The following is a 57,671-nucleotide window of genomic DNA, read 5'->3' on the forward strand; positions in this document are numbered from 1 at the left end:
GTCGTCGTGTGATTTAGCTTTTTGTAATTTGGCTTCGTCTTTTAATTCTGATGTTAATTCTTCAGCGGTTTCAAAGCCAACGTCTGATTCAATCAACAATTCTTCCAAATCGTCAAAAAAGTCTTCGTCAACCGATCTAAATTGCGCAAAGAACTGGTTTAACCGAGCACCAAAGCCTTTGTTGGTCTTGGCAAGGCCCTTTTCGTACAGTTCTGTCTGATCTTGCTCCTGCGTTGCAGTTTCTACAGGTGTTGACTCTGCTTCAGATTCCGTCTTCGGTTCTGTCGCTTCTTCAACAGCAGACGTACTGACAGCAGATTCACTAGGTGCAGCAGACATTGTTTGACTGCTAGAAGCAGATTCTGCTGTCGCTTCAGACTCTGGTTCAGCTTCTGGCTCATTCACCGCACTTGTTGCCGCTGACGAAACTGTACTTTCATCTTCACTCTGCGCAACTTCTTGCGTTTCAGCGCTAGCACTAGATTCTAATTTGGTTTCAGACTGTTGTTCTGCCTCTGTTTTAGGCTCTACCTCAGCCTCTTCTTTATTACCAAATAGTGATTTTTTGATTTTATCAAATAAGCCCACTCTTAGTTCACCTCATTTTTTAATTCTTTTAACGATACTGAAAAGACTTGCGAAACGCCAGACTCCTGCATAACAACGCCATATAATTGGTCCGCCCGTTCCATTGTACCGCGCCGGTGCGTAATCACAATAAATTGTGTATGCATGTCGTACTTTTCCAAAAATTGTGCAAATCGTGTCACGTTCGCATCGTCTAAGGCAGCTTCGACCTCGTCCAAAACGCAAAACGGCACCGGCTTAACCTTCAGCATCGCAAACAATAATGTAATGGCAGTCAATGCCCGTTCACCACCGGAAAGCAGACTTAAGCGCTGCAACTTTTTGCCAGGTGGCTGTGCAATAATTTCAACACCCGTCGTTAACAAATCATCGGGATCGGTTAAGACCAGCTTAGCATTGCCGCCGCCAAAGACAACTGGGAACAGTTCCTTAAAGCTCTTGGCAACTGCCGTAAAAGTCTTACTGAAACGGTTGCCAACCTCTTGGTCTAATTCAGTCATTGACTGGCGCAAATTATCTCGCGCCTTAAGTAAGTCGTTTTGCTGATTATTGAGAAAATCATAACGCGTTTTAACTTCTTCATATTCGTCAATCGACTTTAAGTTAACTGGACCAATATCCTCAAGTGTCATGCGGTGCAATTTGACTTCTTTTTGCAATTGCTCACGCGCTTGCGGCGTATTTTCACCCTCAGCATGAGCTAAGGCAGCCTCATAGGTCAATGAATAATCTTTATTCAAAGTCTCAAGTCGCTGGTCAATTTTACTGCTAAACTGGGCAATCTTAACCGAAAGGCCTTCTTGCTCACTTGCCGCATCCTTGCGCAAGTCATAATTGCGACTGGCAACTTGGTCTAATTGATTAATTTGCGCATCAAATTGCCCGAGCTGTGAACTCAACGTATTCAGCTCTTCTTGCAGTTTAGTCTTTTGCTGAACGCCAGCCTTATTTTCTTGGTGCAATTCTTGCTTTTTCTGTTGGTCAAGCTGACCATTATGCTCCAAATCAGCAAGTTTGGTTGTCAACGTCTCAACTTGCTTTTGCTGGTCAGCTAATTCTTGCTGATTTGTCTTTTGTTGACTAGCCAAATTTTCTAATTTGTTAGTATAAACCGCAATTTGCGGATCAAGTTCAGCTAGCTTATCTTGGACTTTTTGGTTTAACGTTGCAAAGTTCTTAATTCGTTCTTGAAGCTGGCTAATCTGCTCTTTTTGCTCGGCAATCTTTGTCACAAAATCGGCTTTTTGCTGTTCAGCCTGCTTAATCTTCGCTGTTAATGACGCAATTTGCTTGTCTCGCTCTTCTCTACGAGATTCAAACAATTGGTTAGCAGCTTTTAGGCGGTTTACTTCTTTTTCTTGGTTTTGATAAGAAAGGACAGCTTCGCCCAAATCGCGACTAACTTCCTGCAATTTTTGCTTAACAGCAGACAATTGCTGCTTTAATTCTTCGTCTTGCTTAACCAGCGCTGCTAAATCTGCCTGGTCAGCAGTTAAGCCTTCTTTTAACTGCGCGATTTTTTGTTTAAGCTGCGTTAATTCAGCTGCAGTTTGCAGTGGTGAATTGTTCTTTTGGTTGCGCACACCACCAGTCATTGAACCGCCGGGCGAGATAATGTCGCCGTCTAAGGTAACAATCCGATAACGGCCAATACGCCGCGAAATTTGTAAGGCATTATCAATCGTATCGACAATTACCGTACTGCCAAGCAGGTAGTTAATCGCTGGGCTAATATCTTCTCTACTTGAACTTTGCACCAAATCACTGGCAATCCCCTGATAACCAGCAAACGACTGCAAACTGCGAACGGTTGAAGCAGGAATTGAATACTGCCGTAAACCATCTAACGGTAAAAATGTAGCCCGTCCAGCATGACGCTGCTTTAATTGGTTAATCGCATCTCGAGCATCCGAGCGCGTCGCCGCCACCAAGTTTTGCACGCCGCCGCCAAGCGCGGTCGCCATTGCGGCTTCTAGTTCTGCCGGAAATGAAATCAATTCACCGATTGCCCCGATAATTCCGGGGTAGTCAGCCAGATTATTTAAAACATTGCGAACGCCATAATAGTAACCTTCATGACGCTTGCGAATATTTTCCAGTGCTTCATATCTTGCACTTACTTGATTCAGCCGGTGAGTATTTTCAGTAACCGTTTGTCGTAAACTATTTAATTTTGTTTGGACATCTTCCTGCTTAGACGTTAATGTAGCAGCCTGCTGTTGCTCTTTTGTCCGCTTTTCCTTAAGTGATGTACCTTCTGACTTTAACCTCTCCAGTTCTGCTTTTGACTTGGTTAATTCGGTTGTCACATCAGTATTTTGATAACTGCTGTCATCACGCGTTCTTTTTAATTCAGAATTGAGATAAACAATTTCATTATTATTGGAAGTTTGATCCTGTAACAACTGAATATAATCAGAGCGCAAATCATCTAATTTTTGATTTAAGTTAGCGGGATTTTCGTTTAATTCCGCAGTTAAATCCGAGCGTTGGTCTTGCAGTTTCTGCTGCTGATTAATTAAAGTCGTCTTTTGCTCAGCCAGATTTTTACCATCAGCTTGAAGCTGAACAACCTGAGCCTTTAAGTCGCTCAGTTCAGACTGATATTCCTTCTTAGTCGCTTCACTATATTGCTTGCTTTGCTCTGCAATCTGCAAATTGGCATTTAAATCCGACAGCTTTTTAGTTAATGCGAGTAAATCAGCCTGCACCTGCTCACGCTGATCACTTAACTGCTTGTATTCATTGCGCTTAGTTGTGACCGCACTCTGAGATTCCTTAACTTCGCGATCAAGCTTAGACAGCAGAACCTGATTCTCATCAGCCTTTTGTTGCACCTGGGCTTTTTGCTTATCCAAATCCGCAATTTCAAAGGCCAATAAAGTTTTTAACTTTTGATCAAGCCCCTGCTTTTGGAATTGGTACTCCTTGGCTAGTGAACTCTGTTCATGCAGCGGCTCAATCCGTTGCTCCAGCTCCTTGACCAAATCATTAATTCTGACTAAGTTGTCTGTCGTCTGTTCAAGTTGCAAGCTGGCAGCTTCCTTTTGCTTCTTAAAGTGAAGCACCCCAGCAGCTTCTTCAAACAGCACGCGCCGTGCTTCCGGACGTGAATTTAATATTTGGTCCACTCGTCCCTGAGAGATAATCGCTAAACTATCTTGCGAAATTCCAGAATCCAAAAAAAGTGCGCGAACATCGCGCTGTCTAACTGAATGCTTGTTAATCAAGTATTCATTATCACCTGAAAGCAAAATGCGCCGCGTTACCGTCACCTGATCGGCGTCAAAATGCAGCTCGCGCTTCTGATTATCAAAAACCATCGTCACTTCTGCGTGATTGGCACCCTTACGAAATTCACTTCCGGCAAAAATAACATCTTTCATATTGGAACCACGCAGCGACTTCGCCCGTGATTCACCCATTACCCAACGAATAGCTTCAGTAATATTACTTTTCCCACTACCATTAGGGCCGACAATGCCAGTAATCCCGGCATCAAATTCAATCTTGGTCTTTTCTGCAAAAGACTTAAAACCGTCAATTATTAGTTCTTTTAATGGCACAAGCGACCCCCTAGCTTCTCTTGGCTAAGGCAGCCCGTGCCGCGTCCTGCTCTGCAGCCTTCTTATTATGACCTGCACCTTGGGACACATCTTTGCCATTAACCCGCAATTGTACCGTAAAACGAGAAGGCAACTGCTCCTCTTTAATTACTTGATATTCAATCTTCACCGGGCCATCTTGCTGTAAAAATTCCTGCAGGTCGGTCTTATAATCCCGCGATGCATCAAACTTCCCAGCATCAATTAGCGGATAAACAGTTAAATGAAGAAAGTGTTCAACTGCATTCATGCCTTGATCAAGGAAAAGCGCACCATTGAAGGCCTCAAACACGTCTTCAAGCAGCGTCTTGCGTGAGCGTGCACCGGCTTTTTCTTCACCATGACCTAAATTAATTTCAGCTGGAAAGCCAAACTTCTTGGCAAATTCGGCGAAGCCTTCAGTATCAACAATGTTAGACCTCATTCGCGTTAATTCGCCCTCATTTAATTCGGTAAAATGACGGTACAAGTAATCAGAAATTGCCAATTCCAATACCGCATCCCCCAAGAACTCCAGCTTTTCATAATCGCGAACGCCATCTTGAGGGTGTTCATTAGCGTATGAAGAATGCGTGAATGCTTCTTCCAATAATTGGGGATTGTTAAATTTGATTTTGTATTTGTCATTTAATTGATTAACAAATTTCGTGCTTACCATCTTCTCAGCTCCTTTATCCTTTGATTATACCAGTTTTTACACGATAAAATGCAATTCCAGTGATAAGTTATCCTTAAAATACACAAAAAGCACAAGGTTCTTTTAACCATGTGCTTTTCGCTGTATTTATACTAAAAGGATTTTCAATTATGTTAGTTATTTGGCATAACCAATGTCAAACCAAATGTGGTGGTCATTGTTCATTTGAGATGGCTTGTTAGAGTAGCCTGTAATCTTCTTGTTAAGAGCATCAATCTTATATGCATTAACTGTTGGTACAACATAGGCTTGATCAACCATGTACTTTTGCCATTCGTGGAACTTCTGTACCCGGTACTTGTGGTTAAAGGCCTTTTGTGAGTCCATTTCTTGCAAGAGTTTATTGTTCTCTGGAGTAACAAATCTTGAGTAGTTAGACATCGTCCCTTCACTGTACATTTGTTGTTGTGAAGGCTCATCTGATAAGCTCCAACCAGCAATAAACATGTCAACACCTGGATCGTCATGTTGAACCTTGTCGTAGAATGAGTTGAACTCGGTCAATCTGCCGCCAACTAATTTTACATTCAAGCCGATCTTGTTCCATTGCTGAATAAAGTTTTGCGTAATTGGTTGTTGAGTTGCATTACCTGACATTGCCAAGAAGTGAATAGTTAATGGCTTGCCATTTGGCTGTACACGCCACTTACCCTTCTTTTTGTAGCCAGCTTTATCCAAAATTTGGTTAGCTTTCTTAATGTTATAAGTGTAACCTTTAATACTCTTGTCATAGTAGTCGCCAAACGGTGATGGAATCAAAGTTGGGATTTGGAAACTCAAGCCATTGGTATAGTGTTTATAAACTGTGTCAGTGTTCATTGCATATGCAATGGCTTGACGTAAAGCCTTATTACCCATCTTGGCTTTAGGATTCATGACATTCTTAGATTGCTTAGCATCCCACTTACCAACTTTGAAGGCCAAGTAATTGTATTGTAGCGGAATTTTAGCAACAAAGTTAACATCCTTGGTGTCTTTAACTTGCTTCCACTGACTGTTAATAACTTGAATAATGTCAAATTTATGACTCTTAATTGCTTGTGAAGCGGAGTTAGGACCAACAACTTGGTAAATAACCTTGTCTAGTTTTGGTTTACCACGCCAGTAATACTTGTTTGGTACCCAAGTTACTGATTGACCACGAACAATCTTTTGCACCTTATATGGTCCAAAGAAGATTGGGTTCTTTCTCAATTGATCGGAAGATTCCAACTTCTTAAACGGAATATTCTTTAAATAATGATATGGAGCTGCATCTTCCCAAATATAACCGTTACCTGTATATGCCATACCTGGCTTCAATTCAGTACAATGTAAGACAACTTTTCGACCATTTTCGCCATCTGGCATTTCAATACCAGAAATTGTCTTGGCCTTACCCTCATGATATTCCTTCATACCCTTAATAACATTAAATTGGTCGGAATATCTTTGCGAGTTCGTATCTTTATTAGCAATAATTTCGTAAGCAAATTCAACATCTTTTGCTGTAACTTGTTTGCCGTCAGACCATTTAACACCCTTCTTGATTGTAATCGTTGCCGTATTAGCTTTACGATCCAATCTCAAAGTTGCTGGTCCCTTATCATTAATCTTGTAGTTATCATCAACATAAAACAATGATTCCTGACCAGGAGAAGAAACGTCAGCACTTGGCTGGTCCATTTGTAATTCTTCATTAAAAACACCTGTAAAAGGTGTGTCAGTTTCTTCAGCAACTTTAATAGTTCCACCTTGCTTAACGGCCTTAGCTGGCGCTGCAATTGGAAACTTATTTGCTGTCTTAGCACCACTATTATCATTAGTGTTGCTCTTACCACAAGCTACTAATGTTAAAGCAGCTGCTGTAACCACTCCAATAGAGCTTAAAAATTTACCTTTTCTCATAATAAGCTACCCTTCCTATCATCATATAACAGCTTTTTTGAAACAAGTTAATAATTAAATATTATCATAAATTATTAAAAAATCAATATTTTTTATTAATTTTATTTTAATAAACTATACAAAGTTACTTCATGAATACAAAAAGCCTGAGATTTTACTCTCAGACTTTTAATCGTTAGTTAACTATTTTGTTAAACCAACTTGGTACCATAATTGGTGACCGTTAGTATTTTGTGAAGGTTTCAGTGAGTAGCCAGTAACTTTATCATTAATAGCATATACCTGATACTTGTTATCTTCAGGAATGATAAACGCTTGGTCGTTCATGTACTCTTGCCATTCGTGGAACTTTTGAACACGATACTTATGGTTGAATGACTTAGGCGAATCAATTTCTGCTAATAATTTATTGTTTTCTGGTGTAGCAAATCTTGCATAGTTCATTGGTGTATTATCACTATACATACCACTAGGTGATGGTTCACTAGCTAAGCCCCAGCCAGCTTCAAACATATCAACACCTGGATCATCGTTTTGCAATTTATCTTCAAAAGAGTTAAATTCCGTTAAACGACCGCCAACTAATTTAACATTTAAGCCAATCTTATGCCATTGTTGAATATAGTTTTGTTCTACAGACTCAGTAATACTTGACCCTGAACGAGCCATATAATGAATTACAAGCGGCTTACCATTTGGTTGAACACGCCACTTGCCCTTCTTCTTGTAACCTGCCTTATCCAAAATTTGGTTGGCTTTCTTAAGGTCATAAGTATAACCCTTGGCACTCTTGTCGTGGTAATCACCAAACTGTGCAGGAATTAAAGTAGGTACGCGGAAGCTAAGACCATGTGTGTAACGCTTATCAACTTGGTCAATATTCATTGCATAACCAATAGCTTGACGCAAAGCCTTATTATTCATCTTTGCCTTAGGGTTCATTACATTTTTACCCTTTTTGGCATCCCATTTACCAACCTTGAAACCAATATAATTATATTGCAGTGGAATTTGAGCGATAAAGTTTACACCCTTAGTGTCTTTAACTTGTTCCCATTGCGAATTGACAACTTCAGTTACATCAAATTTATGATCCTTAATCGCTTGAGAAGTTGAGTTAGGACTTACAACTTGAACGATTACCTTATCTAGTTTTGGTTTACCACGCCAGTAATACTTGTTTGGTACCCAAGTTACTGATTGACCACGAACTATCTTAGCTAACTTAAATGGACCAAAATATAGTGGCGCTTTTCTAATCTTATCAGAAGACATTAATTTACTAAATGGTACATCCTTTAAGTAATGATATGGTGCTACATATTCCCAGAAATAGCCGTTACCACTATTATACATACCTGGCTTCATTTCTTTGAAGTGAATGACAATTTGACGACCATTTTCACCGTCGGGCATTTCAATACCAGAAATTGTCTTAGCCTTACCATCGTGGTAATCTTTCATACCTTCAATATTTTCAAATTGACTACTGTAACGTTGAGAATTTGACTTTTTGTTAGCTAAGATTTCATAAGAATATTCCAAATCTTTAGCATTTACTTGTTTACCATCCGACCACTTAACACCTTTTTTGACGGTAATTGTAGCAGTCTTACCCTTAACATCTAATTTTAATGTTGCTGGACCCTTATCATTAATTTTAAAGTTATCGTCGGTATCAAACAGTTCTTCTTCACCTGGTTCAGATACTGCATTATCTACAGAAGTAGTAGACAATTCATCCGAGAAAATCCCGGTAAATGGAGTATCAGTTTCAAGAGCTACCTTAAGAGTACCTCCCTGTTTAGCAGTTTTCTTAGGAACTGCAGTCGGAAACTTGCTAGCTGTCTTAGCATTATTTGCGTTGTTATTACCGCTCTTACCACAAGCTACTAAAGTCAAAGCAGCTGCTGTAACTACTCCAACCGAGCTTAATATTTTGCTTTTCTTCATAATAAGCTACCCTTTCTTATTATCATTTAATCATTTTTTCGAAACAAGTTAATAAATAAATGTTACCATGATTAATTAAAAAATCAATGGTTTTACTAATATTAATTTAATTAAATATCCAAAATTATGCCATAAGAAAAAACTTGAGATTTTACTCTCAAGTTTTTAAAAAGCATTATTTTATTTGATAAAGCCAACTTGCCACCATAATTGGTGCCCATTAGTGTTTTGTGAAGGCTTCAATGAATAACCGGTAATCTTATCATTTACAGCATATACCTGATACTTATTATCTTCAGGAATAATAAATGCCTGATCGTTCATGTACTCTTGCCATTCGTGGAACTTTTGCACACGATATTTATGGTTGAATGACTTAGTTGAGTCAATTTCATCCATTAACTTATTATTTTCTGGTGTCGCAAAACGTGAATAATTCATCGGTGTTGTTTCACTGTACATAATATTAGGCGATGGCTCACTCGCTAAGCTCCAGCCAGCTTCAAACATGTCAACACTTGGATCATCGTGCTGTAATTTATCTTGGAATGAGTTAAATTCTGTCAGACGTCCACCAACCAATTTAACATTTAGGCCAATCTTGTGCCATTGTTGAATGTAATTTTGCTCAATTGGCTCTTGAGTAGAATCACCTTGACGAGCCATATAGTTAATCACTAACGGCTTACCATTTGGTTGAACACGCCACTTGCCCTTCTTCTTATATCCAGCCTTATCCAAAATTGCGTTGGCCTTCTTTAAGTTATATGAATAGCCCTTAGCATTCTTATCAAAGTAATCACCAAATTGTGCTGGAATTAGGGTTGGTACACGGAAACTCAAGCCCTCAGTGTAACGCTTATCAACAGCATCAACATTCATGGCATAACCAATTGCTTGCCGCAAAGCCTTATTACTCATTTTCGCCTTCGGGTTCATGACGTTCTTGCCTTTTTTGGCATCCCATTTACCAACTTTAAAGCCAATATAATTATATTGCAGCGGAATTTGAGCTACGAAGTTTACATTCTTGGTATCTTTAACTTGATCCCATTGAGTGTTAATTGCTTGAATGACATCAAATTTATGATCCTTAATTGATTGTGAAGTTGAATTAGAAGAAATAACTGAAATCACAATTTTATTTAACTTCGGTGTGCCACGCCAATAATACTTGTTTGGTACCCAAGTTGCTGATTCACCACGAACTAACTTGGCTAATTTAAATGGGCCAAAGTATAGTGGATGCTTTCTAATCTTGTCCGAAGACTGCAACTTATCAAACGGTACGTCTTTTAGGTAATGGTACGGTGCCACATATTCCCAGAAGTAGCCGTTACCACTATTGGTCATTCCTGGCTTCATTTGTTTGAAATGAATAATAATTTGGCGACCATTTTCACCGTCTGGCATTTCAATACCACTAATCGTCTTTGCCTGACCATTGTGATATTCCTTCATACCTTCAATGTTTTCTAATTGACTGCTGTATCGTTGTGCTGCGGTCTTTTTGTTAGCCAAGATTTCGTAAGAATATTCCATATCCTTAGCTGTTACCTGTTTACCGTCAGACCACTTAACGCCCTTTTTCACAGTGATTGTTGCAGTCTTAGCTTTAACATTTAATTTTAAAGTTGCAGGCCCTTTATCATTAATTTTGAAAGTATCATCGGTATCAAATAGCTCTTCTTCACCAGGTTGAGAAACTTCCGAGTCAACAGAAGTAGTAGATAGTTCATCTGAAAAGATACCAGTAAATGGTGTATCAGTTCTAACAGCAACCTTTAAAGTACCACCTTGTTTAGTAGCTTTACTTGGTACTGATGCAGAAAACTTATCAACCGAATTGGCGTTTTGATTACTACCGCCGTTGTTACTCTTACCACAAGCCACCAAGGTTAATGCAGCTGCCGTAACAACTCCAATTGAACTAAGTATTTTGGACTTTTTCATATAATAATTACTCCTATCCATTCTATTTATATTTAAGTGTAATTGGAATAAGTTAATACTTAAATTTTAGCATATACAGACAGCAATTCAAATAACTTTATTATAATTTAATTTTATTCTTATAGTTTACTCATTGATAGTTTTGCTTTTTTTAAGCAAGAAAAAAAGCCTTACTCTTTAAAGTAAAGCTTTTATCTAAACTAATTTTCACGTTGACGAGCATCCCCTGCACGTTGCAAGGCACGACCAACATAGTTAATACTCAAAGAAATCATCAGCAGTAAAACTGTTGCTGGCAACCATAGCCATGGCCGGTTAACAACGTTAACTGGATCGTTAGCAAACCCAATTAGCGTACCAAGCGATGGTGTCGTTGTTGGCAAACCATAACCAATAAACGATAGTGTTGTTTCGACACCGATGTTACCGGCAATTGTTAATACGACGTCAATAATAATCATTGAGGTAATGTTTGGTAAAACTTCTCTAAACATAATCTTGAAGTCGGAAGAACCCGAAGTCTTAGAAGCCAGGACGTAATCCCGTTCACGCTGCGACAGGATGAAGGCACGGAAGTAACGCGCCGTTGAAGTCCATGCAAAGATGGAAATAATCCAGACCAAGTTAGCTGCATTGTAGTTAGGAATAACAGTTACAAGAACGATCATAATTGGCCATCTTGGTAAAACCTGGATGAAGTCAACAATTCTCATAATGATTGAGTCAATATAGCCACCGTAATAGCCTGAAACTAGTCCAACCAATAAGCCGACAATTTCAACAACTGCAGTAACTGCCAGACCAATCATAATTGAATTACGTCCACCCATCATGAGCAGTTTCAAAATGTCACGACCACCGTCATCAGTACCAAAGATATGGCCATTTTGACCCCAACCATAGTAAGCATCGACAATATTAATTTCTGTAACTTGTGACTTATGCAGAAATAGTGAGCCACCAAAGGTAAACAGTAAAATCAGAACGATAATAATCGCAGCAGTAAAGGCTACTTTATCATGTCTAATTTCATGCATTGCAATCTTAAATCCAGATGCAGGAGCTGGGCGTGATGCTTTTTGGTCTTTTTGTAATTTTTCCTTATTTTTAGCCATTTTACTCTCGCCCCCCTACTTAATCCGAATTCTTGGGTCAACAATACTCATAATGATATCTGAGAGTAAGTTACCTAATAAAGTCAAAATACCAAAAATCAAAATTAATGCAGTCAACGTCGTGTAATCACGTTGAGAAATTGAATCAAGGAAGAGCTTACCCATTCCTGGGTAGCTGAAAACAGATTCAATAACCATTGAACCACTCAACAGACCAGTAATTACCGTTCCGAAGTTAGAAGCAATTGGCAATAATGAGTTCCGCAAAATATGCTTGTTGAAGACAACGTTTTCTGGAACACCCTTACTGTGTGCTGTTCGAACATAGTCTTCAACCTTGTTGTCAACAATACCCGTACGTAAATACTGAACAATACTAGTTGTTGTAACCAGAGCCATCAGAATTGCCGGAAGCAGCATATGGTAGAATTGACTGCCAATTACACCCCAGAAGCCTGACGCATTAGCTGAAACTGAACCTGAAATTGGGAACCAACCTAATGTGAAGCCGAATAGCCAAATAGCTAAAATATAAAAGACAAACGGTGGTACCGCATAAGTAACGTAGTTAAAGATTTCAACCGCTTGGTCTTGCCACTCATCTTGGTGACGACCAGCAGTAATTCCCATTGGAATTGAAATTGCATAAGTAATAATCGTTGATAATAATGACAACCAGAAGGTATTAACTGCACGGTCAGCAATTAAAGAAACAACTGGCACGTGTTGGATATAACTTGTACCCAAGTCACCCCGGAACAAGTTACCAACCCAACGACCATATTGAACTGGAATTGGATCATTTAAACCCGCTGCCTGCTTTAAAGCAGCTAACTGCTTAGGGTCAGTGTTTGGGTTGATTTGACCACTAAATGGGTCACCAGGCATCATTTTAGCCAAAACAAAGACTAAAAAGCTCAAGATAATAATTTGCGGAATCATAACCAAAAAACGTCTCAGAATTGTTTTCCACATTTTTAGTCACTCTCCTTTTCTTGATTTACTTGCTCTGGCGGCAAGGCAACAAAATGCTTGCCAGATACATGTTGTAATGGATAAACACGGCCGTCTTTATCGTACCAAGCACTCTGGTCATTTTGAAATTCTTGTTCAACCCGATTACGTTCCTTCTTGTGTTCCTCACGGTGTTCAACATCAACCTTAGGAATTGCGGAAAGTAGCCGCTTGGTATAAATATGAATTGGATTATTATAAATATCTTCACGAGTACCAATTTCAACTAAACGACCACGGTGCATGATTGCCAGGTTTTCAGACATGTGCTTAACAACACCCAAATCGTGTGAAATAAACAGGTATGCAATATTATATTGCTGCTGAATATGCTTCATGAAGTTTAAAACCTGAGCCTGAACCGACAAGTCCAAAGCACTGGTAGGTTCATCCGCTACAATCAGCCTTGGATTTGTCGCTACCGCACGGGCAACCCCAATTCTCTGTCTTTGACCACCGGAAAATTCATGCGGATATTTATAAATCGCATCACTAGGCATTCCAACAATATCGAGCAGTTCCTGCACACGGTCACGTTCTTGATCAGTAGTTAAGTTTTCGAAGTTACGGATTGGTTCTGCAATAATATCTTCAATTCTCTTACGTGGGTTCAAACTAGACATTGAATCCTGGAAAATCATCTGAACATCTTTATTGTAGTTTAATTGACGTCTGTTCTTAGCTTTAGTAATGTCAACGCCTTTATAAATAATCTGGCCACTAGTAACGGGTTCAACCCCAACAATTGCCTTACCAGTAGTTGATTTACCAGAACCAGATTCACCAATTAAGCCGTAGGTTTCACCCTCATTAATCGTAATGCTGATATCATCAACGGCACGCACATAATCAGTAATTCTGTTCCAAAAGCCACTCCGAATTGGATAGTGAACTTTTAGGTTTTTTACTTGAATAATTTCTTTAGCCATAAATTACTCCCCACTTACTGCAGCATCTTGATCTTGGAAGTGGAATGTCTTCCAGCATGTACATCTAACCCAGTGTCCTGGTTCAACTTCATGCATCGTTGGATTTTCTTCGTGGTCACTTTCAGGAATCCACGGAATTCTCGGTGCAAACCGATCACCTGTTCTAGGCATATTTTGCAATGACGGAACAGTCCCTTGGATAACGTGTAAATCTTCGCTTTCATCATCTGATTGCGGCATTGAGTTCAATAAAGAACGAGTGTATGGATGCAACGGATGACTAAAAATTGTTTTGACATCAGCCTTCTCAACAATCTGACCACCATACATAACGGCAACTTCATCAGCTGTTTCGGCAACAACGCCAAGGTCGTGCGTAATCAAAATAATTCCAGAGTGTGATTGCTTTTGAATATCTTCGAGCAAGTCCAGAATTTGCGCCTGAATCGTTACGTCAAGGGCAGTAGTCGGTTCATCGGCAATGATGATTTCCGGCTTACATGCAACTGCCATCGCAATCACAACCCGTTGACGCAAACCACCTGATAATTCATGTGGGTACATTGAGTACATTTCTTCAGGTTTAGGCATCCCTACTTGATTAAATAACTCAATAACGCGTTCGTGACGTGCCTTTTCGTTCATATCAGTATGGTAATACAAGGTTTCAGCTACCTGATCGCCAACTCTCATTAACGGATTAAGACTTGCCAATGGATCTTGGAAAATCATTCCAATCTTATTACCACGAATCTTGTTAAACAGAGCTTCGTTCAGACCCACCAAGTTCAATTCGTTATAGAGAATATCACCAGTTACTTTTGTGTTTTTATGGTCGTACAAGCCAATAATGCTTGCAGCAATTGTACTCTTACCACAACCAGACTCACCTACAACTGATAAAATTTCGTCACGCTTCAGAGTAATATTTATATCATCAGCAGCATCATAAAATTTCCCATGTAGACGGTATGCAGTATGCAAATGCTGGATATCTAGCAAGAGATCACTTTGTTTTTCCAAAGGTCATTTCCCCTCTCAATTTTTGCGAAAATTTATTAGAGATATTTAATAAATTTATTTAATTTCTAATTATATACATCAAGCTGGCTTCATGCAAATATCAAACTGAATTTTTAGAAATTAATTTTGGTGTGCAGCCACGTAATTAACGGCATCACCGACTGTTTTAATTTTTTCGGCGTCTTCATCAGAAATCTCGGCGCCGAATTCATCTTCAAGCTGCAAAATGAATTCAACTAAATCGATGGAATCAGCGTCCAAGTCACTGGTAAAGTTAGTATCTTTAGTGATTTTATCTTTATCTACTTCAAAATTTTCGGCTAAAATGCTGCTAATTTTTGAAAAAATTTGTTCTTCTGTCATTATTTATTTCTCCTTATTGTTCTTAATTATACCTTAATTAATTATTCAGCAGCGGAAAATTCTGCTTTAAATTCATCAATAATTTTTTCTTCCAGGACTTTATCAATCTGCTTAAGCGTGAAATAGATGGCTCTTTGACCAGAACGACCATGAGTCTTAACAACTGGCGCATTCACACCAAGTAAGACTGCACCACCATATTTTGCCGTATCAAATTTTGAAATTAATCCCTTCAGCGCATTTTTAATCAATAATGCCCCGACCTTTGCTTTCAGGCCATTATTTAAAAGGCTGTCTTTAAGCAAATGAATTAAAACGCTGGAAGTACCTTCGATATTTTTTAAGACGGCATTGCCGGTAAAACCATCGGTAGCAACCACGTCGGCATTGCCTTCAAGTAATTCATTACCCTCAATGTTACCAACAAAATTCAGCTTGCTATCAAAAAGCAGTTGGTATGCAGCCTGATGAACGTCATCACCCTTGTCGCTTTCGGCGCCATTATTTAAGAGAGCAACACGAGGATTATTAATTCCGCGCACCTTTTCAGCATAATAAGCGGCCATCTTGGCCCATGCCAAAATATATTCGGGCTTACTCTTGGCATTGGCACCAACGTCAATCATGTTGAAGCCATCGTCAGAATTTTTCACTGGCAGAGTGGGCATTAAGCCTGGCCGTGCAATACCTTTAATCCGGCCAATGATAAAAATCCCGCAAGATAATAGGGCCCCAGTGTTCCCCAGTGATAGCAAGGCATCAGCTTTGCCCTCTTTAACGTAGCGTGCAGCCACGACTAATGAAGAATCCTTTTTACTGCGAATTGCCTTTACTGGTTCATCCTCATCTTTGATGATTTCAGTTGTTGCAACAACTTCAACTCGGTCTTTATCAGAGCCGATCAATTTGTTAATCTTTTTTGCATCACCAAACAAAATAAATTTTGTTTGGGTGAGCTCTACCTTAGCCTGTAAAACGGCCTTAACGATTGCTTCGGGTGCGTTTTCGCCACCCATCGCATCTATTGCAATTGTTCTCATTTATTTACCACAATCTTTTCTATGTTCTCTCTTGTTGCAGCTGCTTATAGTCAAGCACCTGTTTTAAAGTCTGATGAGCAGAAGCGGTCAAATCCGGATCCTGCTCAACTAAGGCTTTGGCCACATTTTGCGCCACAACCAGAGTTTCATAATTATTAACGACATTGCCAACCTGAAATTCAGGCAAGCCCGATTGAGCCTTGCCAAACAGGTCGCCTTCGCCCCGCATTTTTAAATCTTCCTCAGCCAGTTTAAAACCATCTGTTGTTGAAGAAATAATCTGCATTCGAGCTTTTCCCGCGTCAGTTTTAGGGTCAGCCATGAAGACGCAGTAACTCTGCGTTTTTCCTCGGCCAATTCGCCCCCGCAGCTGGTGCAATTGACTAATGCCGAAGCGGTCAGCATTGTAAATAATCATCATATTGGCGTTAGCAACATCGACACCAACTTCAATTACGCTTGTTGCAACCAGAATGTTGATTTTGCCAGCCGCAAATTCAGTCATAATTTCATCTTTTTTAGCACCCGGCATCTGACCATGCAGCAGTACAACCTTTTGATTAGGAAAATCATGACTGAGCTTAGCATGCAGCTGCTCTGCGTTTTTCAAATCGACTGCCTCGGACTCAGTAATCAGCGGCGTAACCGCATAAATCTGGAAGCCCTGTTCAAGCTGCTGACGCATCAGCTGGTAAACCTCGTCCATTTGGCTGCTGGTTTTCCAAGCAGAAATAATTTGTTTTCGACCAGCTGGCAGGTGGCGAATTTCCGATACCGTTGTTTCGCCATAAACGGTTAAGGCTAACGTGCGCGGAATCGGTGTTGCCGTCATTGCCAAGATATCAGGGCTGGGCCCCTTGTTAATCAAGGCTTGCCGTTGGCTAACGCCAAAGCGGTGTTGCTCGTCAATAATTACCAAGCCTAATTTTTTGAAAATCACCTTAGATTGAATCAAGGCGTGTGTCCCAATCACAACGTTGATTGTGCCATCAGTTAATTCGCGGTAAATTTCTCGTCGCTCCAGCGTTTTAGTTGTTCCCGTCAATAAGGCAACTCGCACGCCAAGTGGTCTAAGCAGCTCGTCGATTTTTTTAAAATGCTGCGTTGCCAAAATTTCGGTCGGCACCATCAAGGCTGCCTGAAAGCCAGCAGTTACCGCGGCAAAAATCGCATAAACGGCAACGACTGTCTTACCCGAACCGACATCCCCTTGGAGCAGTCGTTGCATTTGCCTTGAAGAATGTAAATCCGCGAAAATTTCGTTAACCACTTGTTTTTGATCGGCCGACAGCTCAAACGGCAGTGACGCGGTTAACTTGGCAACTTCTGCCAAATCATATTTTTTCGGAATTCCCTGATGTTTGGCATTGCCATGAGCAAGCTGGGCTAATTCTGTCTGAAAAATGAAAAACTCGCGAAAGATTGCACTTCTTTTGGCTAATTCTGCCTCACGACCATTCTTGGGGTGGTGCATTTTAACGACAATTTCTTGCTCGGACAATAAGCGGTATTTTTGCCTGATTGCTTCAGGAACCACGTCTTCAATCAGCGGTAAATAATCAGTTAACGCCAAATTAATTAATTCAACCAATTTTTTCTGGCGCAAATGACGATTAACCGGATAAATTGGCGCCATTCCGCTGTCGTGCTCCTTAGCAGCGACAAACTTGAAGCCCGATAGACTTTGCCGCGCCACCGCATATTTGCCATAAACGGCTACTTCTTTGCCGATTTCGATCTTGTCCTTTAACCAAGGTTGATTAAAAAAATTGACCATGACAATATCATGGTCAATCCGCATTTTAAAACTAAGCCGGCTCTTTTTATAGCCAAAACGGCTAACAAAAGCTTCTGTAGCCACAATTCCTTTTAACATTACCTTCTGGCCATCCATGATCTGGTCAAGAGGCATTGTTTGCAGTTCATCATAGCGAAACGGAAAATAAAATAGTAAGTCATAGATACTATAAATGCCTAAACTGCCTAATGCAGCAGCTGTTTTAGTACCGACACCTTTTAAATCTGTTACCGGAGCAAATAATGCTTGTGTATTCATCTTTTATTCAACAGAAACCAAGAAGTTATAAACTGGTTGACCACCATCATGAACTTCAAATTCAAGATCATCGTGATTTGCCTGTAAGCCAGCTACTACTTGCTCAGCCTGCTTCTTATTGGAATCGCGACCAAACATGATTGTGATAATTTCTGAATCTTCATCCAGCATCTTTTCAATCATGTTAATCGTCGCTGTTACCAAATCAGGATTATCTACTTCAATGTCGCCATCGATAATCCCCAGATAGTCATTAGCATGGACTTCAACGTCATTAATTGTTGTATCGCGGTTAGCTTGCGTCACTTCACCAGAAACAACGGTATCAAGGTCTTCGGTCATGCTGTCAACATTTTCCTCAACTGATAAGTCAGGATCAAAGGAAAGCATTGCCGTTAAACCTTGTGAAATAGTCTTAGTAGGCACAATACCAACAGGAATATCGCTGACTTCAGCAGCCTGCTTAGCAGCCATTACGATGTTGCCGTTATTTGGCAATACGATTGCCTTTTGGGCACCGGACTTTTTAATAGCGTCAATTATATCTTGGGTCGATGGGTTCATCGTTTGACCACCAGAAATAATGCGGTTAACGCCTTCGCTTTCAAATAACTTGCGAATACCATTACCAGAAGCCACAGCGATTACTGCAAAATCAACGCTTTCTTGTTGTTCATCACTATCGTTAACAATCGTTTCGTGCTGAATCCGCATGTTATCAATCTTGATTTTGCCCAATTGACCAAACTGACTACCGTATAAGAAAACATCGCCTGGGTGTTCAGTATGAACGTGAACCTTAGCAACTTCATCATCGGAAACAGCTAATAACGAGTCTCCAAGTTCAGACAGATGATTTCTGAATTCTTCAAGATTGAATGGCTTTTTATCTGGAATATCAGCGGTCAAGTCAACCATGATCTCAGTACAGTAACCATTTTTAATATCTTGCGTTGACAATTGCGTCTGCACCGACTGGTGGTGCATGGCGTTAATCATTTCGTCCATTTCGCCTTCATCTGGTTGGTAGCGATCGGCGAAGTTCTCGCCCAAAATACCTTCTAAAAAGCCTTCATAGATAAAGAGTAATCCTTGACCACCAGAGTCAACAACGCCAACTTGCTTCAAAACTGGCAACAGATCAGGTGTCGTCTTCAAAGACTTCTTGGCACCATTAACGATTGCTTCCATGACTTCTTCTACATCATCAGTTTCGTTAGCCTTATTTGCACCTTCTTGAGCAGCCACACGCGCAACCGTCAAGATTGTTCCTTCAACGGGCTTCATTACGGCCTTATAAGCCGTTGCAACACCGTTTGAAAATGCATTGGCAAGCTCCTGGGCATTTAAAGTTTTCATGCCCTGAGTGGCCTTATAAATGCCCCTAAAGAGCTGTGAGGAAATAACGCCGCTATTGCCGCGAGCCCCCATGAGCATTCCTTTTGCCAAGCTTTCAGTTAGATCGCCCACACTCGTACTGGTATTTTGAGCAACGGCCTTTGCACCACTTTCAATAGTTAAATTCATGTTAGTACCAGTATCACCATCAGGAACTGGGAACACGTTAAGTGAGTTAACAAACTCAGCATTGCGCCCCATTCGGTGAGTAGCCACTCGTACCATATCTCTAAATTTGTTACTATCTATTTCCTTTAAAACCAATATTCTAAACCTCCGATTGAGTTACTCGTCAAGTACCTTAACACTTTGAACGATCACGTTAACAGCTCTTGTGTCAATTCCAAGTTGATTCTTCAAACTGAATTTAACGCTGTCTTGTACATTACGACTAACTTCAGAAATCTTCAAGCCGTAGCCGACAATAATATAAACATCAACCGTAATTTCATTATCTTCTGACTTAACAACAACGCCACGCTTATAATTTGCCCGGTTCAAAATGACGTCAACACCATCACGAATCGCGTTCTTTGACGCCATACCAACAACGCCATAATTAGACGTAGCCGCATTACCAACAACAGTTGCGATCACTCCGTTTGAAATATCAATCAAACCGTTTTTTGTCTTGATTTTAACAGCCATGTTTATCCTCCGTCTCATTGCTTCTTTTGTATGATTCTATTTTATCATAGTAAACCAAGATAAATACAAAATCCATTCACAAAAAATACTTTTGCAGTTGCATTACGCTAAAAGTTATGCTATCTTAAATAAGTATGAAAACACAAGTAAAGGAGGTTTAGCAAATGGCAAAAGATTATATTACAGGTAAAAAGACCACTTTTGGTAACACACGTTCTCACTCATTGAATTCAGCTCGTCGTGCTTGGAAGCCAAACCTTCAAAAAGTTCGTATTCTTGTTGATGGTAAACCAAAGCGTGTATGGGTTTCAACCAAGACTTTGAAGTCTGGTAAAGTTACTCGTGCCTAATATACATAAAAGACTGCTAGATTAATTTCCAGCAGTTTTTTATTACGCTAAATTAAAAGCCAATTCTTAGAAATTCTAGGAATTGGCTTTTTTTAATTAAATATTTTGATAGCGATCAATATCTTTAGCTTGAATAACAGCGACAGTCCCCTTTGTAAATGACAAATTAAATGAATTTGCCTGCGGCAAAAATTCGTTAGAACTAAACGCCACCGGATAAGAACCATCAAAATCTGATAAATTATATTTGGCATTAGTAATATTTAGCTGCTTGACTGCTGTGAGCGGGACAACGCCAAAATAAGTGTAACCCATTTGCCGCGGCACAACATGATTGCCGGAATTATAAAAATTAATGAGATTTTGCCGGTCCAATATTTCGACTTGCTCAGCAAATTGATTAACCGCTGGATTCAGTAGCATTAGCAAATTTACCAAAAAATGATCAATACGCCCACCAGTAGCGCCCAGCAGCGTTAATTTTTCAACATGATAATCGTTAAAAACATCCCTAATCATCAACTCGGTATCAGTGAAATCTTTTTCTGGGACCGAATAACGCACATCTGGAACATCACACGCAATTTTAGTTAATTCTTTTCGCTTTAAGGAGTCAAAATCACCAACTGCCAGATCAGGTGTGAAACCTAATTGCTCAAGTAGAATGCTGCCGCGGTCAACACCAATTAATAGATCGCCGCGAGCCTGTGCGGTTAATAATTTTTGCTTAATTTCCTGCGGCCACTCGGCTTCCGGGCCGCCTAATAACGCAATTGCCTTCATCGCAATATCTCCGTTAGTTCTGCTACCTGTTTGGCAATTTGCCCCTTGCCAAACAAGTATGACCCAGCAACAAAAATACTTGCTCCAGCAGACTGAGCAATCTGGGCGGTTTCAGCATCAATACCGCCATCAACCTCAATTGGCAGCCTGCCTTGCAGCAATTCATTGGCTCGATTAATTTTATCAATCATCTCAGGAATAAACTTTTGCCCACCAAAACCTGGATAAACGGTCATTAATAAAATTTGATCAAGCTTAGCTACAAATTTAGGTAAGACCGTTACTGGCGTATCTGGGCTAAGCACTAAGCCAGCTTTGACATGGTGCTGATTTAAATAAGTTAGCCACTTATCCAATTCTGCTTCAGACATTGCCTCATAATGCAGCTCAATTAAATCGGCGCCAGCACTAACAAATGCTGGCACAAAAATATCTGGCTTGTCGCTCATTAAATGGATTTCTGCCGTAACGTCAGGGAATGCCCGCTTAAAATCACTAACCAATTGGGGGCCAAAAGATAAATTGGGCACAAAGTGACCATCCATAATATCAATATGAACCCGGCTAATTCCCGCTGCAACAGCTGCTGCAATGTCACTTTTGAGGTTTAAATTATTCGCATTTAAAATCGAAGGTGCAATTAACATCTTGTCTCCTTATTTCAAATATTCGGGCATTCGGCCATTGGCAATTTCATTGCGCATCACTAAATAATCATCGTAGCGACTCTGGCGAATTTTGCCCTCGTCTACAAGCTGCTTAACCGCACAGCCGGGTTCTTTAAGGTGCTGACAGCCGCGAAACTTGCAGTTAACACTTGCTTTTTTAAACTCGACAAAGTAATTGCAGAGCTCGTTTAGTTTGATTGGCGTAAAGTCAATCGCGGAAAAGCCCGGTGTATCTGCCAAAAAGCCCTCGCCTAGGCTAAACAGTTGAACTGTTCTAGTCGTATGCTTACCGCGGTTTAAACTTGTTGAAATGGCGGCTGTTTCTTGTTGTAAATCCTTTTTTAAATGATTAATCAAAGTCGACTTACCAGCACCAGACTGCCCTGCCAGTGTCCAAATTTGGTCCTGCATAATTGCCTTAGGCAACTTGGTAGCCAGCTTGGTCCAATCATCATAAATGGGATAACCAATTTTGGCATAGTAATCAAGCTCCTGCTTAATCTTCTGCAGCTCAGCCGCATCAACAATGTCACTTTTCGATAAATAAATGCTAACGGCAACCTTTTGCCATGCAAAAAACGTCAAGAACCGGTCAAGCAATTGGAGTGAAAAGTCTGGCTCAACCGCCGATATCACCAGCAAAACATGACTTACATTGGCCAAAGCTGGCCGCCCAATCAGGTTTTTGCGCGGCATAATTGCAACCAAATAGCTGGTCCCTTGCTCATCAATTTGAATTTGCACGTGGTCGCCCACTGTTGGCTTTTCTTTGTTTTTACGAAAAACTCCGCGTGCTCTTGTGCGCACAACGCCAGATTGCGTCTGCACATCATAAAAACCGGCAATTAGGCCAACAACAATTCCTTCGACTTGCTTAGTCATTTATTTCACCTTTTCATTTAATATGGTTTGACCATCGCGCACAACTCGCAAACTACCAGCACCATTTTTCAGTGAAAATGGAATTGAAAAATTGGTATCTCGCTTAATGTATAAGTCGCGGTAAATATTGCTGAGAGAATGATTATCATCGGAAACATAAATTTGCACGTGGTTGCCATGACTGCCGGAAGTATTTTCGGAATCATAGTTAACGGTAAATGTTTTAATCGCGGATGAATCTTCTTCTTCCTTTGGCCCCTCTGATAAACTCACAGTCACCGTGCTACTGCGCGGCACCTGTGTACCAGCTGCTGGACTCATTGAAATAATCTTGCCTTTTTTGACTTTATCAGAATACGTTGAGGTCACTTGCAAGGTCAAGCCACGCTTATGAGCATATTCTTGCGCCTCTTTTAGCGTGTAATCCTTTAAGTTTGCCAATTTAATTGAATTACGACGCGGACCATCATCGCGACCCTTAGAGACAACTAAAGTGACCGTTGTTTGGTTAGGCTTAACCTCAACATCGGCAGCGATACTCTGGCTAATGACGTGATCAGGCGGTACATTAGGCGAATACTGGGTATCTTTGATAACATCAAAGCCCAACTTTTGCAGCTTTGCCACGGCCGCATCATAGTCTTCACCCGTGACGTCGGGCACGCGCACCATCCCGGCACCATCCGAAATATAGAGATCAATTGGCCGACCCTTTTTACTTTGCGAGCCAGCAGGCGGCAAGGTCTCAATTACGCGCCCCTGATCAATACTATCTGAACTCTTATGCTTAATATGCCCGACCTTCAGGCCAACTTTTTCTAGCTGAACTCGGGCACTCTTTTCGGTTAAATTAGTGACGTCGGGAATCCGAACGTCTGCATGGCTGCTAAGAACTAAAAACATTAATCCGACAACTGCAGCCGCAGCAACGGCAATAAACAACCACCACCACTTATTTTGCCTCAGACTAGCTAACAAACCGGTCTTTTTAACTGGCTGCTGCTCTGCCTCTTTGCCCTGAGCTTTTTCTTGGGTTACCTCGGTCTTGCGACTGGGCTTAAAGTTAGGCAAAACAATTGTCTCATCATTATTCAGACCATGATTGGGAATAAAAACTGGCTCATCAGCGCGGCTAGCATCAAGACTCGTATCCAGATCGGCCTTCATTTCTTGAGCAGTGCTGTAGCGGTCTCGAGGGTCCTTAGCAGTAGCCTTTAAAACCACATTTTCTAATGCTTGGGGAACTTTTGGGTCCTTTAATTTAATCGACGGAATCGGCTCTTGAGCATGCTTCAAGGCAATGGCAACAGCGGTGTCACCGTTGAAGGGCACCGTGCCAGTAATCAATTCATAAAGAATAATCCCCAGCGAATACAAATCCGATTGTTTGGTAACTAAACCGCCGCGCGTTTGCTCTGGAGACATGTAATGAACTGAACCAATTGCAGAATTGGTCTGGGTTACGGAATTTTGGTTCAAAGCCACAGCGATGCCAAAGTCGGCAATCTTAATATTGCCGCGTTTATCCATCAGAATATTTTGCGGTTTTAAATCTCGGTGAATCACATTATGCTTGTGCGCCAAGGCCATAGCACTCAATATTTGGTCCATTATCCGAATCACATCGCGCAAGTCTAGTGGTGAATTTTGCCGGATATACTCTTTTAAATCCGGACCCGAAACATACTCCATCACCATGTAAGGCAGGCCGTAATCCGTTCCAACATCCAGCACCATGACAATATTTGGATGGCTTAACTCACTAGTAGCTAATGCCTCACGTTGAAATCGCGCAAGAGTCTGTGGTTCGCGCTGCAAGTCCATTCGTAAAATTTTAACGGCAACTTTTCGCTGCAAAATAATGTCTTCGGCTAAATAAACGTTAGCCATCCCGCCTTCGCCCAGCGTGTCAATGATCCGGTAGCGGTCACCTAATAAATACCCTTTATCAATCACTGCTGATCACCGTCCTCGTCAACTACAAGGCAAACGGTAATATTGTCGCCACCACCTAAGCGGTTAGCTTCGTTGATTAATTTATGGCAGCGTTCCTTTAAAGACAATTCTTTGGTTGCCAAAATTTGTTGAATTTGGGGGTCACTTAACGAATTGGTCAACCCATCTGTACATAGCAAAATTACATCATTATCATGCAAAGTTATCTGGCGAAATTCTGGATCAATTGTGCTAGAAACGCCGAGTGCCTGCGTGATAATGTTTTTTTGCGGGTGATGTTTAGCCTGCTGCTTAGTAATTTGGCCAATCTTGACAAGTTCATTAACCAGCGAATGGTCTTCGACTAATTGGATAAACTTACCCGCGGTATAACTGTATGCCCGCGAGTCACCTAAGTGAGCGATTAAAGCTTCTTGCGCAAAAACAACGGCCAAAACAATCGTTGTGCCCATCCCATTCAAATCAGGAAAACGGTCAGCAGTCTTTAAAATCGTCTCATTTTCGGAATTAAGCTGGACATCAAGCCATTTACGAGCACTGTCACAATCAGTAAAGTCAGTTACGCCGAAACTATGGCCCAAATGGCTGACGGCCATTGTCGAGGCAACATCCCCGCCTTGGTGGCCACCCATGCCATCACAGACAATCGCCATAGTTGCACCGCTCTTATTTTGAAAAACTCGTACAAAATCTTGATTGCTTTTCCGTATCCGACCGATACTCGAAGCGTATGCTGTTTTAATCAAAACTCTAACCTCGCCTTACAAACTTAGCAATGAAAAAGCCGTCACTGCCATAACTATCAGGTAAAATCTTGAGCATCCCTTCTGGTGCATCAATTTTACCTGCCTTAAACGCCTGCAATTCAAATTCAGGATGTTGCTCTAAAAATGCCTTGACTACTGCCTCATCCTCTTCAACGGCAATGGTACAAGTGGAATAAACCAGTTCGCCATTCGCCTTTACAAGACCACTTAAATGATCAAGTAATGCCAACTGTACTTTTTGCAAGTTAGTTAAATCACTCAAGCTCTTGGTGTAGCGAATTTCCGGCTTACGGCGCAATAATCCCAAGCCAGAACATGGTGCATCAACCAGAATTTTAGCAAATTGACCTTGTGCAAAAACTTGATCGGCCTTGCGAGCGTCCATTGCCTTAGTGATAACGCGCTCGTTCACATTCATTCGCTCAGCATTTTGCTTAACTAGCCGCAACTTATTTTCATGAATATCAAGCGCAGTCACGTGACCCGTTGACAACTGTTCCGCAATCTGGACGGTTTTACCACCAGGTGCACTACAAGCATCCAGTACTTCTTCATCACCCATAAAATTGAAAGCATTTACCGCTAAACTAGCAGCTTCGTCTTGAATTGTCAATTTACCATCTTGAAATAACGGTGTCTCACTAACGCCACCGCGATCTAAAACTAGCTCGTCACTTGTCAAGGCAGACTCTTCTGGAGCAAAGCCCAAATCTGTCAGTTCTTTAATTACTTCTTTGGTATCTGCTAAGCGAGCAATGCGCACCGTATTTTTAGCAGGCAAATTAATACTGGTCAAAATACTGCTCGTGCGCTCAAGTCCCCAATTGTCAATTAAATATTGCACCAACCATTCGGGCACACTCTCTTTGACGCTCAAGTATTGTGCAGCATCCTTTTTATCAGGTAAGACTGACCCGCGACGAATTAACGCATGCAAAATGCCGTTAACAATTTTAAAACCGGTTGAATGAGGCTTACCAAATTGTTTAGCCAGCAGATTGGCCTCATTGACCGCTGCCCTGTTAGGCACTTTATCCAAAAATAAAATTTGGTAGCTAGACATCAATAATAACGGCAACAAATAATCTTCTTTAAGCTTGGTCTTAACTAGATCATGCAGCTGGTATTCTAAATAAATTTTGTATTGAATCGTACCATAAACTAGACGAGTACAAAAATTCCGGTCTGCTTGACTTAATTGCGAATGCCGCAGACTGTTATTCAAGCTAATGTTTGAGTATGAGCCATCGCGCAAAACGCGAATCAGTGTTTGCAGCGCGACTGCACGCGCACTTTTAGTCGTCGACAATTTGTTCTCCTACCGTATATTTACTGCCTTGACCGTTCAAAAAATTGTTAACGGTCATTTTCTTTTTACCCGCTGGTTGTAACTCTAATAAGTTCAGCACCGTCCCTTGCGCAAAACTGATTGCAAAACGGTCATCGTTTGCAACTAAACTACCTGCTGGCAGTTCTGTTTGCTCTGAACTAACTTCTGCTCGCCACACCTTCAGGCGTTTGCCAGCAACTGATAAATAGGCACCGGGATCAGGATTAAGCCCGCGAATTAAATTGTTGGCTTGTGTTGCTGTTAGTGTCAGCTTAATTTGTTCCTGGTCTTTTTGAATATTAGGTGAAAAGACAACCTTACTTGCATCCTGCGGCGTCTTTTGGTCAGGATTAGCAATGATCTGTGGCAAGGTTTCGAGCAATAAGTCACGGCCCAGCAGTGATAATTTGGCAAACACGCTGCCAGTGGTATCTTCTGGTTCAATCTTGAGTGCCTTTTGCGCATAAATATCGCCGGCATCCATTTGCTTGACCATTTCCATAATTGTTATTCCAGTTTCAGAATCACCATTGATCAGTGAATACTGAATTGGCGCCCCACCACGATATTTTGGCAATAATGAGCCGTGCACATTAACTGCCGCAATTTTAACTGAATTTAAAAATTTGGTCGGTAAAAATTGTCCGTAGGCTGCAGTAACAATCAGGTCAGCGTGCAAAGCAATCAACTCGGCAAGTTCTGGCGAGCCTGACAATTTAACTGGTTGAACAACTGGCAGATTAAGTTCTTCTGCGGCTACCTTCACTGGCGTTGGGGTAACTTTTTGCTTGCGGCCCACCTTTTTATCTGGCTGAGTAACAACCGCCTTAATATCATAATTATTCTCTACTAGTGCTCGTAAAATTGGCACCGCAAAATCGGGTGTCCCCATAAAAATAACTGATGTCATTGACATTCTCCTTTACATAATTCGCTCAGGCTCATTGTCGATATACACGCTTAAGCCGTACTTCTTTACTTCCTGCGCTGAGTCCTGAATTTGGTGTAATAAATTATTTAAGTTAACTTCTTTTTTATATTTTACCAGTATTTGATAATAATATTGGTTTTTTAGACGAGAAATTGCACTTGGTGTCGGTCCCAAGACAATCGTCGCTGGATGCAAATTAGCTTGCAAGCGGCGTTTAATCTTAAATGCTTCGCGAGCAGCATTTTGCTCCTTTTTGGCTGCGACCGATATTAATACCGTATAAAAATACGGCGGATAATTGCCGGCGTGACGCATCTGCATCTCGTAAGCGTAGAAGCGTTCATAATCTTGTGTTTGGGCGAGCTTAATTGCGTAGTGGTCCGGATTAAAGGTCTGAATGATTACCTCACCCTTTTTTTCAGCACGGCCCGCGCGGCCCGCAACCTGTGTTAACAGTTCAAAAGTCCGTTCAGAAGCATTATAATCTGGCAGCCACAAGCCAGTATCCGCATTGACAACCCCAACAAGTGTGACATTGGGAAAGTCCAGCCCTTTGGCAATCATCTGCGTCCCTAATAGAATATCTGCCTCATGATTGCCAAATGCATCCAAAATCCGTTTAAATGCCCCCTTGCGCCGGGTTGTGTCAACATCCATCCGCAAAATTCTTGCACCAGGCAGCAGTGAATTCAATTCTTCTTGAACCTTTTGCGTACCTGTCCCCAAGAAACGAATCTTAGGACTTTGACAATTAGGACACTTGCTTGGAATTACGATTGTATACCCGCAGTAATGGCATTGCATTTGTCCGGTGTCCTTGTGCATTGTTAGCGACAAATCGCAGTTGGGACACTTCATAACGTAACCGCATTCGCGGCACAACATAAAGTTGGCAAAGCCGCGCCGATTAAGCATCAGTATTACTTGCTCTTTTTTAGCCAATCGCTCTTGAATTGCAGTAACCAATTGCACCGTTAAGTCCAATTGTCCACCGGCAAAGTCAGCTTGCTTGAGGTCAATTAAATTAACTTCGGGCAATTTCTTTTGGTTAGCCCTTTTAGTCAATTTTAATAACTGATACACACCCTTTTGTGCTCGCGCACGGCTACCAAGTGATGGGGTGGCACTGCCTAACACTAAGGGGCAAGAATTATATTTACTGCGCCAGATCGCAACATCCCGGGCATGATAGCGCGGATTGTCTTCCTGCTTATATGAAGATTCATGTTCCTCGTCAATAACAATTAGGCCAATATTTGTCAAAGGTGCAAAGACTGCACTACGCGCGCCGACAACAACTCGCACTTCGCCGCGGCGGATTCGCCGCCACTCATCATACAGTTCGCCTTCCGATAAGCCACTATGCAGCACCGCTACCTGCTCGCCAAAGCGCTCTTTGACTTGGGTCACCATCTGCGGCGTTAGTGAAATTTCCGGCACCAGCATTAGCGCATTCTTCCCACTAATCAGGGTTTGGTTGATTGCATGCAAATAAACCTCAGTTTTCCCGCTGCCCGTGATGCCTTCAAGCAAAAAAGTCTGCGGCTTAGCCGTTTTAATAGCGGGTACAACTTGGTCTAATGCAGCTTGTTGCTCATCGTTCAATGTGATTTGGGCATGAGGATGCTTGTTCTTAGTGAAAGTAGCTAGCGGATCACGATAAACTTCCAGCGCTGACTTTTTCAGCCAGCCTTTTTTAACAGCACTTGTTAATGAGGCAGTATTAACCTGAGCGACTTGTTCTAATTGGCTTTGCAGCATCGGGAAGGCAGAGTAGTTTTCAATTATCGCCATCAGCAGTTGCTTTTGCTTAACCGCATTTTGTCGTAAAGACTCATAAAGGTCGATGTAGTCCTTTTTAGTTAAGACCAAAGCATACTGGTTTTGCGTCTTCACCTTGGCCCGATTTTCAACCAAATATTCAATTTTGGCATCATCATTACGTAGCAACTTGCGGATTGCCGCAATTTCCTTGGCATCGGTAACTTTATTTAAATCAATTGGCTCTCCCTGAAAAAATGGTAATTCTTTTTCCTGAGGAGATTGTGGTACCAAAATTTTGCGGTAATTTGCCCGCATCACTCGCGGCAGCATTGCCTTTAACAGTGTAATTCGATACGAAAATATGCGGTTAGACAATTCTTTAGATAATTCTACTAACTCTGGCGTTAACGGCGGCATTTCGTCAACAACTAATAGCAGATCCTTTAACTTGCCTTGAAACTGGCTGTTCTCAGTTAGGCCAACCACAAAGCCCTGCAATTTACGCGGGCCAAACGGTACAAACACCCGTGAGCCAATTTCGACATTACCAACTTCATCAGGAATATGATATTCAAAAATCCGATCCGTCTGCTTAGCTGCAATATCTACAATTACTTGCGCAATCATTTAATCACCTTGAAAAAAATGACCTCCATCACTTGCGGATGAAGGTCATGAAATTTAACCAACTTATTGATTAACCTCGCGATGTTCGGGATCAACGGTAACTTTACCGGCTTCGATTTCTTCCAGTGCCTTACCGACAGGCTTTAGCGACTTGTAGCTCTTCAATGCTTCTGGATCGCCAGCCTCTAATTCGTGTGCTCTCTTAGCAGCAAGCACTGATAACGAATAACGCGAATCAACACGTGCTAATAATTTGTCAATTGATGGATATGTAACTCTCATAATTAGTCCTCCCTGACCATTTTCCGGTAAGTATCAATTACCCGTTTGACGCTAACGTGCTCGGCATCAACAATTGCCTTAATATGATGGACGGCATTTGCCACCTGATCATTAACAACTGCATAATCATAATCTTGCATTACCAAAATTTCTTCTCTGGCCTGCTTGATGCGTCCCATAATGACGTCTTCTGATTCCGTGCCGCGGTTCTCCAAGCGCTCGTGCAAAGTGTGTAAGTCTGGTGGGGTTAAGAAAATAAAAACTCCATCCGGCATTTGTTCACGCACTTTTTGCGCCCCGTTAACGTCAATCTCTAACAACACATCTTTACCTTGCTCCAGCATCTTTTTCACTGGTGCAAGCGGCGTACCATAATAATGGTTCACATATCTATTATATTCTAGAAGTTCGCCATGGTTAATAGCTTGCTTAAAACGTTCTTCAGAAACGAAAAAATAATCTTTACCATTAACTTCGCCAGGCCGCGGCTTACGCGTCGTCATTGACACTGAATATTCAAACGGAAAAACTTTATTCTTAACTATTGCACTTTTAACGGTTCCTTTGCCAACTCCTGAAGGACCCGAAAGGACAAGTAACAAACCTTTATCTGCCATGCCATACTCCCCTATAAAAAGCTATTAAGTCTATTTAAAACTAAATGTAACAGTTTTTCAAGTTAATAAGTTTTTTGAGCAAATTTACACCAAACACTTGTTTTCGTAAACAGATGTTCGTATAATATGTTTATCAAACAAATGTTCGCTACTTTCAAGGGGTGCTTTAATGAAAAACTCGCTTAAGAAAATTTACCATTACCTATTTACTTATGATGATGACAGACTAAGCATTTATAACCAAGCTTATCGTCATATCTTAACTGCCCTAAACTTTGCTCTGCTTCACCGTGATTTTGTCATGATTACCTACCCAAATGACACAAGTGAAATCGGTCAGATTGTTAAGCGTGTATCGGCTGGACGTTTTATCTTACGTTCTAATGACCGCAAAATATTAAAAATAATTGACGTCAGCAATATTTTTCGGATTGATTTAGCTTAATAAAAACAACAAAAAGCTCGAGAACTAAAAATTCTCGAGCTTTTTTGATTATGAAATTTTGGCAAACACTTCACAGACAACTAGTGTCTCGTCATTAAAGGTCCAGCCTTCTTCTTTACATTCTTTAGTAAAGAAATCAACATGTGCCTGATGCCAATATGCATACGTGCGGTCACCCTCACCCTCATGATAAGCATGCTCTTGCGATACCTGCTTAAAGGGCATTACCTCACAAACCTTATTTTGCACGACACAAATCGGCTTATCAGAGCCATCTAGAATAATGCAGTACTTACCAACTTGCGCCAGACTATCCTCTGGTACATAGATACTAGTTGTCGCCGTCTTTATTCCGCAATTAACTAAATCGGCTAATTCATCAGCCATTTCTTTAGTATCACCAAAGGCAAATGCCTCATCCAATTCATTAGGATCAATTGCTCTTTCAATACAAAAATTACGCCAATACTGTTCTATTTGTGCATTCATTTTTTCTTTTTAAAACTCTCCATCAAATCTTCGGCATTCTGTTTAGCAGCTTCCGTTACGTTGCTGCCGGCCATCATTTCCGCAATCGCAGTAATTGTTTCTTCTTGCGTCAACGGCCCAATCTGCGTGTAAGTAGCACCATCCTTAACTTGTTTAGCCACCAAGTACTTTTGGTCACCTGCGGCGGCCACTTGCGGCGAGTGCGTGATCGCAATGACCTGTTTACTTTCACCAATTGAGTGCATCTTGGCACCAATTGCGGCCGACACGCGACCAGAAACACCGGTATCAATTTCATCAAAAATCATGGTGCCAACCGGTTCTACCCGACTAAAAATCGCTTTTAATGCCAAAATTAGCCGCGATTGCTCACCACCAGAAACAATCTTAACTAGCGGCATCAAATCCTCGCCGGGATTTGGCGCAATCAAAAAGACAATTTCATCAGTACCCTTGCTGGTAAAAGTCGTCGTACTTGAAAAATCAATCGCAAACCGCGCTTTTGCCATATAAAGATCGGCCAATTCCTGCTTGATTTTTTCCTCAAGATTACGAGCAACCTGCTCGCGCGTATCATGCAGTCCTCGTGCTTCTTGCGTCAGCTTTTCTTCAATTTCGGCAACCTGCTTCTGCAATTCTTCTTCGTCAAGGCCACCAGTTTCATATTGCCCTAATTCCTTTTGCACTTTTGTATAAAAAGCAAAAACATCTTCAAGGTCTGGACCATACTTTTTCTTCAGTGAATTCAAGGTATCTAGCCGGCTAGAAACATACTGGTAACGTTCCTCATCAAAGTCCATTTCATCCAAGACATTCGACAGTTCTCCGCGGGCATCACTTAACGCATAGACCCCATCGTCAATTGTCTTGGCAATATCCTTAAACTTGGAACCATATTCACTCAACTCATTGGCAGCATTTTGCGCGTCGCCAATTAAGGTTTCAATACCGTGCTCGTCATCATCATATAATTGCATCAAATAATTGGCAGTATCGACAATTTTTTGATAATTGTTCAGCTCGTTAAATTCTTCTTCAAGCTGCTCATCTTCATGGACATCTGTCAGGTTAGCTGCAGCCAGTTCATCATTTTGAAATTTTAAAATGTCCTGCTTTTGTGCTAATTCCTGCGCGTCTTTACGCAGATGGTTGAGCCGCGAAGTTAAAGTTTGCCACTTTGCAAAATCCTTTTGATAACTTGCTAGAGCCGTCTTAAAACTTGCCGGCGCGTAATTATCCACTAAATCAATCTGCCGATCCTGATCCATTAGTATCTGCTGGTCATTTTGACCATGAATATCAACTAGATAATTGCCTAACTCACGCAAGACATTAATTGTCGTCAACTGACCGTTAATGCGCACCACGTTGCGACCTTTGACAGCCAGTTCACGACTAATTATCAGCTGACCATCAGAATCTGGCAGACCATACTTTTCACATAATTCGGTGATTTCATTAGTACCCTGATTAACCTCAAATAATCCAGTGACAACGGCCTTTTTTTCACCGCTGCGCACCATTTCTTTTTGACCGCGCCCACCCATCAAGAGTGACACGGCATCAATAATAATTGATTTTCCGGCACCAGTTTCACCAATCAGCACCGTCATATTTTCTTGAAAGCGAACCTTCAGCGCCTTGATAATGGCAAAGTTCTTAATATCCAGCTCAACTAACATTTTTAACTCCTAAAGTTCATGAACTGCCCGTTCTACAACCTCTTCTGGCGTACCTGACCACAATTTTTGGCCGCCATTATGTTCTTCTTTTTGTAAATGAATCAAAAATTCAATGTTGCCCTTGCCGCCCTTAATTGGCGAATAATCAACATCAAGAACATTGAAGCCAACCTTCAGCGCCTGCTCAATTGTGTGTTCAATCACGGCACAATGAACCGCGTGATCATGCACAATACCGTGCTTGCCCACATTTTCTGGGCCAGCTTCAAACTGCGGCTTAATCAGACAGACGGCATCACAACCATCTTTTAAAATTTCAAACATCGGCGGCATAATCAAATCCAGCGAAATAAAGGAAACATCCGTCATGGCAAAGTCGGGCAGGCCTTGGGTAAAATCTGCCGGCTTACTATAACGAAAATTTTGCTTTTCCATGACAACAACACGGTCATCGTCGCGCAGTTGCCACGCCAGTTGGTTATAACCAACATCGAGGGCATAAACCATTTTGGCACCATTCTGCAATGCGACATCGGTAAAACCACCAGTTGAGGCACCAATGTCCAAACAAATTTTATTATTTAAATCAATTTGAAAAGACTTCAGAGCTTTTTCTAATTTGAAGCCGCCACGTGAGACGTATTTTTTGCCATCATCTTTAATGTAAAATTTTTCATCTTCGGGAAAACTCGTGCCGCTCTTGTCAATACGCTGGTGATTATGATCGGATACTAGTCCAGCCATAATTGCGCGCTGCGCCTGCGTTCTTGAATGAAAAAGGCCCTGCTCTGCCAATAAAATATCTGCTCTTTTTTTCGTCATTTACAGCACCTTTTGGTATAAATCAAGAAAGCCAGCTAATACACTGCCATTCAAACCAGCTAAACTGTCTTGGGCATGCTTAATCAGGCTAGTTAACTCCTGACGACTCTGCTCAATTCCCAGTAAAGTCAAAGTGTTATTCTTACCTTCTTCTTGATCCTTATGAGTTGCCTTGCCGGCTTCCTCACTCGTTTCTACAACATCAACCAAATCATCATAAATTTGGTATGAACGACCAAAGTCATGTGCAAATGCCATCAGTTTGGCTTTCTTATCAGGATCAGCTCCAGCGTAGGTTGCCGCCATCTCGACGCAAGCAAGGATGAGACAACCAGTCTTTAACCATTCCATTCGATTGATAAACTGAGCATCGTCAGCCACGCTAGCATTGTTGGTCGAATCAATGTCGAGATATTGACCGCCAACCATCCCGTTAGGGCCAACTGCCTGAGTAATGATTTTAACTAAGTCAGCAGAATGGCTGCCTGAGGCAATCCATTCTATTCCCATTGGTAACAATGCATCCCCAGCTAAAATTGCTTCGGCTTCGCCCCACCTTTTATGGCTTGTCAACTTACCCCGACGATAATCATCATTATCCATCGCTGGTAAATCATCATGAATTAATGAATAGGTGTGAATTAGTTCAATCCCGCAAGCAATGCGAACTTCTTGTTCACTAATCGGCTTGTCTAATGCAGCTAAAGTTGCTAGAAACAGTAGCGGGCGTAATCTCTTACCACCAGCCATTACTGAATAAGCCATAATTTGGCTAATCTTTTGATCATCAACTTCACTTGCTAAATGCTTTGTTAAATATTCATCAACAATTGGTGTCCATTTAGTTCTAAATTCTTTAAAAGTCATATTATTCCTCTGGTGCTGCCGCATTATTTGGATCTAACTGGTGCTCTGTTCCATCACTATCAATTAATTTAGCCACAGTTTCTTCAGCTGCCGTCAATTTTTGGTTCAAATCTCGGCTCAACTTGACTCCTGCTTGGAACTCCTTTAAAGCATCTTCTAGTGGCACATTGCCGTTTTCCAAGTTTGCTACAATCTTTTGTAATTCTGTTAATTGCTCTTCAAAATTATTCTTCTTTGTTGCCATCGTTTGTTCTCCTAACTGACTTTACAATTGCCTTGGCATTACCATCTTTAAAGTGGAGGTTAATTTCATCTTTTGCTTTAAGCTGCGTGACCGAACTCACAGTTTTCCCCTGATTATCAGTCGCATATGCAAAACCGCGATTTAATGTTTGCAGGGGACTATAATCGTTTAACTGCTGGCCAATTTGTCCTAATTGGTGCCGCTTTTCTCTTAGCATATTAGTCATATTAGCCTGCAATTTTTGATAATAAAAATCTTCTTGCTGCAACATCTGCCTAATTTGACCAGTTAGATTAGTCCCAAGCAATGCTTGCTTAGACAGCTGGTAACGCTGACGAGAACGCTCTAATTGGTGCTGCATATTATTGATTAACCGCTCACGTAGCATATCCAATGTTTGTGCTTGCTCATCGTATAAACGCGTTGGCTCACGCATGATCATCGAATTATTAATCCGATTAAGAGCATCACGACGCACCCGAATTATATTCTGCATGCTTGACAACAAACTACTCTGTAATTGATGAATATTAGCTAATTCATCCGGCAAATTTGGTGTCGCATATTCCGCAGCTGCTGTCGGCGTCGCTGCCCGGCTGTCAGCGACTAAATCGCACAGCGTCGTGTCAGTTTCATGGCCAACTGAAGAAATTACAGGCATCGACATCGCATAAACTTGCCGCACAACCGCTTCTTCATTAAACGGCCACAAATCTTCAAGCGACCCGCCACCACGACCAATGATCATGACGTCATATTTATCACCATACGACGAAATTTGCTTCATCGCTGCTACAAGCGAGGCAGCGGCGCGGTCACCTTGAACTTGTGCTGGAAATAAATCAACTTCTGCGTGAGGAAAACGCCGATTAACAGTTACCAAAATATCGTGAATGACGGCACCCGAAGCACTCGTAATTACCGCAATATGATCGGGAAAATGTGGCAATGGGCGTTTATGCTCTTGCGCAAACAAGCCTTCCTTAGCTAATTTAGCTTGCAGTTGCTGCAGCTGCTCATAAAGCGCACCTAATCCAGCTGGCTCCATTGATTCAGCATAAAACTGATACGACCCTTGAGGCCCATAGACACTAACATAACCGGTCACAAAGACCTTCATGCCCTCTTCCGGTCGAAATTTAACTTTATCAAAATAAGACCGAAACATGACCACATTAATTTTTGACTTTTCATCTTTTAACGAAAAATATTGGTGTGAATTACGCCGAAAGCGAAAATTTGACAATTCACCCTGCAAAAAGACTTTGTGCAAATAAGGATCATTTTTAAATTTTTGCGTAATGTAATAATTCAAATCCGTAACGGTAAGATATTTATTATCTGCCATGATTTCTCCTTGTTAGCTTAACCACTTGCTCCATCAGTGATTCAACTGTTAGCGGGCCAATGCCGCCAGGAACCGGGGTAATATAACTTGCCTTGGGTGCAACCTCGTCAAAATTAACATCACCGACAGTTCGACCATTAACCCGATTAATCCCGACGTCGATAACAACGGCGTCTTGCTTAATCATCTCAGCTGTTACCAAACCGGCATGCCCAGCCGCTGATACTAAAATATCTGCCCTCTTAGTATATTCGGAAAGGTTCTTAGTCTTCAAGTGCAAAATGGAAACTGTTGCATCTTGTTCCAGCATTAAAGCAGCCAACGGCTTACCAACAATGCTGCTGCGACCAATGATTACGACATTTTTACCCTGTAAATTAATTTGGTAATGCTTTAACAATGCCAAAATACCGTGAGCAGTTGCCGGTTCAACAAAATGATCGCCGCGCCACAAGCGCCCGACGTTGCTCGGCGTCAAACAATCAACGTCCTTGTCAGGACTAATATGTTCCAAAGCCTCATTTAAATCAATTTGCTCAGGCACTGGCAACTGAATCATAATGCCGTTAATTTGTGGATTAACATTTAACTGGTCAATCAATGCTAATAAATCTGCTTGGCTTTCGTCAGCTGGCAATTGATAAACTTTCTGCGCAATTCCAATTTCTTGTGCACGTCTTTTTTTCGTTCGCAAGTAAATTTTGCTGCCTGGATCATCACCAATATTAATTACGCAAAATAATGGCTCAATTCCTTGCTCTTTTAATGCACTAACCTGCTGCTGCAATTTACCTGCCAGCAAGTTAGCCAAGCCTTTACCGTCCAGAATCTGCCCCATCAATAATTCCTTTTCTATAAAAATAGCCGGCTTCACAGCCGACTATTAGTTATTTTTCAACAAAATTTGCCAAAACGCCATTAATAAATGGTTTAGTCTTTGGATCGGCAAACTCATCACATAAATTTAAAGCCTCATTTACTGCTGCCTTAGGCTCAATTTCATCACTATACTTAATTTCGTATAAGGCAACTTCCAGAATAGCAAGGGTAATTTGATTAATTCGGTTAATCCGCCAGTTCTTCTTTAAGTGACTAGCAAGCTCACCCTTCAACTCATCCCGTTTAGTAATTACGCCTTCAATTAGAGTTTTCGAATAAGCAGAAAGTTCTTTTAAATCAAGCGCTATAACAGTTTTAGCTTCAACATCTGCCGGCAGCATTTTAATATCTTGATTAGCCAAATAAACCGCCTGCATCGCAACTCTACGACTCTCGTGTTGATTCATTTTTACTCTTTTCATCAATGTCGGGAAACAGCTTTGAAGTTTCACTGTTATCCTTGTCCTCATCCTCTGGGAAGACTAATCCGGTCACGTGAACGTTAATTTCTTTAAAGGTTAAGTCGGTCATTTGCTTAACTTGCTCAAGTAAACTGCTTTGCAAAGTCATTGCAACCTTAGGAACATAACTGCCTGCTTCAACGTTAATATAAACTTCAGCAATCAAGTTATGATCATCGTCAAGACCCACTGTAACACCTTTACTGCGATCCTCGCGTCCTAAAACTCGGTTAATCCCAGATCTGACACTGCCGCGCATTCCGGCAACACCGTCAACTTTTTCGGCAGCAATGCCCATGATAACTTCAATAACACTAGGATCAATTTCGATTTCTTCACCGTTATTTTTATCGTCTAAGACAATTTTTGAACTATCTGCCATTTTGTTTACCTCGAAAAACTACTTATTTGCGCGAGATACGTATGTACCATCAGCTGTATTAATAGTTAATACATCGCCTTCGTTGATGAAGAACGGTACGTTAACTACCAATCCAGTTTCCATAGTTGCTGGCTTACCACCACCGGAAGAAGTATCACCTTTGATATTAGGTTCTGTTTTAGCAACTGCTAAGTCAACAGTATTAGGAAGTTGAATTCCCAAAGTCTTGCCATCGTGCATAATAACACTAACATCCATGTTTTCCTTAAGGTAATTAGCTTCATCCTTAACTTGTTCGTTAGCAATAGCTAATTGGTCATAAGTGGTTGTGTCCATGAAAACATAACTTGAACCATCATTGTACAAGTATTGCATAGCCTTGGTTTCAATTTCTGCAGTTTCTACCTTAGCAGTTGAACGGAAAGTGTTTTCCTGAACTGCACCTGTAGTCAAGCTCTTAAGCTTTGAACGAACAAAAGCACTACCCTTACCTGGCTTTACGTGTTGGAATTCAACAATCCGCCATAAGTCATTGTTAAATTGAATGGTTAAGCCATTCTTAAATTCGTTAACTGAAATCATTGTCATATTTAGTACCTCATCTCCATAATATATCTTACCAATTTGCGCATAATTTTACTATTAATAATATTTAAATTTACAAAGAAATTAATTCGTCTTTAGGTAGAGTAGATAAGGTTTCCGGCGTTTGATCATGAACCAAAATATCGTCCTCAATCCTTACGCCACCCTTATTTGGTAAATAAATCCCCGGCTCAACGGTGTGAACCATGTTGTTAACCAGCTCCTGTTTACCAAATGGCAAAGCAGGCTGACACAATTCATGAATTTCTAAGCCAATACCATGACCGATGCCATGACCAAAATATTCACCATAGCCTTGCTCTTTAATATAATCGCGAGCCGCTTTGTCAACATCACGACCATGATTACCAGCAACTGCCGCAGCAATCCCACGTCTTTGCGCTTCGTGCACAATATCATAAATCTTGTGCATTTCACGGTCGACCTTGCCAACAGAAACAGTCCGTGTAATATCAGCTGCATAGCCATGATAGAAAGCGCCAAAGTCAATCACTACCATGTCGCCGTCAGCAATCATCTTGTCGCTGGCAACGCCATGAGCCCAAGCTGAACGAACACCAGAAGCGATAATCGTATCAAAACTTGGACCATCGCCACCATTAACCTTAAACAGATAATCAAGTTTGGCACCAATATTACGTTCAATTGCGCCAGGCTTAACTAATGGCAAAATCCCATTAAAACTGTCCATTGAAATGTTGATTGCCTGCCGCAAAGCTGCAAGTTCTAATTCATCTTTCACATTGCGAACACGTTCAACGAGTTCTTCACAAATAACAAATTCAATTTCTGGATTTAACTTTTGCAAATTAGCGAATTCAACCGCCGAAACAAACTCGCCTTCAATCAAAACCTTTTTGAGATTAGCTTGCCCTAACTGCTTGCTAATTTCTGCGTCTTGATCGCTGCGCTTCATAATTACCGTTAATTCACCAGGAGCTTGCGCCTTAATTTGATCAGCAAATCTGGAGTCCGATAATAAAATGCGGTCTCCTTGAGCTGTCAAAATCAGCTGCGCTTCTTCACCAGTAAAGTTGGTTAGATAGCGATAGTTAGCCTGATTAAAGATTAGCAAACCATCAGCGTTCTGCTCCTTAATCAGCTTTGTAACTTCAGCAATTCGTCTATTTAAAAGTGTTAATAATTGGTCTTGTTCGTCCATTGCGTGCACCTCTTACGGAAAAAATACTTAATTCTATTCTACCGCTAAAAACGCACGCTTGACTATCCTATTTAAATATTAAATAAAATTAAATTAAAAACGCATAAAAAAGACGAGAAGCGCGTGCTTTTCGTCTTTTTCTTAAGAACTAAATTACTTAGCTTCTTCTTCGACTGGAATAACAGAAACTTGCTTTCTGTATTTGTCCAACCGTTCAAACTTAACAACACCGTTTACTAATGCAAACAATGTATCGTCTCCACCTTTACCAACGTTTTGGCCTGGGTGAATGTGTGTACCACGTTGACGGTAAATAATAGTACCTGCGTGGATAGTTTGACCATCAGCAGCCTTAGCGCCTAAACGACGACCAGCTGAGTCACGACCGTTAGCAGTAGAACCTCCACCCTTGTGGTGGGCAAATAATTTAAGACCTAAAATATTCATATCATTTCACCTCTGAATTAAGCTTCAATTTTTTCAACTGTAACCTTAGTATAAGGTTGACGGTGACCATATTTTGAATGTGAGTGCTTCTTAGGCTTGTACTTGAAAGTAACAACTTTCTTTTCCTTGCCTTGCTTTTCAACTTTAGCAGTTACTTTAGCACCCTTAACTAATGGGCTACCGATTTTAACATCTTTACCATCAGAAACAAGAATGACTTCATCAAAGGTAACTTCTTTGCCTTCTTCTACATCAAGCTTTTCTACAAAAATAGCGTCGCCTTCAGCAACTTTGTATTGCTTACCACCGGTTTTAATAATTGCGTACATTACTGCACCTCCAAAAAATACTTAGACTCGCCAATCGGGGTGCTTTTTTAAAAAGACTTCTTACCTCGAAATGTGCGGTTGCAGATGTGGAGGTCTCCACAAATACAACTACTTTATGATACTCCCCTTAAGAGAAGTTGGCAATAAAAAATTCTTGATTATTAATAACTTATCGCCTGTTAATCTGGAATTAAGCAGCACTTTCACATTGAAAATTACTGTCTAAATTTAAATTTGCCACTTGCCGCCATGCACCTTGGCAATATTTTCAGTAACAATAAACGCTTCGCCGTCAATTGCTCGGACTCTAGCAACTAGTTGACCATATTCATTGGGATCAACCACGATTACTAGCTGCTGCTTATCTTCATCGCTATAACCACCAACGACATTGTACACAGTCAGACCATCATAATCCTGCTGCAGCATTTCTTTAATCTGCTCAAGATTTTCATTACTCATAATGGTTACCTGATACTTTTTGTCTAAGCCAGTTTCGGTATAGCGCATTGTTAGCGTAGTAATAATTTGCGAAAAAGCCGCCAGCAAGACTGCCTCGATGCCATCGACAAAGACATTTAACAGAATAATTGACATATCAAGGATTAGCAAAGTTAAAGTTGGGTCAAGATAAAAATATTTTTTGAAAATTAATGGTGGAATTGTAGTCCCACCAGCAGACGCGTTAATTCGATAAAGCATCGAAACGCCGATGCCCATTAAGACACCGCCATAAATAACGGCCAGCATGTTATTTGGTGTTAGTTTAAAGCTCGGTGTTATTGCCATTAAAACTGGTAATAACAGACTGCCCAAAGCCGCCTTTTTTAACGTTTCTTTGCCTAAAAAGATTGTTGCTAAAATTAGCAAAAGCGCGTTTACAACCAGAACCGTTACCGAGCGATTAATACCCCAAACAGCATCAACTAATATTGCAATTCCCGTGGAACCACCGGCTGCGATATTAATTGGCGCATAAAAGAAGTTAATTGCAATCGTGATTATTTCCAGCCCCGCTAAGAAAAATAACCAATATTGCCACGTATGTGTTTGTTTATTAATTGTCATCTCATCTTCCTTCCAAAATTAAAATCATTACTTCCTATTATAATAAGAAAACAAGATTCTATTCAAGAAATAAGCAAAAACAACAATAAATTAAAAAAACTTTAATTATCAATCCTTTCTTTTATCATTTGCTCTTGATGGCATTATCAAGAGCTCTATACCAAAGTCTAAAAGAATCAAGCCAATAACTACATCTTGTACTGCGTACATGTTAAATAGCGCTATAATCACCATAATACAACCCAAAATTTGTTTCCATTTTTGTTCACGAGTTATCTTGACCTTTTCAACAGTCTGTATATTGTCAGTCCTTTTAGAAAAAGAAGCAATAAAAAGCAAGATTCCAAAAACACTAAAGATTATTAAAAAGATATAACGAACCTTTATTTCTGCTTTTGAACAGAAAAAACCAATAAGACCAATAATAATTTGTACAAGTGCAAAAAGTCGCTCTGCCGTCGTAGTGCTCAACTTATTTTCAAACATAAAAGTTTACCTCCTTTCACTCATAATCATACATAATATCATGTGGCTATAATTATCACAATTTAATCATTTTAACTAAAAAAGCCCAGAGCAACTTACTCCGAGCTTTTAACGTTAATTATTCTGTTTCATACTTAATAGTTTGGTTGCCCTCGTATGCTGGCAAACCTTTTGCAGCACGATATAATGCCCGCTCAAAAGCCTGATAGCCTTTACTTGAGCTGACCGCAAATTTAACATTATACTTGCTGGCAAATTCACGAATATTCCACGTACTGTCATGGGCCGCAAATGCTGTCACCAAAATCACAATATCCAAATCCTTAATTTGATTTTCCATGACCTTTTTCTTGCCCTGAAAAGCATCTATGGGAATCGGAATTCCGTGATAACGATTGACAATGCCTTCGAGCATTGCCTCATTTTGATTATCACCAATGGCAATGCCAACACGCTGATAATGCAAATCCATGTCTAGCTTGGTAATGGCAACCTCATCTTGAACTGCCTTAACCTTTTTCTTTTTAGTTGTAGGTTTTGACTTTGGTTGGTCGACTTGATAAATCCACCGCAGCTGAATGGCATCCGCTGGATTTTTCTTCAAGCGGACATCCCCGTCATACCATGCAAGATCCACAATTGAGCCATCAACTAGCTGAACATTACCCTCTTGGAACTGGCTTGAATCAATCGGAAGCAAGACTGACTTGCCCCGAATCCGCAGCTTTTGTCCTTTAATATTGCGACTAACTGACAAGTGACCAGTCCGGCCCTGCACAACTGCGTATTTAAAAGTTGAAATTTTATCAACTTCGGTTGCCGACAGCTTACGAAAACCGACAACCCGCAAAATTGTTGCTTCATAATTAGGATTGTTTTCTTCAGGAACTGCCTCGACAATATCGCCGCTCTTTAAATTAAGAGAATGGATTTGCGATTCTTTCAGGGTATAAACGCGCTGATTATTGCCATTAATCAGGTCGCAGCCGCTAAGAAGCCGAATTACTGTATAGCGCTTGCCCTTACGATAATCTCGTATAGGCTTCTCCTTAGGCTGCATTGCCTGCTCGAAGATTTTCTTATTAATTACATCTTTAGTCGTGTTTGAAGCTTGGATTGCTTGTTCTAATTGACTTAGGGTTTTGCCATAACTAGCGCCAATATTAGGTGTAAAGGTCAACCGATGAATTGCCGATAATGCCGTATTTTTAGCGGCAGGATCGCCAGGAGTGGTAATTAAATCAGCTAACCCCGTCAACAGTAAATTTACTTGCTTGGCATCGGCCTTAACGTCAGTATCGCGAGTTTTTACAGTTGCTTCGGGCGCAGCGCCATTATCAGCCATCCCCAGTATCATCTTAATTGCAGCCAACCCGTTGCGCAGACTTTTATCATCGCCCGCGGTTTGGTTTAAAATTCTTTTTAAATTATTTCGGTAATCAAACATTTTTTCTCAACTTTTCTAATCTGATTATTCTAGTATATATCAAATGAAAAAAGCCCGGCAACAGCCAGACTTCAAACTCATATTTTTTAAAAGGCACCGCCGCCGGAGCCGCCGCCAAAGCCACCAGATGAACCACCGGAAAAGCCACCACTGGCACCTGTACTCGAGGACCCAGACGAAATTCCACTGGTAAAGCTAGAATTAAAACTTGCCGCGAAACTATTTTTCCCGCTCAAATAAAATGGTGCGTAATAATAGAACCCATCATTTGCAAATTCTTCTTTGCTAAATTCAATTTTCAGTTGTTTAACAACCTTGTCTGCGAGGTCAAAAGCCACGGCATACGGCAAAATGTCTTCCCAAAGAATCAAATCGCCAACAGCCCGCATTTTGAAATTGCCAATATCAGACAACATCTTTTTAAAGCCGCGAACTTGTTCTGCCTCTCGAGCACCTTCTTTTGTATACAGTGAAATTTGATTTTTCGCACGGAAATATGCGGCAATGCCAAGCAAAATGATAATCGTCTCGCCAATTGCAAGCTGCATCTTATACTGACCGAAGATTCCCCATGAAAAGAGTACTAAAATAAAGCTGATCGCAAGCAAGAACAAAATTGAGCCCAGAGTAAATGAGCGTTTATCATACAGGTCAGACTCAAGATAACCTTGATCTTCAAGCCCGGTGAATTGCGCATCGGCCCAGTCATCGAACTTGTTTCCCAATTTTTTGCTATGATACTGGCGCAGCTCACGTGTCGTAAATGATTGCCCGTCGCCAAGATCATTAAACAAGAACTGCAGTAATGGACTAGCAGTTAAAATTTCTGGGTCTTGCAATGTAATCCGATAATATACTTTATGATGCACTAGATAGTCGTCCAGTTTAACCTTTTTTTGCACCGCTAACTGCATTAGGTAAGCAGTAAAAGCTCGACTATCGGGCTTACGACCGCTGTCCAGAATTTGGGCGGCAATTGGCGTAACTGCAGGAAGACTATAGTTATGCCTTAATTGCGACATTTTAGCAGGCTTAGTTCCTTGCTTTTTAACAAATATACCCTGCAAAATTGCACCGATACCAGTTAGCAGTGCAACTGCAATCATTACGGCGTTAATAATTCGATCGCGTTTGCGCTCTTGGTTAGCCTTCGCAGCCAAAGCCGCTTCCTGCTTAATTACCGCCTGGCGGTGATTTTTATCAATCACATTTTTGTTTAGCGGCGTAACTGTTAATGGGAAAATCGTGTGGACTTCAACGCCAGTATCACCGTCTAAATCTTCAACGTGCATTACAATTTTACCTTGATTGGGCAAAACCTTAATTTCACCGTTTAACGGTCCGTGCGCCCAAGCCCGTAATTTTTTAACTTTGCCAGGGAAAATCACACTTGCCTGCACGTGATCTAAGTCTGTATCCCAGCCATTCCCAATAATCATAAAGTTAAGCTCAGCAGTATCGCGATAATTGGTAACGGCATTCGTTATCTGATAATGGTAAGTTACCGTCAGCCTATCGTCCTCACTAACGGCATGGTAAACTTTAAAACGATAACCTTCGTCATTATGCTCTATTGAAAAATCGCGAACGGTTTGCTCAGGTTCATTGTTATCTTTAACAGTGACACTAACGTCCTTAACCGCTTGTTTTTTACCCAGATTTTGCTGGTAATAGACGCCATGCATGTCATCGTTAAAATCGTACCTAATCTGCCGCGTCATTGTTAGTGAGCCGTCGGCGTTAACTTTTGCCGTAACATTAACGTATTCAATATCGTATTCATCATCAGCATGAACATTTTGACTAACAGTCAAGCCAAGTAATACTACACTTAGCAAAACAAAAAGTCGCACTAGTTTACGTTTCATTAGTTTCTCCCATAAATTTATTTGTCTTAATTATACCAAAATTCAGCCACTTCAATGACTAATTTTTGCCGTCATTCTGCGGTTTATGCACTTATTTGAAAATAAATAAAACTTTTTGTTGCAATTAGGAAAACTTTTCTCTATAATAGTTAATGTTCTGTGAAGGACAAACAAACATACAATGGTCTGGTAGCTCAGCTGGATAGAGCAACGGTCTTCTAAACCGTGGGTCGTGGGTTCGAATCTCACCCGGATCATTAAAAAGAAAAAAGCAGTTAAGATTTTGATGCAAAGATCTTAACTGCTTTTTTCTTTTGTAAAATTATATTAACATTGCATTAATATTGTGGTAAGGAAAGTGCAGTGGCACGTTATCAAATAATTTAGACGTTTTTTCTGCCAGTTACAATGAATTTAGATATGAGAGAAAATTTCAATCCTTTACTTATCTTCTTCAACAAACTTATTAATAATTATTGACGCCTAGTAGCTAATTATCTAATATAAATTTATAATAAATGTGTCTTATAGCGCTTCCCGTTTAGTATTATAAGGTACTCAGTACAAATAATAATCTGAAGAAATGCTTACAAATCTCTCTGTAGCAATTGTTATGGAGAATTGAAAAAGGAGAAAATACTCTAATAATCTAACGATTTCAACTTTCCCACTGTGGCTAAATTGGCAAGATGTGATCACCTTTCAACAGTCAATCACTTGATTACCTCATTAGTTACATCATAACTCCAAATTTTAGGCAAAAAATCCTTTAATATTCGGACATATAATTGAATTTTGAAAACTAATTAGACTATACACCTAAATTAATAATCCTTGCATTAGATTTTATTATCCCTTTAGGAGGTTTAAATATGAAAAAGAAAGATAATAGCGACAGTGAAAATGTTTCTAATATATCACCAACAAATGAGAATAAAAAAAGAAATAGCGATGCTACTAATTTGCCTTGGTATAAAAAGACTTGGGGCAAAACAATAATTATTCTAATTCTAGTATTTATTCTAGGTAAGCAAATTTTAGGATTAGGATCCTTTTTATTCCTTGTTGGTATTGTTGCTTTAACTAAAAGCATTACTTCTTTAATCAAGAAAAAGAAAACTAGAATTAATCCACTAATCACACTTATCATTGGAGTAATTCTCTTACCTATTGGTGGTAATTTGATGCCCGATAATACCAATAGCAATGCTCAATCTGCCAAAGTTCAAAAAGTAAAGCATAAAGAAAAGAAAAATCAAACAAAAAAAGCTAAAAAGCATAGTAAAGCCCAAAAACATAAAAATATTAAAAAAGTACCTACTCATGTTGTGACCAAGCCTAAACATAATAAGCAACACAAAACTAAGAATAATTCTAGCAATAATAGTCAACAAGTTGCTTCTGACCAAAATAATCAAGGAGAAAATAATTTAGTACCTCAAAAAGGTTACGTTTTTATAGCCCCAGATCACGGTAAAAGATACCACTTTAATCCAGGATGTCGTGGTTTAAGAAATGCTGACAACATTACTAAAATAACCCTTGCTGAAGCTAAAGCTCAAGGCTACACACAGTGTCAAATTGACAGTGATATCCCAGAATAATTAAGTTTTATAGAGAAGAAAGTAAAAAATGAAAAATTCAAAAGTAACAAAACCATGGTATAAAAAGTTCTGGGTCTGGCTACTAATTTTTTCCTGCTGGTATGTATTATTTGATGCTTCAACAAGCATTTGGGAGAAAATTGTAATTTGTGTTTGTATCATATTGCTTATTATGGGAAATACAAATAGTACAGACAAAGATCAAACCAAAAGTGGCAAAACCGCTACACAGTCTAACGACATTGCTCTAACACAAGATAAACCAAAAGTAGATGATATTGTTACAAACTCCAATACTGATACTCATCAAATCACTAAAGTAAGTTTCTTAGGTAAAATCAAAGAAAAAAGAGAACAAAAACGTATTGAAAAAGCTAAAAAAGCTGAAGAGTTAAGAATTCAACAGCAACAAGCTGAAGAAGCACGTCAACGTGACATTGCTATCTGGCAAAATGAAGATTTAACACAATACGCTTGTAAAGTTAATGGCCTAATTTTACGAAAAAACGAGTTCTGTTATTTGTCAGTAGATGAAAATATAATTTGGAGTGAAGATCGTGTTCGTTCTAAACGTACTAATTACAGTGGCCCTACCGCAACTATTCACATTGCAAAAGGATTGAATTACCGCTTAGGTTCGATTTCAGCTAAAACTGAAAAGTACAGTGAGATCACACCTATCTTTAATGGTGGCTTATATCTAACTAATAAGAGAATTTTTTTAGTTAATAATCAGGGTACTAAGGCATTAGTCTTATCAGGAATAGTAAGTGTAACTCCTTATAGTGATGGAACTGAACTTTTCCGCCAATCTGGTAAACGTATTTTGCTAACTGGGTTTTCGGATGCTGCTAAATTCAATATCTATTTGCAAAGAATTTTAAACGACAATTTAGTTGAAAATTATGAAGAATAAAAAAAGTCAATATGTTCAAGCACAATTTCATATAGGAGGTCAACACAATGGAAATTACTTCAAGCCCAACAAATTTACTATTGCTAGGTATATTAGCAATCATAACCCTAGCTCTTAGTCTGTACCTCTTGTACCCTCTTTATGATTTTTGTCAAAAACGGCGGCACCAGCAAGAGGCTAAATACAAAGCATTAAGAATCTGGCTCAGCAGCTTGGGCGGCGTCCTTGTTCTGCTATATTCACTCAACCTGATGCAGACAGTCTATATAATCATTGTTCATCACTATTACTAATAGAAATAATATCCATGAGCCAACTTACACTAACTGAATTTAAGCAAAAATACTTTTATAAGACCGAGCTTCAAGACCTGTGCAGGCAATACGGCCTACCAACTTCTGGAACCAAGGCCGAACTCAATTCATACTTAGAAGCGTTCTTGTCCGGTATTCCTAAAAACCAAATTAGACCTGCTCGAAAAAAGCAGAATATCTGGCAACTTGCAGCTGATGAAATTAATTTGACAACGCCAATTGTCGATTCAGGATTTTCTTTTAATAATGCTAGTCGGCAATTTTTTGCGGAATACTTTCATGTTGACCATTTTTCCTTTAAGAAAGAAATGGCAATTATCAAGCGGGCAGCTGAAGCTCGCCACGACACGCAAATGACTGTTGATGACTTAATTACTCAGTATCAGGATTTGACGTCAACTAAGCAGCACCAGCAACTCGTTAGCCAAACAGCTGAAGAAAACACTTATCAGTGGAACAACTTTGTTCGTGCTTTTTGTCAGGATACAGTTAGTCAAGAGTTTGCTAGTAAGCTTAAAGTTGCCGCTATTCTATGGCAGCATGTTAAAACTTCAACTAAACCAAAAGAATTTACGCCTGACTTAGTTGAAATTTACGCCGCAGAAATTAATCAATTTAGAAAAAAATAAACAGGAACTTCTCAGTGCATCGAGAGGTTCCTGTTATTTTTATTTTCTAAAAATCGTTGGCTTGCCCAGCGCTGGTTCAGTCATGATTTCCAAGCCATTCGCCGTGAAATCAAGCGGCAATAAAGTATCATAAATTTTAATCTCAACAAATTTATCGCCCTTACTATTAGCAATAATTGGGAATGACCACGGTCCAATTGCGGCCATTAAATTGCCAGCTTGCTCACTAATCGTGACAATTCCATAACCAGGATTGCGATAGTCGCCTAATAATTCTGGCTTAGCTTTAACTGGTTGCGGATTCTCACCCTCGGCCTCACTAAACTTGCGCTGCTTAGTTGCCAATCTCTGAGCCATGAAGTCCGACGAAGTTTTAATCCAATCATGCTGCTCAAGGCCTGCAAAGGTATCAATTGTTTGGTATGCAAGAGCAAAAATCGCATCGGTTGAGTCCAAGTTCATTGTCGAAACAAATGCCAAGTCAAGTTCCGGAATAAAGCCCAAGAATGAGCAATAGCCAACATACGAACCGCTGTGGAACAGGTATTTATAACCATGATAATCTTCCATCATCATGCCCAAACCATAATTAGAGAAGTGGGCACCGCCGTATGCTCGGTCAACCGTCATAATTGATTGTGGCTCGTAGCGCTGCATGGTAATGCCAGTACCAGTTTGGGCAGTCTTTAATTGGAATTTGCCCCACTCAAGCAGGTCAGAAATGCTGGCAAGCATACTGCTAGCACCGCCAACTTTCCCCGGCGCAATAAACGGGACTTCACGCAAGTTGCCATGATCTAGCAGGTATGGCTTGGCAATGCGACTGCGCTCACATTCATGGTGATTAATAAAAGTATTATTTAACTTCAGCGGTTTTAACAAATTTTCACGAATATAAGAGCCATAATCCTTGTTAATTACCTGCTCCATTACATAAGTTGCTACCGCAAAAATCAAATTACTGTACTGCATCTTAACGCGCAATTCGTGATTGGGCTCCAAATGACCAATTGCTTCGGCTTTTTGCGCTAGCGTCAAGTCCTGCTTGTTCCAGTTAGTAAATCGCATCCAATCGTGAGCCGGCAACCCGCTCTGGTGGCTTAGGGCATCCCGCCACGTCAAATGTTCAGCCACATACGGATCAACCATGTTAAATCCCGGCCAATACTTTTTAAGTGGCTCATCTAAATCAATTTTACCTTCATCGGCCAACTTGCAAATTGCCGTTGCTAAAAAAGTCTTCGAAATTGAAGCCAGCGGATACAATGTGTCCTGCTCAGCATCACCGTAGACATGGCTATAAGTTTCTCCCTGATAATAAATTCCCAAACCTAGGCTGGGCAAGTGAAAGCTCTGCCGGATTTTTTCGGCATAATGATCGATTTCTTGGGTTTTCATGAACTAAGTCCTCCTTATATCTGTTCAAATTATAGCATTTATTATCATGGCTAAATTAAAATTTTCATAAAATCTCATTTTTACTATCTAGCATCAGTTATTTATTAAAATCTAGATGTTATTAAGCAAATTTCACTTTTTTACCAATTTTGCTTGCCTTTTTAAAAATACTTTAGTATCATATTGATTAAATATTTATGAGAGGTGAGTCATGATGACGACAATTAAACAAATGAATCAACCACAAGTTAAATATTATTTTCGGTACTTTCACAATTTGATCTGAGTGCCGAATTTGTCATTACATTTAGACACACAGGTCAAGTAATTTTGATGACTGTGTGTCCTAGTTAAGTACTTTCTTCTCAAAAAGAAGCTCGCACAGTTGTCGTCCTGTGTGAGTTTTTTTATTTAGGAGAATTTTCAATGAAAACTGTTAAACAAATTGTTTTAGATACCTTGAATGGCTTATCAACAGGAATTGTCGTCGCGCTAATTCCTGGAGCCTTAGTCAACCAACTAGTCAAGGCCCTTGTCCCCACTTGGCCCGGGCTCAGTTTTATCCTTGCGTTAACAGCATTTGCGGCCGGACTCTTACCCGCAATCAGCGCCGTTTGCGTTGGTATGACGGGAAAATTGACGCCAATTCAAACGTCTTCCTTGGCCTTAGCTGCAACTGCTGGTGGCGGTAATTTCGTCATGACTAATGGCAAAATCGCCGTTAACGGTAGCGGCGACGTCATTAACACGGCGATTACAATCATGATTGGCTACGGCTTGATTTTACTTTTAGGTAAAAAACTCAAGGCATACACAATTTTGTTAGTACCCCTGCTAGTTTTAGTCATCGCTGGTGGTATCGGATGCCTAACCAAGATTCCAGTTGGCCAATTATCGACACTAATTGGTGTCGGCGTCGAGCATCTGACTAACTTGCAGCCAATTCTAATGGGCATCATCATGGGAATCGTGTTTGCCTTACTGATTGTTTCTCCAATTTCTTCTGTCGGTATCGCTACTGCCATTAACCTAGTTGGCATTGCTTCTGGCTCCGCCAATCTTGGCATTACAGCTGCTAGCTTCAGTTTAGCAATTTTCGGTTGGCAAGCTAATTCAATTGGTACCTCAATCGCCCACTTCCTAGGATCACCTAAAATGCAAATGGCCAACTTAATGACTAACCCTAAGTTACTGGTACCCGTGTTAATTAACGCTGGAATTGCTGGCGGACTTGGAGCAATCTGCAAAATTGGCGGGACCCCAATGAGTGCTGGCTTTGGCTTTTCAGGATTAATTGGACCTCTAGCAGCAATGGCCGGTCGTCCTGCAAACGCAGCTAATATTACTCTGATTGTCATTCTTTTTGTAGTCGTACCCATTGCCTTAGGACTGTTGATGAATTATATTTTCAATCATCAATTACACTACTTCACAAGTAAAGACTTCGAACTTGATTTCAGTTAACAAATAACCCCTACTTCGTTACAAAGCAGGGGTTATTTATTTTTTCAAAATTGCCAGGGGTCACTCACCAATTTAGGTCCTGTTGCTGTCTTCAATAAAATTGTCATTGCTCGCTGCTGCGCAAATTCTTCTAATGAAAAACCATTTTGACCACTGACAACCTGAATATCAACATGAACTGCTGGATAAATTGCTTGCAGTCGCTCAATTAAAGCGCGCGCTTCTTGATGCGATAGTGGCCGCATATTGGTCAGGATAACATCAATATCAGAAGTCAAACTAACTACCGGCAGTCCCGTAACCAGCTCAAACTGCAGGCTGCCACTAACTCCCCAATCATAGTTATCGAGCAGCGGCATGATTTTTTGCAATTTTGTAAAAGCCGGTAATTGGGCCCGCTCTTGCGCTAACTTGGGTAAATAGGTTAATGCCTGCTGCGGACTGATTAGTTTTCGCCACTTGTTGCGTGGTAAAAAGGATGCAAAGCGTTGATTTTTAGTAAAACCACGAATGCCAACCGGAATTTGCGTACCCTGTTTACCGCGCCGCACAATGACATAAGGTGCTTGCGTGAGCACTTTTTGTGCCCAAGACGGTAAGGGCTGCTGAATTAACGGGGCAACATCTGCCAATTCAATTAAGGTATGTGGCGGAATTAATGCCATTCTTCAGCCATCAACTTCCGTACCTGATTAGTAGCCTTGCGCCCGCCAGCCGCGCCATTAACAGCAATTTCATTAGTGTAGCGGAAAGACAGGTCAGTTGGCGCACCTTCTAAACTGGCAAAGGCATCGTCTAAAGCTGCCTTGACCGTTAATACTGCTTGCTCATCACGATCATATCCCTTAATCTGCGGAATCAGGCGGTACAAGGCACCTAATTTTTGGTAATTTTCAATATCATAGGCCATCGCCGGAACATGCTTAGTAGCTTCTTCAACCTCCGCAATCGTCCGCTGCGTTATTCGTGCGCTTGATGCCTTACTCATCGCCTGAACGGTAATCGTCATATCATCTAATGCCACTAACCGGTTAGATTGCAGCCCGTGTGCCAAAAAGCCACCAGAAACTGCATCCCCAACAATTAACGCCACTACCTTATGACCGCTCTGCCTTGCCCGCGCGTATGCACTCGCACTAGCAGCTAGAGCCATGTGAATGCCAATTAATTCTTCCTTATAACCATAGGCTTGACTCGGCACATCAACAATCATTACAATCGGCGTTTTCTGTGATTTTTCCTTATCTTGAGCAATTAAATCATTGACCACGCTAGCTACCGTAAAGCCTTCTTCAAGGCCAACCTCACCATGACGAACTCGCGGAAAACGATTATGGGCATCTGGCACAATTGCAATGTACTCGCGATTATCCTTTTGCGCATGTAGTACCGTGGCTACTTGACTGGTGGCATTTTTTATACCGGTTAACAATTCAAACCAATTGCGGCCACGAGATTTTGTCCCGGGCTCACTACAAGTTGTTGCAGCAGCCAAATGATGCGGTTTAATTTCAACTGCTTGGTACAGCCGATTATAAGTTGGAATATCCAGCGGCTTTTTTAAATCAAGACTATCCAGTAGCGATAAGTAAAAGTCACTGCGCTGATCGCGATGACTATCCTTCTTCTTGCAGATCGCCTCATAAATTGCCTGCTTGATTGAATCAACATCATCTGCAGTAACTTCGTCAATAATGCCGGTCTTTTGTCGCTGCTTGGTTCCCAAAGTATCCCAAATCAGATTTTTATCGGAAGAATCCCACTCACGCACACCGGCTTCTTGCTCAATTACTTCGGGACCATTCAAGCCAATTCGTGCCTTATCCGTGCCAATAACGTATGACAACAACGCATTAGTAATTGACATACCGCCAAATGAACCAACGCGACCCGGCACCAAACCAATTACTGGAACGTACTTCTTCAAGGCAACGACCATATTATGAATTTCAGAAATCGAAAGCAAACCATAATTTGCTTCCTGCAGCCGCACGCCACCTGTATCTAAAATCAAAATCGGATAAATGGTTTTTCCTGCCTGATTATCAGCTAACGCGTGTTCCAGTGCTGCCACAATTTTGGCACCAGAGACCTCACCAATACCGCCGCCTTGAAATGAACCTTCGATTGAAATGACAACTACCTGCTTGCCCTTCATGGTTCCTCTCATAATTACGATGCCGTCATCCGATTCCGGCACAATATTTTGCGGCTCTAAATGTGGTGAAATTAGGTCATCAAACGGCCCGATTAATTCGCGCTTTGAGCCTTGGTCAAGCAATGCCTCTGCTCTTTGACGAGCATGCAATTCCACAAAACTATTGTTCATCGTTCAATGCCTCCATTGCTTGAGTAAGACGCAAATTTACAACACCCGGTGTAGCGCCATAATCATTAATTTCAAACTTGGCCAACAGCGGATAACGAGCAAAAAAGCGTTCCAAAACATTCTGCCAAACTTTTTGAAAGCCATCACTGCCAGTGATAATATCAAGCTCCGATTGCTTTGCCGTAGTTGGACGCATAATTATTTCCAAATCACCGGAAGCAACAACACCAACATGAACAGGCCGTGCAATTGGCTCATGTGCTGCAAAACTAAAATGTAACTTCTCCATAATTTTAATTCTCCTCTATTAAACTTAGCTCCAACTGCGGAACTTAGCTGGTGGTGTGTACAGACCTTTAGACCACTTAACAAGGTCTTCCATATTTTGCGCCGCTAACAGCGAACGCGTTGCCTGATTTCTTTTCACACCTAAATCCTCAGGAAAAGCCACTATGCCACGCTGACGCAAATCCTTAACTGTTGCTGGATTAGAACGCAAGCCAACTGGCGTCACACCAGCAATTGCCTCAATGGCTGCCTGCCGTTCCGCCATACTGTCGGTCTTGTATAAATAGGCAACGCCTTCTTCGGTAACGATATGCGTTGTGTCCTCGGAATAAATCATGATGGGTACGTTCTTCAGTTTGGCTTCTTTTTGCACCTCAACTGCATCAAGCTGATCGACAAAAACCGGCTTTTTATTAGCGCCAAAAGTTTCTACCATTTGCACTACCAATTTTTGTCCCTTACCTAACGGATTATCGTCAGGCCGTAAACTTTGCCAAGCAGGTGTGGAATGTCGCCGTCCTGTTGGGTTCGATCCCATGTTAGGCGCACCGCCAAAGCCGGACAGCCGCCCGTGAGTTACCGTCGAAGAATTACCGTACTGGTCAATCTGCAACGTTGACCCGACAAACATATCGAGCGCGTATTGCCCAGCCATTTGGCCATAAGCACGGTTTGAACGCATTGTCCCATCAGGGCCAACAAAGAAAACATCTGGCCTGGCAGCAATGTATTTTTCCATTCCAACTTCACCACCAAAAGAGTGAATTGACTCAATCCAGCCCGATTCAATCGCCGGAATTAATGTTGGTGTTGGGTTGACCTCCCAGTTAGGAACAATTTTGCCTTTTAACCCCAGCTGCTCACCATAGGTTGGTAGTAACAATTCAATCGCCGCGGTGTTAAAGCCAACCCCATGGTTAACTGACTGCACGTTGTGCTTTTCATAAATGCCCCGAATAGCCATCATTGCCATTAAAATCTGCAATTCTGTAATGTTTTGCGGATCACGAGTAAACAGTGGCTCAAGTTGATACGGTTCATCTGCAGGAATAATCACGTCAACCCAATCTCCCGGAATATCAACTCGCGGAACTTGATCGACAATCTCATTTGCCTGCACAATCACAATCCCGTCATGAAAAGCGGCCGCTTCAACAATTACCGGCGTTTCTTCGGTATTGTAACCTGTGTACAAATTGCCCACGCGATCAACCTTATCGGCAGCAACCAAAACAACATTGGGGATTAAGTCAATATATAATCTGGCATATAATTCCAAGTATGTATGAATATCGCCAACTTGCAAAGTGCCGTCGGCAATCATTTGCGACACCCGCGTACTTTGCGGACCAGCATAAGAAAAATCAATCTTGCTGGCAATCCCATCCTCAAAAATATCCAAATGTTCAGGCCGAGAAATACTGCTCATAATCATGTGCAAATGGTTGACCTTTTCCGGATCAACATTGGCCAATGTTTTAGATAAAAAGCTGGCCTGCTTTTGGTTATCGCCTTCTAGCACAACCTTATCGCCGGGATTAATCAGGGCTTCCAAAACAGCTGTCGCATCTTCGGTTTTAGCAAACTTACCATCTAACAGCCGACTAGCATTAGCCAATTTTTGCTGTTTAGCCTCACGGTGTGTGGCCCAATTTCGTCTTTCACTCATTTTTACTACCTCTTTTTCCATTTATTTAATAGGTAAATCGCATCGGCAACGCTTGTTTGATTAAGGCTAATCTGTCGTAAATCGCCAAATGTTTGGTGCAAAATCGTCTTAAATGGCGTACCTGGTGCAAAGTTGACAATTACTTCCGGCTGATAATCCTGCGCTACATTAATCATGTCTTCAAAATATACTGGGTATATTAAGTTATTAATTAAATCCGTAGCCACAAACTCTGCCTGACGAACGCTGCGCCCCGAATAGTTAGTTAAGTAGCGGCAATGCGGTTTAGCAATCGTAATTTGCGCAATTTCCTGCTCTAGTTGTTCAGCTACCTTTTGCATCAATGGTGAATGCGACGGCACCGGCACTCTTAATCGTTGTGCTATGACGGCACCGTTTTGCTTGGCTAATTGCAATACCTGGTCAATTGCCGTCAGCTTGCCTGAAATACAAGTTTGGTTAGCTGCGTTTTGATTTGATAAAAAAACCGGAGTAGCAGAAGAGTTTATCTGCGCCACTAACGGTGCCAGCTGCCTTCTAGTTAAACCCGCGACAACTCCCATGCCATAGCCACTGGGATACGCGTTCTGCATCAAGCTTGCGCGGTGTTTAACAACTTGAAACAAATCATCTTGCTTAATGCTACCAGCTGCATAGGCTGCCGCAAAAGCACCTAAACTATGACCTGCCACTAAATCAGGCTTATTTCCAGCGGCAATTAGCTGATTAATCTGGTCAACTTGCACTAACGCAATGCTAACTTGCAATTGAACTGAATCACGATAGCCCTCTGCTGTGTCCA

General features: G+C 40.9%; 55 protein-coding genes, 1 tRNA gene and 1 other annotated feature (2 of these 57 running past the window's edge). Of the genes, 8 read left to right on the forward strand and 48 right to left on the reverse strand.

What is annotated here, in order from left to right; translation table 11 throughout:
- The 15 genes from ftsY to OZX63_RS05795 all read right to left on the reverse strand — a co-directional run.
- Nucleotides 1-588, reverse strand: partial view of a signal recognition particle-docking protein FtsY gene (gene ftsY / locus OZX63_RS05725; protein ID WP_277142281.1) — the start only. The gene continues 711 nt to the left of window position 1, outside the view; the window shows 588 of its 1,299 coding nt (coding positions 1-588); its start codon is at nt 586-588; the stop codon falls past the left edge of the window.
- A 2-nt stretch (nt 589-590) separates the two neighbouring features.
- Nucleotides 591-4,154 (reverse strand): chromosome segregation protein SMC, encoded by a 3,564-nt coding sequence (gene smc / locus OZX63_RS05730; protein ID WP_277142283.1) that lies wholly within the window; start codon nt 4,152-4,154, stop codon nt 591-593.
- A 10-nt stretch (nt 4,155-4,164) separates the two neighbouring features.
- Nucleotides 4,165-4,851: a ribonuclease III gene (gene rnc, locus OZX63_RS05735; protein ID WP_277142285.1), complete on the reverse strand. Its 687-nt coding sequence runs from the start codon at nt 4,849-4,851 to the stop codon at nt 4,165-4,167.
- 156 nt (nt 4,852-5,007) lie between these two features.
- On the reverse strand, nt 5,008-6,777 hold the full coding sequence (locus OZX63_RS05740) for an oligopeptide ABC transporter substrate-binding protein (protein WP_277142287.1): 1,770 nt from the start codon (nt 6,775-6,777) through the stop codon (nt 5,008-5,010).
- Nucleotides 6,778-6,960: 183 nt separating this feature from the next.
- Nucleotides 6,961-8,730, reverse strand: a complete 1,770-nt coding sequence (locus OZX63_RS05745) for an oligopeptide ABC transporter substrate-binding protein (protein WP_277142289.1) — start codon at nt 8,728-8,730, stop codon at nt 6,961-6,963.
- A gap of 180 nt (nt 8,731-8,910) precedes the next feature.
- Nucleotides 8,911-10,683, reverse strand: a complete 1,773-nt coding sequence (locus OZX63_RS05750; RefSeq protein WP_277142291.1) for an oligopeptide ABC transporter substrate-binding protein — start codon at nt 10,681-10,683, stop codon at nt 8,911-8,913.
- Nucleotides 10,684-10,883: 200 nt separating this feature from the next.
- Nucleotides 10,884-11,798 carry an ABC transporter permease gene (locus OZX63_RS05755; RefSeq protein WP_277142292.1) on the reverse strand — a complete coding sequence of 305 codons (915 nt, stop codon included), beginning with the start codon at nt 11,796-11,798 and terminating at the stop codon, nt 10,884-10,886.
- 15 nt (nt 11,799-11,813) lie between these two features.
- Entirely contained in the window at nt 11,814-12,773 is a 960-nt protein-coding gene (gene opp4B / locus OZX63_RS05760; protein WP_277142294.1) for an oligopeptide ABC transporter permease, read from the reverse strand.
- Nucleotides 12,774-12,775: 2 nt separating this feature from the next.
- Nucleotides 12,776-13,741, reverse strand: a complete 966-nt coding sequence (locus OZX63_RS05765; RefSeq protein WP_277133604.1) for an ATP-binding cassette domain-containing protein — start codon at nt 13,739-13,741, stop codon at nt 12,776-12,778.
- Nucleotides 13,742-13,744: 3 nt separating this feature from the next.
- A complete protein-coding gene (locus OZX63_RS05770; protein ID WP_277142296.1) occupies nt 13,745-14,764 on the reverse strand; it encodes an ABC transporter ATP-binding protein in 1,020 nt (339 codons plus the stop codon).
- Nucleotides 14,765-14,884: 120 nt separating this feature from the next.
- Nucleotides 14,885-15,127 (reverse strand): acyl carrier protein, encoded by a 243-nt coding sequence (acpP, locus tag OZX63_RS05775; protein ID WP_277142298.1) that lies wholly within the window; start codon nt 15,125-15,127, stop codon nt 14,885-14,887.
- A 41-nt stretch (nt 15,128-15,168) separates the two neighbouring features.
- Nucleotides 15,169-16,167, reverse strand: a complete 999-nt coding sequence (plsX, locus tag OZX63_RS05780; RefSeq protein ID WP_277142300.1) for a phosphate acyltransferase PlsX — start codon at nt 16,165-16,167, stop codon at nt 15,169-15,171.
- 19 nt (nt 16,168-16,186) lie between these two features.
- Nucleotides 16,187-18,223 carry an ATP-dependent DNA helicase RecG gene (gene recG / locus OZX63_RS05785; RefSeq protein ID WP_277142302.1) on the reverse strand — a complete coding sequence of 679 codons (2,037 nt, stop codon included), beginning with the start codon at nt 18,221-18,223 and terminating at the stop codon, nt 16,187-16,189.
- Between the two features lie 3 nt (nt 18,224-18,226).
- Complete coding sequence (locus OZX63_RS05790) at nt 18,227-19,885, reverse strand: DAK2 domain-containing protein (RefSeq protein ID WP_277142305.1); 1,659 nt, start codon at nt 19,883-19,885, stop codon at nt 18,227-18,229.
- A gap of 21 nt (nt 19,886-19,906) precedes the next feature.
- Nucleotides 19,907-20,269 (reverse strand): Asp23/Gls24 family envelope stress response protein, encoded by a 363-nt coding sequence (locus tag OZX63_RS05795; RefSeq protein WP_277133597.1) that lies wholly within the window; start codon nt 20,267-20,269, stop codon nt 19,907-19,909.
- 164 nt (nt 20,270-20,433) lie between these two features.
- Between OZX63_RS05795 and rpmB the strand changes: the two genes are divergently transcribed.
- A complete protein-coding gene (gene rpmB / locus OZX63_RS05800; RefSeq protein WP_277133595.1) occupies nt 20,434-20,619 on the forward strand; it encodes a 50S ribosomal protein L28 in 186 nt (61 codons plus the stop codon).
- A gap of 96 nt (nt 20,620-20,715) precedes the next feature.
- Here rpmB and OZX63_RS05805 read toward each other — a convergent pair whose 3' ends face one another.
- The 10 genes from OZX63_RS05805 to gmk all read right to left on the reverse strand — a co-directional run bounded on the left by OZX63_RS05805 (nt 20,716) and on the right by gmk (nt 31,226).
- A complete protein-coding gene (locus OZX63_RS05805) occupies nt 20,716-21,402 on the reverse strand; it encodes a thiamine diphosphokinase (RefSeq protein WP_277142306.1) in 687 nt (228 codons plus the stop codon).
- Complete coding sequence (rpe, locus tag OZX63_RS05810; RefSeq protein WP_277142308.1) at nt 21,399-22,049, reverse strand: ribulose-phosphate 3-epimerase; 651 nt, start codon at nt 22,047-22,049, stop codon at nt 21,399-21,401. The genes OZX63_RS05805 and rpe overlap by 4 nt, the downstream gene beginning before the upstream one ends.
- Before the next feature lie 9 nt (nt 22,050-22,058).
- Nucleotides 22,059-22,952 carry a ribosome small subunit-dependent GTPase A gene (rsgA, locus tag OZX63_RS05815; protein WP_277142310.1) on the reverse strand — a complete coding sequence of 298 codons (894 nt, stop codon included), beginning with the start codon at nt 22,950-22,952 and terminating at the stop codon, nt 22,059-22,061.
- Nucleotides 22,953-24,908, reverse strand: coding sequence for a Stk1 family PASTA domain-containing Ser/Thr kinase (gene pknB / locus OZX63_RS05820; RefSeq protein ID WP_277142312.1), 1,956 nt, complete (start codon nt 24,906-24,908; stop codon nt 22,953-22,955).
- On the reverse strand, nt 24,905-25,654 hold the full coding sequence (locus OZX63_RS05825) for a Stp1/IreP family PP2C-type Ser/Thr phosphatase (protein ID WP_277133587.1): 750 nt from the start codon (nt 25,652-25,654) through the stop codon (nt 24,905-24,907). The genes pknB and OZX63_RS05825 overlap by 4 nt, the downstream gene beginning before the upstream one ends.
- A 4-nt stretch (nt 25,655-25,658) precedes the next feature.
- A complete protein-coding gene (gene rsmB, locus OZX63_RS05830; protein ID WP_277142313.1) occupies nt 25,659-26,984 on the reverse strand; it encodes a 16S rRNA (cytosine(967)-C(5))-methyltransferase RsmB in 1,326 nt (441 codons plus the stop codon).
- Entirely contained in the window at nt 26,971-27,915 is a 945-nt protein-coding gene (gene fmt / locus OZX63_RS05835; RefSeq protein ID WP_277142316.1) for a methionyl-tRNA formyltransferase, read from the reverse strand. The genes rsmB and fmt overlap by 14 nt, the downstream gene beginning before the upstream one ends.
- A 12-nt stretch (nt 27,916-27,927) precedes the next feature.
- Entirely contained in the window at nt 27,928-30,327 is a 2,400-nt protein-coding gene (gene priA / locus OZX63_RS05840) for a primosomal protein N' (RefSeq protein WP_277142318.1), read from the reverse strand.
- Nucleotides 30,328-30,390: 63 nt separating this feature from the next.
- Nucleotides 30,391-30,609 carry a DNA-directed RNA polymerase subunit omega gene (gene rpoZ, locus OZX63_RS05845; protein ID WP_277133581.1) on the reverse strand — a complete coding sequence of 73 codons (219 nt, stop codon included), beginning with the start codon at nt 30,607-30,609 and terminating at the stop codon, nt 30,391-30,393.
- 2 nt (nt 30,610-30,611) lie between these two features.
- The gene (gene gmk, locus OZX63_RS05850) at nt 30,612-31,226 is read right to left on the reverse strand and encodes a guanylate kinase (protein ID WP_277142320.1); all 615 of its coding nucleotides are present in this window, start codon (nt 31,224-31,226) and stop codon (nt 30,612-30,614) included.
- Between the two features lie 169 nt (nt 31,227-31,395).
- Here gmk and OZX63_RS05855 point away from each other — a divergent pair, with 169 nt between their 5' ends.
- Nucleotides 31,396-31,671 carry a hypothetical protein gene (locus OZX63_RS05855; RefSeq protein WP_277142322.1) on the forward strand — a complete coding sequence of 92 codons (276 nt, stop codon included), beginning with the start codon at nt 31,396-31,398 and terminating at the stop codon, nt 31,669-31,671.
- Nucleotides 31,672-31,719: 48 nt separating this feature from the next.
- Here OZX63_RS05855 and OZX63_RS05860 read toward each other — a convergent pair whose 3' ends face one another.
- The 17 genes from OZX63_RS05860 to OZX63_RS05940 form a co-directional block, all read right to left on the reverse strand.
- A complete protein-coding gene (locus tag OZX63_RS05860; protein ID WP_277142324.1) occupies nt 31,720-32,160 on the reverse strand; it encodes an ASCH domain-containing protein in 441 nt (146 codons plus the stop codon).
- Complete coding sequence (recN, locus tag OZX63_RS05865; RefSeq protein ID WP_277142326.1) at nt 32,157-33,842, reverse strand: DNA repair protein RecN; 1,686 nt, start codon at nt 33,840-33,842, stop codon at nt 32,157-32,159. The genes OZX63_RS05860 and recN overlap by 4 nt, the downstream gene beginning before the upstream one ends.
- Before the next feature lie 9 nt (nt 33,843-33,851).
- Entirely contained in the window at nt 33,852-34,664 is an 813-nt protein-coding gene (locus tag OZX63_RS05870) for a TlyA family RNA methyltransferase (protein WP_277142328.1), read from the reverse strand.
- On the reverse strand, nt 34,665-35,531 hold the full coding sequence (locus OZX63_RS05875; protein ID WP_277142329.1) for a polyprenyl synthetase family protein: 867 nt from the start codon (nt 35,529-35,531) through the stop codon (nt 34,665-34,667).
- Nucleotide 35,532: 1 nt separating this feature from the next.
- Nucleotides 35,533-35,775: an exodeoxyribonuclease VII small subunit gene (locus tag OZX63_RS05880; RefSeq protein ID WP_277142330.1), complete on the reverse strand. Its 243-nt coding sequence runs from the start codon at nt 35,773-35,775 to the stop codon at nt 35,533-35,535.
- Complete coding sequence (xseA, locus tag OZX63_RS05885; RefSeq protein ID WP_277142332.1) at nt 35,756-37,123, reverse strand: exodeoxyribonuclease VII large subunit; 1,368 nt, start codon at nt 37,121-37,123, stop codon at nt 35,756-35,758. The genes OZX63_RS05880 and xseA overlap by 20 nt, the downstream gene beginning before the upstream one ends.
- Nucleotides 37,113-37,961 (reverse strand): tetrahydrofolate dehydrogenase/cyclohydrolase catalytic domain-containing protein, encoded by an 849-nt coding sequence (locus OZX63_RS05890; protein WP_277142334.1) that lies wholly within the window; start codon nt 37,959-37,961, stop codon nt 37,113-37,115. The genes xseA and OZX63_RS05890 overlap by 11 nt, the downstream gene beginning before the upstream one ends.
- A gap of 49 nt (nt 37,962-38,010) precedes the next feature.
- Nucleotides 38,011-38,409 (reverse strand): transcription antitermination factor NusB, encoded by a 399-nt coding sequence (gene nusB, locus OZX63_RS05895; protein ID WP_277142336.1) that lies wholly within the window; start codon nt 38,407-38,409, stop codon nt 38,011-38,013.
- Nucleotides 38,387-38,845, reverse strand: coding sequence for an Asp23/Gls24 family envelope stress response protein (locus tag OZX63_RS05900; RefSeq protein WP_277142338.1), 459 nt, complete (start codon nt 38,843-38,845; stop codon nt 38,387-38,389). Before OZX63_RS05900 ends, nusB begins: the two co-directional genes overlap by 23 nt.
- 18 nt (nt 38,846-38,863) lie before the next feature.
- Nucleotides 38,864-39,433 carry an elongation factor P gene (gene efp / locus OZX63_RS05905; protein WP_277133560.1) on the reverse strand — a complete coding sequence of 190 codons (570 nt, stop codon included), beginning with the start codon at nt 39,431-39,433 and terminating at the stop codon, nt 38,864-38,866.
- Between the two features lie 70 nt (nt 39,434-39,503).
- Nucleotides 39,504-40,613 carry a Xaa-Pro peptidase family protein gene (locus tag OZX63_RS05910; protein ID WP_277142340.1) on the reverse strand — a complete coding sequence of 370 codons (1,110 nt, stop codon included), beginning with the start codon at nt 40,611-40,613 and terminating at the stop codon, nt 39,504-39,506.
- Between the two features lie 153 nt (nt 40,614-40,766).
- Nucleotides 40,767-41,060: a 50S ribosomal protein L27 gene (rpmA, locus tag OZX63_RS05915; RefSeq protein WP_277129453.1), complete on the reverse strand. Its 294-nt coding sequence runs from the start codon at nt 41,058-41,060 to the stop codon at nt 40,767-40,769.
- Nucleotides 41,061-41,077: 17 nt separating this feature from the next.
- Nucleotides 41,078-41,389 carry a 50S ribosomal protein L21 gene (rplU, locus tag OZX63_RS05920; RefSeq protein ID WP_277133556.1) on the reverse strand — a complete coding sequence of 104 codons (312 nt, stop codon included), beginning with the start codon at nt 41,387-41,389 and terminating at the stop codon, nt 41,078-41,080.
- A gap of 13 nt (nt 41,390-41,402) precedes the next feature.
- Nucleotides 41,403-41,479, reverse strand: a sequence feature (ribosomal protein L21 leader region).
- A 138-nt stretch (nt 41,480-41,617) separates the two neighbouring features.
- Nucleotides 41,618-42,457, reverse strand: a complete 840-nt coding sequence (locus OZX63_RS05925; protein ID WP_277142342.1) for a YitT family protein — start codon at nt 42,455-42,457, stop codon at nt 41,618-41,620.
- A gap of 108 nt (nt 42,458-42,565) precedes the next feature.
- Nucleotides 42,566-42,943 carry a hypothetical protein gene (locus OZX63_RS05930; protein ID WP_277142344.1) on the reverse strand — a complete coding sequence of 126 codons (378 nt, stop codon included), beginning with the start codon at nt 42,941-42,943 and terminating at the stop codon, nt 42,566-42,568.
- 118 nt (nt 42,944-43,061) lie between these two features.
- Entirely contained in the window at nt 43,062-44,390 is a 1,329-nt protein-coding gene (locus OZX63_RS05935) for a DUF2325 domain-containing protein (protein ID WP_277142345.1), read from the reverse strand.
- Between the two features lie 86 nt (nt 44,391-44,476).
- Nucleotides 44,477-46,258, reverse strand: a complete 1,782-nt coding sequence (locus tag OZX63_RS05940; RefSeq protein WP_277142347.1) for a DUF2207 domain-containing protein — start codon at nt 46,256-46,258, stop codon at nt 44,477-44,479.
- 183 nt (nt 46,259-46,441) lie between these two features.
- On the opposite strand from OZX63_RS05940, the gene OZX63_RS05945 reads away from it, so the two are divergent.
- The 5 genes from OZX63_RS05945 (at nt 46,442) to OZX63_RS05965 (ending at nt 49,721) form a co-directional block, all read left to right on the forward strand.
- Nucleotides 46,442-46,515: transfer RNA gene (locus OZX63_RS05945), tRNA-Arg, on the forward strand.
- A gap of 615 nt (nt 46,516-47,130) precedes the next feature.
- Nucleotides 47,131-47,862 (forward strand): hypothetical protein, encoded by a 732-nt coding sequence (locus tag OZX63_RS05950; protein WP_277142349.1) that lies wholly within the window; start codon nt 47,131-47,133, stop codon nt 47,860-47,862.
- Nucleotides 47,863-47,890: 28 nt separating this feature from the next.
- Complete coding sequence (locus OZX63_RS05955) at nt 47,891-48,778, forward strand: hypothetical protein (RefSeq protein ID WP_277142351.1); 888 nt, start codon at nt 47,891-47,893, stop codon at nt 48,776-48,778.
- 47 nt (nt 48,779-48,825) lie between these two features.
- The gene (locus tag OZX63_RS05960) at nt 48,826-49,071 is read left to right on the forward strand and encodes a hypothetical protein (RefSeq protein WP_277142353.1); all 246 of its coding nucleotides are present in this window, start codon (nt 48,826-48,828) and stop codon (nt 49,069-49,071) included.
- 14 nt (nt 49,072-49,085) lie between these two features.
- Entirely contained in the window at nt 49,086-49,721 is a 636-nt protein-coding gene (locus OZX63_RS05965) for an SAP domain-containing protein (RefSeq protein WP_277142355.1), read from the forward strand.
- Between the two features lie 39 nt (nt 49,722-49,760).
- On the opposite strand, the gene OZX63_RS05970 is transcribed toward OZX63_RS05965, so the two are convergent.
- The gene (locus tag OZX63_RS05970) at nt 49,761-51,119 is read right to left on the reverse strand and encodes a serine hydrolase domain-containing protein (RefSeq protein WP_277142357.1); all 1,359 of its coding nucleotides are present in this window, start codon (nt 51,117-51,119) and stop codon (nt 49,761-49,763) included.
- 426 nt (nt 51,120-51,545) lie between these two features.
- On the opposite strand from OZX63_RS05970, the gene OZX63_RS05975 reads away from it, so the two are divergent.
- Nucleotides 51,546-52,583: a PTS sugar transporter subunit IIC gene (locus OZX63_RS05975; protein ID WP_277142359.1), complete on the forward strand. Its 1,038-nt coding sequence runs from the start codon at nt 51,546-51,548 to the stop codon at nt 52,581-52,583.
- Nucleotides 52,584-52,627: 44 nt separating this feature from the next.
- On the opposite strand, the gene OZX63_RS05980 is transcribed toward OZX63_RS05975, so the two are convergent.
- The 5 genes in view from OZX63_RS05980 to OZX63_RS06000 are tightly spaced (at most 24 nt apart) and all read right to left on the reverse strand, a layout consistent with a single transcriptional unit that may run on beyond the window.
- A complete protein-coding gene (locus OZX63_RS05980) occupies nt 52,628-53,248 on the reverse strand; it encodes a malonate decarboxylase holo-ACP synthase (RefSeq protein ID WP_277142360.1) in 621 nt (206 codons plus the stop codon).
- Nucleotides 53,239-54,912: a biotin-independent malonate decarboxylase subunit beta gene (gene mdcD / locus OZX63_RS05985; protein ID WP_277142361.1), complete on the reverse strand. Its 1,674-nt coding sequence runs from the start codon at nt 54,910-54,912 to the stop codon at nt 53,239-53,241. The genes OZX63_RS05980 and mdcD overlap by 10 nt, the downstream gene beginning before the upstream one ends.
- Nucleotides 54,902-55,201, reverse strand: coding sequence for a malonate decarboxylase subunit delta (locus tag OZX63_RS05990; RefSeq protein ID WP_277142363.1), 300 nt, complete (start codon nt 55,199-55,201; stop codon nt 54,902-54,904). The genes mdcD and OZX63_RS05990 overlap by 11 nt, the downstream gene beginning before the upstream one ends.
- 24 nt (nt 55,202-55,225) lie before the next feature.
- A complete protein-coding gene (gene mdcA / locus OZX63_RS05995; protein ID WP_277142365.1) occupies nt 55,226-56,869 on the reverse strand; it encodes a malonate decarboxylase subunit alpha in 1,644 nt (547 codons plus the stop codon).
- Nucleotides 56,870-56,874: 5 nt separating this feature from the next.
- A protein-coding gene (locus OZX63_RS06000) for an acyltransferase domain-containing protein (RefSeq protein WP_277142367.1) crosses the window boundary here: on the reverse strand, nt 56,875-57,671 show its 3' portion. It continues 112 nt past the right edge of the window; only the last 797 of its 909 coding nucleotides appear in the window; its start codon lies beyond the right edge, outside the window; its stop codon occupies nt 56,875-56,877.

This window comes from Lactobacillus sp. ESL0700 (assembly GCF_029392095.1).
In the GTDB taxonomy this organism is placed as follows: Bacteria; Bacillota; Bacilli; order Lactobacillales; family Lactobacillaceae; genus Lactobacillus.

What these genes read in the sequence shown, in the direction of transcription:
- OZX63_RS05765 (WP_277133604.1), bottom strand. Translation starts at nt 13,741, where the DNA reads ATGGCTAAAGAAATTATTCAAGTAAAAAACCTAAAAGTTCACTATCCA.
- OZX63_RS05750 (WP_277142291.1), bottom strand. Translation starts at nt 10,683, where the DNA reads ATGAAAAAGTCCAAAATACTTAGTTCAATTGGAGTTGTTACGGCAGCT.
- OZX63_RS05870 (WP_277142328.1), bottom strand. Translation starts at nt 34,664, where the DNA reads ATGACGAAAAAAAGAGCAGATATTTTATTGGCAGAGCAGGGCCTTTTT.
- fmt (WP_277142316.1), bottom strand. Translation starts at nt 27,915, where the DNA reads ATGACATCAGTTATTTTTATGGGGACACCCGATTTTGCGGTGCCAATT.
- rpmB (WP_277133595.1), top strand. Translation starts at nt 20,434, where the DNA reads ATGGCAAAAGATTATATTACAGGTAAAAAGACCACTTTTGGTAACACA.
- OZX63_RS05880 (WP_277142330.1), bottom strand. Translation starts at nt 35,775, where the DNA reads ATGGCAACAAAGAAGAATAATTTTGAAGAGCAATTAACAGAATTACAA.
- OZX63_RS05795 (WP_277133597.1), bottom strand. Translation starts at nt 20,269, where the DNA reads ATGGCTGTTAAAATCAAGACAAAAAACGGTTTGATTGATATTTCAAAC.
- OZX63_RS05910 (WP_277142340.1), bottom strand. Translation starts at nt 40,613, where the DNA reads ATGGACGAACAAGACCAATTATTAACACTTTTAAATAGACGAATTGCT.
- opp4B (WP_277142294.1), bottom strand. Translation starts at nt 12,773, where the DNA reads ATGTGGAAAACAATTCTGAGACGTTTTTTGGTTATGATTCCGCAAATT.
- gmk (WP_277142320.1), bottom strand. Translation starts at nt 31,226, where the DNA reads ATGGCAGATAAAGGTTTGTTACTTGTCCTTTCGGGTCCTTCAGGAGTT.
- recN (WP_277142326.1), bottom strand. Translation starts at nt 33,842, where the DNA reads ATGTTAGTTGAGCTGGATATTAAGAACTTTGCCATTATCAAGGCGCTG.
- OZX63_RS05890 (WP_277142334.1), bottom strand. Translation starts at nt 37,961, where the DNA reads ATGGGGCAGATTCTGGACGGTAAAGGCTTGGCTAACTTGCTGGCAGGT.
- OZX63_RS05965 (WP_277142355.1), top strand. Translation starts at nt 49,086, where the DNA reads ATGAGCCAACTTACACTAACTGAATTTAAGCAAAAATACTTTTATAAG.
- OZX63_RS05875 (WP_277142329.1), bottom strand. Translation starts at nt 35,531, where the DNA reads ATGACTTTTAAAGAATTTAGAACTAAATGGACACCAATTGTTGATGAA.
- OZX63_RS05975 (WP_277142359.1), top strand. Translation starts at nt 51,546, where the DNA reads ATGAAAACTGTTAAACAAATTGTTTTAGATACCTTGAATGGCTTATCA.
- rnc (WP_277142285.1), bottom strand. Translation starts at nt 4,851, where the DNA reads ATGGTAAGCACGAAATTTGTTAATCAATTAAATGACAAATACAAAATC.
- OZX63_RS05980 (WP_277142360.1), bottom strand. Translation starts at nt 53,248, where the DNA reads ATGGCATTAATTCCGCCACATACCTTAATTGAATTGGCAGATGTTGCC.
- OZX63_RS05990 (WP_277142363.1), bottom strand. Translation starts at nt 55,201, where the DNA reads ATGGAGAAGTTACATTTTAGTTTTGCAGCACATGAGCCAATTGCACGG.
- recG (WP_277142302.1), bottom strand. Translation starts at nt 18,223, where the DNA reads ATGAATACACAAGCATTATTTGCTCCGGTAACAGATTTAAAAGGTGTC.
- mdcA (WP_277142365.1), bottom strand. Translation starts at nt 56,869, where the DNA reads ATGAGTGAAAGACGAAATTGGGCCACACACCGTGAGGCTAAACAGCAA.
- acpP (WP_277142298.1), bottom strand. Translation starts at nt 15,127, where the DNA reads ATGACAGAAGAACAAATTTTTTCAAAAATTAGCAGCATTTTAGCCGAA.
- rpe (WP_277142308.1), bottom strand. Translation starts at nt 22,049, where the DNA reads ATGTTAATTGCACCTTCGATTTTAAATGCGAATAATTTAAACCTCAAA.
- xseA (WP_277142332.1), bottom strand. Translation starts at nt 37,123, where the DNA reads ATGGCAGATAATAAATATCTTACCGTTACGGATTTGAATTATTACATT.
- mdcD (WP_277142361.1), bottom strand. Translation starts at nt 54,912, where the DNA reads ATGAACAATAGTTTTGTGGAATTGCATGCTCGTCAAAGAGCAGAGGCA.
- OZX63_RS05955 (WP_277142351.1), top strand. Translation starts at nt 47,891, where the DNA reads ATGAAAAATTCAAAAGTAACAAAACCATGGTATAAAAAGTTCTGGGTC.
- OZX63_RS05930 (WP_277142344.1), bottom strand. Translation starts at nt 42,943, where the DNA reads ATGTTTGAAAATAAGTTGAGCACTACGACGGCAGAGCGACTTTTTGCA.
- OZX63_RS05740 (WP_277142287.1), bottom strand. Translation starts at nt 6,777, where the DNA reads ATGAGAAAAGGTAAATTTTTAAGCTCTATTGGAGTGGTTACAGCAGCT.
- priA (WP_277142318.1), bottom strand. Translation starts at nt 30,327, where the DNA reads ATGATTGCGCAAGTAATTGTAGATATTGCAGCTAAGCAGACGGATCGG.
- OZX63_RS05755 (WP_277142292.1), bottom strand. Translation starts at nt 11,798, where the DNA reads ATGGCTAAAAATAAGGAAAAATTACAAAAAGACCAAAAAGCATCACGC.
- OZX63_RS05970 (WP_277142357.1), bottom strand. Translation starts at nt 51,119, where the DNA reads ATGAAAACCCAAGAAATCGATCATTATGCCGAAAAAATCCGGCAGAGC.
- nusB (WP_277142336.1), bottom strand. Translation starts at nt 38,409, where the DNA reads ATGAATCAACACGAGAGTCGTAGAGTTGCGATGCAGGCGGTTTATTTG.
- OZX63_RS05900 (WP_277142338.1), bottom strand. Translation starts at nt 38,845, where the DNA reads ATGGCAGATAGTTCAAAAATTGTCTTAGACGATAAAAATAACGGTGAA.
- OZX63_RS05940 (WP_277142347.1), bottom strand. Translation starts at nt 46,258, where the DNA reads ATGAAACGTAAACTAGTGCGACTTTTTGTTTTGCTAAGTGTAGTATTA.
- OZX63_RS05935 (WP_277142345.1), bottom strand. Translation starts at nt 44,390, where the DNA reads ATGTTTGATTACCGAAATAATTTAAAAAGAATTTTAAACCAAACCGCG.
- rpmA (WP_277129453.1), bottom strand. Translation starts at nt 41,060, where the DNA reads ATGAATATTTTAGGTCTTAAATTATTTGCCCACCACAAGGGTGGAGGT.
- plsX (WP_277142300.1), bottom strand. Translation starts at nt 16,167, where the DNA reads ATGAGAACAATTGCAATAGATGCGATGGGTGGCGAAAACGCACCCGAA.
- OZX63_RS05960 (WP_277142353.1), top strand. Translation starts at nt 48,826, where the DNA reads ATGGAAATTACTTCAAGCCCAACAAATTTACTATTGCTAGGTATATTA.
- OZX63_RS05925 (WP_277142342.1), bottom strand. Translation starts at nt 42,457, where the DNA reads ATGACAATTAATAAACAAACACATACGTGGCAATATTGGTTATTTTTC.
- OZX63_RS05855 (WP_277142322.1), top strand. Translation starts at nt 31,396, where the DNA reads ATGAAAAACTCGCTTAAGAAAATTTACCATTACCTATTTACTTATGAT.
- rplU (WP_277133556.1), bottom strand. Translation starts at nt 41,389, where the DNA reads ATGTACGCAATTATTAAAACCGGTGGTAAGCAATACAAAGTTGCTGAA.
- efp (WP_277133560.1), bottom strand. Translation starts at nt 39,433, where the DNA reads ATGACAATGATTTCAGTTAACGAATTTAAGAATGGCTTAACCATTCAA.
- rsgA (WP_277142310.1), bottom strand. Translation starts at nt 22,952, where the DNA reads ATGACTAAGCAAGTCGAAGGAATTGTTGTTGGCCTAATTGCCGGTTTT.
- OZX63_RS05860 (WP_277142324.1), bottom strand. Translation starts at nt 32,160, where the DNA reads ATGAATGCACAAATAGAACAGTATTGGCGTAATTTTTGTATTGAAAGA.
- rpoZ (WP_277133581.1), bottom strand. Translation starts at nt 30,609, where the DNA reads ATGAGAGTTACATATCCATCAATTGACAAATTATTAGCACGTGTTGAT.
- OZX63_RS05950 (WP_277142349.1), top strand. Translation starts at nt 47,131, where the DNA reads ATGAAAAAGAAAGATAATAGCGACAGTGAAAATGTTTCTAATATATCA.
- OZX63_RS05745 (WP_277142289.1), bottom strand. Translation starts at nt 8,730, where the DNA reads ATGAAGAAAAGCAAAATATTAAGCTCGGTTGGAGTAGTTACAGCAGCT.
- OZX63_RS05805 (WP_277142306.1), bottom strand. Translation starts at nt 21,402, where the DNA reads ATGAAGGCAATTGCGTTATTAGGCGGCCCGGAAGCCGAGTGGCCGCAG.